Here is a 57,671-nt window from a genome sequence, read left to right on the forward strand (position 1 = left end):
ACACTGGCCGGTGCTTTTTTCTCAAACCGCGCTAGAACTTCTGCCCACATTGCTTTCGTCACCCTGACTGGAGTTTTGTGGGATTTTATCAAAGACCTTGAAAGGGCTGGCTGTAAGAGCGGAACCGTAAACAGCCGTTACCTAAATAACGGATATACACACAAAAATCAGCCCTTCAGCACAGGGCTACACAGCCTTGCGCCATCGCCTACAACTACGCCAGAATCCGCCGGCTTGTGCGCCTTGGCCCTGGGCTCTAACGTTTGCAGGTCGCTGTCAGTTCAGCGATCGGGTTTATCAGCTCGGCACAATATCAAGGCACGCAGGTCCGCTTTATGGCGGCTGTGCATGGGGCACTTCGGTGCGCCGGGTTCCTTGATTCCTGGTCTGCTAACCCGCGCACAGTCGCCACCCTTTTCGTTTAGCAGCGATGTCTGGCGGCTCCATCAATCAAGGAGCGTCAACCATTGGTTTGTTGGCGAATCGGGTACTGGACAACGTCAATACACAGTCCTGACCTCGCCACGGATAGCGCTCAAATACTGAAATAGCGCCCAACAAAAAGCCCCGCTTCCTTCCAGAAGCGGGGCTTTTTGCGTATCAGGCCAGTTGAGGCTGTACGCTCACCGGCTGTAGCGGCAGCAACGGTGCATGAGGATCGGCCTTGACCGACTCACGCCACGCCGCCAGCCACTCGGGATGCCCCTCGCTCCAGACCTGCTCATGCAGGCGGGACAGGGCCACCGGGTCGCTCAGCAGGGCCAGTCGCTCGGCGTTGCTGAGACCGGCAGGGCCGGCCTTCAGGGCGTGACGAACACGTTCGACCCGCAGCCATTCGATCGGCTCGGCCTTGCCGTGACGCGAGGTTGCCAACGCATACGCCAAGGCGTTCTGTTGCGGATCGACCACCGCCCGGATGAAACCGTCTTTGAGCGCATGCCAACGGTTTTCATGGGTGTACTGGTCCGTCGACAGCAGTTCCTGTGGCGGTGCGTATTCCTCAGGGATCAGGAACAGGCTTTCATCACGAGACTTCAAGCCCAGGCCCACGCGGCTGGAAATCACCGATACCGGAATCGACAGCATCAGCGAACCGACAATCGGCACCAGCCACCACAGGAAGCTCGGGTTCAGCCAGATCACCAGCAAGGCCCAGAAGAAGCCCAGCAAGGTTTGCGGACCGTGGCGCTTGACCGCTTCGCTCCACGGCGTGGAGTCGTCGTCACGCTGTGGCGAGTTCCAGGTTGCAGCCCAGCCCAGGAATGCGGCGAGCACGAAACGGGTGTGGAAAATCATCCGCACCGGCGCCAGCAGCATGGAGAACAGCATCTCCAGGAGCATCGACAGCGTCACCTTGAACTTGCCACCGAACTCCTTCGCGCCCTTGGCCCAGATCAGTACGATACTCAGCAGCTTGGGCAGGAACAGCAGCACGATGGTGGTGGAGAACAGGGCGATGGCTTTCTCCGGGTGCCATTGTGGCCACAACGGATAGAGTTGGCGCGGCTCGAGGAAGTACTGCGGCTCCATCAACGTGTTCACCGCCAGCAGCGCCGTGGAGAGCACCAGGAAGAAGAACCACAGCGGCGCCGACAGGTAGGACATCACGCCAGTGAGGAACACCGCACGATGCACCGGGTGCATGCCCTTGACCAGGAACAGCCGGAAGTTCATCAGGTTGCCGTGGCACCAGCGACGGTCACGCTTGAGTTCGTCCAGCAGGTTCGGCGGCAGCTCTTCGTAGCTACCCGGCAGGTCATAGGCAATCCACACGCCCCAGCCGGCACGGCGCATCAGCGCAGCTTCGACGAAGTCGTGGGACAGGATGGCACCGGCGAACGCGCCTTTACCGGGCAGCGGCGCCAGGGCGCAGTGCTCGATGAACGGCTTCATGCGAATGATCGCGTTGTGGCCCCAGTAGTGGGACTCACCCAACTGCCAGAAGTGCAGGCCGGCGGTGAACAGCGGACCGTACACCCGGGTGGCGAACTGCTGCATGCGCGCATACAGCGTGTCCATGCCCGAAGCACGTGGCGCGGTCTGGATGATGCCGGCGTCCGGCGTGGCTTCCATCAGGCGCACCAGGCTGGTCAGGCACGTACCGCTCATGACGCTGTCGGCGTCGAGCACGACCATGTACTTGTAGTCGCTGCCCCAACGACGGCAGAAGTCGTCGAGGTTACCGCTCTTGCGCTTCACGCGCCGGCGACGGCGGCGATAGAAGATCTTGCCGAAACCACCGGCTTCACGGCAGACGTCCAGCCAGGCCTGTTGTTCGGCCACGCAGATATCGGTTTCGTTACTGTCGCTGAGCACGAAGAAGTCGAAACGATCCAGGTCACCGGTGGCGGCCACCGACTCGAACGTGGCGCGCAAACCGGCGAATACCCGTGGCACGTCTTCGTTGCAGATCGGCATCACCAGCGCGGTGCGGGCGTCCTTGGGAATCGGCTCGTTGCCGGCGCTGGCACCGGAGATGCGGTATTTGTCGTGACCGGTGAGCAATTCGAGAAAGCCCATCAGCGCCGTCCAGAAACCCGCCGAAACCCAGCAGAACAGGATCCCGAAGAGAATCAGGATGCTGGTTTGCAGCGCATACGGCAGTACTTGCGTGGCGGTCTGCAACAGCGGTTGATGCAGGACTTCTTCCAGGTCCACGAACGACCAGCCCTGGTACGGCATGATGCCTTTCATGTACCAGCCGGCGACGATGGTCTGGCCGAGCATCAATATCAGCAGGATGTAGCGACGGGTCGAGCCCACGGTACGCCAGCGTGCATGTGGCAGTACGCGCTCATCCTTGGGCGGCTTCGGCGGGTTGGTACGACCGGTCAGGCGCCGCCAGCCACGCACCAGGATATTGGTGCGCCACGGCTCCGGTACGACCTTGGTCCGACGAATCGGCGGCGTGGCTTTCAGGCACACCCGACCGCTGGTGTCGAGCCCCAGCATTTCGGCGTCCTCGAGCTCCTCGGCGGTGCTCAGGGTCAGCCGGCGGCCCACCGAGGCTTGCGCCGCCTCGGCGGGCGCGTCGAAGGTCGATGAGGACAGGCGTTCGTGCAATTCGCTGAAGGACTTGCAGCCCGCCAGTTCGGCGCGCTGCTCGTCGGTCATGGGCAAATGGGCCAGGTACTCGCTGAGCGTCTCTGGCTGTACTGGAGTATTACTCATCGGCTGGCAACTGATAGCTCCAGGTCTCGGTCAGGACTTGTTCAGTCGGTTCCGGTTCCTGCGGGGTTGGAGTCGGTTCAACAGCGGCGTCCGCCGCCTTGACGGCCTTGGCTTCGTCTTTCGCTTTTTCTTTCGCGAGTTCTTTTTCTTCAGTCTGCTGGCGAGCGATCTTGTCAGCCTTGGCCAGGGTCGTAGTCGCGGAATGCGAGGCGGCCGGGGCTTCGACAGGGGTCAATGGACGAACCAGCGCCGCACGCATTTCGGTGGCCTGTTTCGGGTCTTTGATCTTCAGTCGCAGGGTCAAGCGCCAGCCCTTGGTCTCAGGGTTGTAGCGCACGCTGTTCTCGACGATCTCGCCGTTGTCGCCGACGCTCACCTGGCTACGCACCTCGGCGTCTTCCGGCAGGGCTTGCAGGGACGGGCCTTCGAAGTCCACCAGGTAGGCAACGCTACCGTCAGGCTGGCGGATCAGGTTGGACTGCTTCACGTCACCGGTGGAACGCAGGGTCTGCTTGACCCAGGCGCTGTCTGGCGAGTGCAGGTTGGCTTCATCGAGCGTCCAATGCAGACGGTAGGCGAAGTCCAGCGGCTGGCCAGGCTCAGGCAGTTTTTCCGGGCTCCAGAACGCAACGATGTTGTCGTTGGTTTCGTCGGCGGTCGGAATTTCGACCAGATCGACAGTACCCTTGCCCCAATCGCCTTTCGGTTCGATCCAGGCACTTGGGCGTTTTTCGTAACGGTCATCCAGGTCTTCATAGTGGCTGAAGTCACGACCCCGTTGCAGCAAGCCGAAACCACGCGGGTTTTCCACCGAGAAGTTGCTCACGGCCAAGTGTTTCGGGTTGTTCAGCGGACGCCAGATCCACTCGCCGTTGCCGGCATGGATGGACAGGCCGCTGGAATCGTGGAGCTCGCGACGGTAGTTCAGCACCTTGGACGGCTGGTTGGCGCCGAACAGGAACATACTGGTCAACGGGGCGATGCCCAGCTTGTTGACGCGATCACGCAGGAACACCCGTGATTTCACGTCGACAACGGTGTCGGTGCCCGGACGCACGGTCAGGCGATAAGCACCCGTTGCCCGTGGCGAGTCCAGCAGGGCGAAGATCACCAGATGCTTGTCGGTCGGTTTCGGACGCTGGATCCAGAACTCGCGAAAGCGCGGGAACTCCTCGCCGGATGGCAACGCGGTGTCGATGGCCATGCCACGAGCGGACAAGCCGTAGACCTGGCCCTTGCCGATGACGCGGAAATAACTCGCGCCCAGCATGGTCATGATTTCGTCTTGCTTGTCGGCCTTGTTGATCGGGTACAACACGCGAAAACCCGCGTAGCCCAGCTGTTCGGTGGCCTTGGGATCGAACTTAACATCGCCGAAATCGAAACGTGTCGGGTCGTACTTGATCTCGTCGACGGTGGTCGCGGTGATTTCGTTGATCTTCACCGGCGTGTCGAAATGCATGCCCTGGTGATAGAAGGACAACCGGAACGGGGTCTTCTGGTCGGCCCATTCGGCTTTTTCGGTGCGGAAACGGATTTTCTGATAATCGGCGAATTTCATTTCGCGGAATTCGTTCGGCAAATTGCTGCGCGGGGCTTCGAACTTCTGCCCGGCCAGTTCTTGAGCCTTCGCCGATACATCATCCAGGCTGAATGCCCACAGTTGGCCCGCGCCGAACAGGCACAGCAGGGCCGAGCCCGCTACCAGGGCGTTTCTAAACCGTTTGGCAGTCATTTTTGGTGCATTACAGGGACTAACAATCACGAGCAACCCTCGCCGAAAACTGATCAAAAAACCAACGGCCAGATAAAGTATCTGCACGGTAACGGCACTGAAAAACCGTTCCTGCGGACCACTCTTGCCAAGTTGGCGAGCATTGTTCCGACTCCGATGGGACAAAATGATTCCCCAAACGGTCCAGGACAAGTCTCTACCTAAGTCAAATGGACCAGCGAACGCTGATCCCCCGTAGCGCGCGATTATCTAGTAGCCCGCGTGACAACGCATCAGGGGTAGCAAAGTATTTATCGAGAAAACTCCCAGTTTTGCCTCGAAACAGGCCCGAAAAGATGTTTCAAACGCTTTCAGACCTGTAACAGGAAGGTTACCGGGCCATCATTGACCAAATGCACCTGCATGTCGGCGCCGAATCTACCTGATGCCACAGTGCCATGCACCTGTTTTGCCTGGGTGAGCAAATAGTTGAACAACTCTTCTCCCTGGGCCGGAGGTGCGGCTGTCGAAAAACTCGGGCGCAAACCACTTTTGGTGTCGGCCGCCAAGGTGAACTGCGACACCAGCAGCAACCCACCACCGACATCCGCCAGGGACAGGTTCATCTTGCCGTCGGCGTCGCTGAACACTCGATAGTTAAGCAGCTTATGCAGGAGTTTGTCGGCGCTGGCCCGGGTATCCCCGGGCTCGACGGCCACCAACACCAGCAAGCCCTGATCCACGGCGCCGACGATCTCGCCTGATACTTCGACCCGCGCGCAGCGAACTCGTTGCAACAGCCCCTTCATGCTTCTTCAGGCGGCAGGTCGAGCAGGCGCCGGGCCATTTGCGCAGCGGCGCGCACCAGTGCGTCGGTGATCCCCGGCTCCGAGGCGGCGTGGCCAGCGTCGCGAATCACCTGCAGTTCGCTGTTGGGCCAGTTCTGATGCAGTTCCCAGGCATTGTCCAGCGGGCAGATGACGTCGTAGCGGCCATGCACGATGACGCCCGGCAAATGGGCGATCTTGCCCATGTCGCGAATCAACTGGTTGGGTTCGAGGAAGGCGTTGTTGGTGAAGTAGTGGCATTCGATCCGGGCGATCGACAGCGCCCGCTGCGGCTCGGAGAAGCGATCGACCACCAGCGGGTTCGGACGCAGGGTCGCGGTGCGACCTTCCCAGGTGGACCAGGCCTTGGCCGCATGCATCTGGGCGATCTGGTCGTTACCGGTCAGGCGCTTGTGGAAAGCGCTGAGCAGGTCGTCGCGCTCGTCCAAGGGGATCGGTGCGATATAGTCCTGCCAATAGTCGGGGAACAGGCGACTGGCGCCGGCCTGGTAGAACCACTCGATTTCCTGCGGCCGACAGAGAAAGATCCCACGCAGGATCAGGCCGTGTACCCGCTCGGGATGAGTCTGGGCGTAGGCCAGGGCCAGGGTCGAGCCCCAGGAGCCGCCAAACAGTACCCATTTCTCGATACCCAGGTGTTTGCGGATGCGCTCCAGGTCTTCGACCAGATCCCAGGTGGTGTTGTTCTCAAGGCTGGCATGGGGGGTGGACCGACCGCAGCCGCGCTGGTCGAAAGTGACGATGCGGTACAGGTTCGGATCGAAGTAGCGGCGGCTCTGTGCATCGCAGCCAGCACCCGGGCCGCCGTGAATGAACACCACCGGCAGGCCTTCCGGGGAACCGCTTTCATCGACATAGAGCGTGTGGGTGTCATCGACAGCCAGATCGTGCCGGGCATGGGGTTTGATCTGCGGGTACAAAGTCTGCATTGCGCGCTCCGTAAGGGGTCGAGTCATCCCTGTGGGGACGTCTATTTAGTCTGCCGTCCGGCATCATAAACCCGAATTACCTTAATGAGCATGTCCCCTGCACGGTCAAAGCATGTCAGCCAGGTACGCCAGCAGTGTGCGATACATCTGATCGACCTCCGGCACCTGGCCCCGACCGCGCAGGCAACCGTGGACCAACCCTTCGCCCATGTACAACACAGAGGCTACCCCTGCGGCGTTCAGCCGCTCGCTATAAAGGACGCCATCGTCGCGCAGCGGGTCCCATTGCGCCACGGCGATCAGCGCTGGTGGCAAGCCGTCCAGGTGCTCGGCGAGCAACGGCATGGCGCAGGGAGAGGGTGCAACGTCGCCCAGGTACAGCGCGTGATAGCTGTCCAGGTCTTGGCTGCTCAACAGCGGCGCATCGGCACACTCACGGCGCGATGGCAGTGCCGCCGGGCCACCGAGCGCCGGATAGATCAGCACCTGGGCCCGGGGCAACGCTTGCCCGGCATCGCGCAAGACCAGGCATAACGCAGCGGCGAGATTGCCGCCGGCACTGTCACCGACCACCAGCCGCCGACGGGGGTCGATGGCAAAGGGCGCGGCTGCCAGATGGCGCCAAACGGCGAGGCAATCGTCCAACCCGGCTGGAAACGGATGCTCTGGCGCCAGCCGATAATCCACCGCCACCACCAGCGCATCAAGGGCAGCCGCCAGCTCCATGCAGATGAAGTCATGGGAGTCCAGGTCCCCCACCACCCAGCCACCGCCGTGCAGATAGAGGATGCACGGCCAGCCAGCGGGTGGCGCGGCGCCCAGGGGGTGATAGGCGCGCACAGCCACACCGGCCAGCTCGAAATCCTCGATTGCCAGCGTTGGCGGGCATGGCGGGGTGAACGCCCGGCACATTTGGCTATAGGCCTGGCGCGAACTGGCGAGGCTGTCGTTCGGGCTGCTGAAGCTCAGGGTCTGGTCGATGAAGGCTGACATCTGTTCTGAGAGTGGATATGAGGCCATGAAGAACACCACCTATTGAAATGTGGGAGCAAGGCTTGCCCGCGATGGCAGTGGTACATCCAATCGTTATGTCGACTGACACATCGCTATCGCGGGCAAGCCTTGCTCCCACAGATAAATCACCCCGCCACAGCCAGGCAGGTCAATTCTTGAGACTGGCCTGCATCGCCGCCACGCCATCCTTGCCGTCGAAGCTGGTGACTCCGGCCAGCCACTTCTGCAAATCCTCGGGATGATCGCGCAACCATTGCCGGGCGACGTCCTGGGGCGTCTTGCGCTCCATGATCGGCACCATCAACTGACTCTCCTGGGCGGCGGTGAAGGTGAGATTTTCCAACAACCGGCTCACGTTCGGGCAGCGCTGGGCATAGTCCGGCGCGGTGACGGTGGAGACGGTCGCGGCGCCTTCGTTCGGACCATAGACATCCTCGCTGCCGGTCAGGTAGGTGATGTTCATGTTGATGTTCATCGGGTGTGGGGTCCAGCCGACGAAGACCACGAACTCCTTGCGATTCACCGCCCGCTGCACCGCGGCCAGCATGCCCGCCTCACCGGACTCGATCAGCTTGAAGTCCTTGAGGCCGAAGTGGTTGGTTTCGATCATCGTCTTGATGGTGGTGTTGGCACCGCTGCCCGGCTCGATCCCGTAGATCTTGCCACCGAGCTGATCCTTGAACCGGGCGATATCGGCAAAGGTCTTGAGCCCCGCCGCCGCCACATAGTCTGGAACAGCCAGGGTGGCCTGGGCGTCGGCCAGGCTCGGCTTGTCCAATACCTTCACTTGGTTGGCCGCCAGGAACGGCGCGATATTCTTGTCCATCGCCGGCTTCCAGTAGCCCAGGAAGATGTCGAGACGCTTGTCGCGGATACCCGCGAAGATGATCTGCTGGACGGCGCTGGTCTGCTTGCTGTCGTAGCCCAGCCCGGTGAGCAACACATCGGCCATGCCGCTGGTGGCGATCACGTCGGTCCAGTTGACCACGCCCATGCGCACGGTCTGGCACGACGCCGGCTCGGCGGCCATCGCCCCGGCGCTCAAAAGGGTGGTACCGCAGAGGATCGACAGACAGCGTTTGAACAGTCTTTTCATCGGGAAGGTGTCGTGCGGCAGCGGATTATTGTAGGTCGGTGTCTTGCTGCACCGTGCCCAAAACATTACGCAGCGCCGAGGGCGTCAAGATGAACTGTGGCGACTCGGTTTTGCACGGTGGCGACAGTTCCCATTCCAAGGAATCAGAGTACATAAACTTGTGGCGAGGGAGACTGTGGGAGCAAGGCTTGCCCGCGATGAAAACAACGCGATCTCTCTGAAACAGCGGCGCCTGTATCGCGAGCAAGCTTTGCTCCCACAGATAAGTCCCCTCGCCACAGGAGTCATGACTAGATCTTTATTTCTTGTAAGCCTGCCGTCCCCACGCCAGGAAGCCTTCCAGCAGTTCCCTGAGCACCACCTGAGTCGGCGCCGCCAAATCCGCGCGATAGTTGAACGGTTCGAACTCTTCCATGTAGGTGCTCTGGCACAGTTCCAGTTGCACCGCGTGGATGTCTTCGGCCGGGTTGCCGTAGTGCCGGGTGATGTGTCCGCCCTTGAACCGCCCATTGAGCACATGCGTGAACTGACCGTGACGGGCGCAGATGGCTTCGAGCTGGCTGGCCGGGGTCGGGTCGCAACTGGCACCGTTGAACGTGCCGAGGTTGAAGTCCGGCAGCTTGCCGTCGAACAGGTGCGGGATCACCGAACGGATCGAATGGGCATCGAACAGCAAGGCATAGCCGAACTCGGCCTTGAGTCGCGCCAGTTCCTGCTGCAGCGCCTGGTGGTAAGGCATCCAGACCTGTTGCAGATATGTCGCCCGCTCCTCGGCCGACGGCTCCAGCCCTTCGCGAAACAGCGGCACGCCATCGAACAGCGTCGCCGGGTACAAACCGGTGGTGGCGCCGACGTACATCGGCTTGTCATCGGAGGGGCGGTTCAGGTCGACGACGAACCGCGAGTACTCCGCGGCCAGGGTGCTGGCGCCCAGCTCGGCGGCAAACTCGTAGAGCCTTGGGATGTGCCAGTCGGTGTCTGGCAGGCTCTGGGCCTCGGGGATCAACCCGGCCTGTACCGCCGGGGTCAGGCGCAGGCCGGCGTGAGGCATGCTGATCAACAGCGGCACGCGCCCTTGCTTGAAATTCAGGACCTTCTCCACAACCATTCTCCTCAATCGATTTCAACGCCGTGACGCACGACGCGTTTTTCCAGATCGCCACCGAGCCAGTACGCCAGGTCGGCTGGGCGGTCGATGCGCCAGGCGACAAAATCCGCGACCTTGCCAGCTTCCAGCGAACCGTGGGTGTCAGCCATGCCCAAGGCCTGGGCCGCATGAATCGTCGCCCCCGCCAGGGCTTCTTCCGGGGTCATCCGGAAACAGGTGCAGGCCATGTTCAACATCAGGCGCAACGACAACGCCGGCGAGGTGCCGGGGTTGAGGTCGCTGGCCACGGCGATTTTCACACCGTGCTTGCGCAAGGCATCCATGGGCGGCAGTTGGGTTTCGCGCAGGAAATAAAACGCGCCCGGCAACAGCACCGCCACGGTGCCGGATTCGGCCATGGCCTTGGCATCGTCCTCGGTCATGAACTCCAGGTGATCGGCCGACAGCGCCTGGTAACGCGCCGCCAGGCTTGAACCGTGCAGGGATGACAACTGCTCGGCGTGCAGCTTCACTGGCAGCCCAAGTTGTTGCGCGGCGATAAACACCCGCTCGACCTGCGCCGGGGAAAACGCCAGGTATTCGCAAAAGGCATCCACCGCATCCACCAGTCCTTCGGCCGCCAGGGCCGGCAGCATCTCGGTGCAGATGTGCTCGATGTAGTCGTCGGCGCGATCCTTGTATTCCGGCGGCAAGGCGTGGGCCGCCAGACAAGTGCTGCGCACGCTGACCGGCAGTTCGGCACCGAGGCGGCGGATGACCCGCAGGATCTTGCGCTCGCTGGCCAGGTCCAGGCCGTAGCCGGATTTGACTTCCACCGTGGTCACACCATCGCGCATCAGGCTTCCCAGGCGTTTGGCGGCGCTGGCGAACAGTTCCTCTTCACTGGCGGCGCGGGTGGCGCGCACGGTGCTGGCGATGCCGCCACCGGCGGCGGCGATCTCGGCATAGCTGACGCCTTGCAGGCGCTGTTCGAACTCACCGCTGCGGTTGCCACCGAATACCGCATGGGTGTGGCAGTCGATCAGCCCTGGCGTGACCCAGGCGCCCTTGAGGTCGTTGACCGCCGGGTAGTCACCCGTCGGCAATTCGGCACGCGGGCCGATCCATTGGATGTGCTCGCCCTGGGTGACGATGGCGGCGTCTTCGATGATCGAGTAGACGCCCTGGGCCATGGTGGCGGCGTGGCAGTTTTGCCAGAGGGTTTTCATTGACGTCCTCCGTCAGATCGTTCCCACGCTCCGCGTGGGAATGCAGTCAGGGACGCTCCGCGTCCTTCCTAGAGCGGGACGCAGAGCGTCCCATGAGGCGTTCCCACGCAGAGCGTGGGAACGATCGGGTCAGCCTTACAGGCTCGGCAACAACTGCGCCGTGACCAATTCGTTCAGGCACCGACTCGCCAGCAATTCACTGGCCGCATTGATGTCCGGCGCAAAGAAGCGGTCCTTCTCATAAAACGGTACTTGCGCACGCAACAGGCCACGGGCCCGTTCCAGCTTCGCGGAGGTCTTCAAGCCGCCGCGCAGGTCCAGCCCCTGGCAGGCCGCGAGCCATTCCACCGCGAGGATTCCACGGGTGTTCTCGGCCATTTCCCACAGACGCTTGCCGGCAGCCGGGGCCATGGAAACGTGGTCTTCCTGGTTGGCCGACGTCGGCAGGCTGTCCACCGAATGGGGATGGGACAGCGCCTTGTTTTCACTGGCCAGGGCCGCAGCGGTGACCTGGGCAATCATGAAGCCGGAGTTCACCCCGCCATTGGCCACGAGGAACGGCGGCAGTTGCGACATGTGCTTGTCCATCATCAACGAAATGCGTCGCTCGCTCAGAGAGCCAATCTCGGCAATCGCCAAGGCCATGTTGTCGGCCGCCATCGCCACCGGTTCGGCGTGGAAGTTGCCGCCGGAAATCACGTCGCCCTCGGCGGCGAACACCAGCGGGTTATCCGACACCGCGTTGGCCTCGATCACCAGCACCTCGGCGGCCTGGCGGAACTGGGTCAGGCAGGCGCCCATCACTTGCGGTTGGCAGCGCAGGGAGTACGGGTCCTGGACCTTGTCGCAGTTCTGGTGCGAATCGGAAACTTCGCTGCGCTCGCCCAGCAGATCGCGGTAGGCCGCGGCGGCGTCGATCTGGCCTTTCTGGCCACGGGCGGCATGGATGCGTGCATCGAATGGCGAACGCGAGCCGAGCACCGCTTCCACCGTGAGGCCGCCCAGGGCCAGGGCACCGGCAAACAGGTCTTCGCCTTCGAACAGGCCACGCAGGGCAAACGCGGTGGAGACCTGGGTGCCGTTGAGCAGCGCCAGGCCTTCCTTGGCGGCCAGGGTCAGCGGCGCGAGGCCAGCCACTTTCAGCGCCTCGACGGACGGCAGCCATTCGCCCTTGTAGCGGGCCTTGCCTTCGCCCAGCAGCACCAGGGACATGTGGGCCAGGGGCGCCAGGTCACCGGACGCACCGACCGAACCCTTGAGCGGAATGTGCGGGTAGACCTCGGCATTGATCAGCGCAATCAGCGCATCGATCACCTGCCGACGGATGCCGGAAAAACCCCGGCTCAGGCTGTTGACCTTGAGCACCATGACCAGCCGCACCAGCGCATCGCTGATTGGCTCGCCCACCCCGGCGGCATGGGACAGCACCAGGGAGCGCTGCAGGTTTTCCAGGTCTTCGCTGGCGATACGGGTCGAGGCCAGCAGGCCGAAACCGGTGTTGATGCCGTAGGCGGTGCGGTTCTCGGCAAGGATCTGCTCAACGCAGGCAACACTGGCTTCGATCTGCGCCGACGCGCTGGCGTCGAGACTCAAGGTCACGGGTTGCTGATAGATGTCACGCAATTGAGCCAGGCTCAATTGGCCGGGAATCAGGTTTAAGGCAGTCATGTATTGCTCCTTTTGAGAGTTTTGTTTTCACCCGCCAGTCGCTCCGGAATGTTCCGTTATCCGTCACCTTCGCTTTTTGGGCGATGCCTTGTGGGCAAGAGGTGCCTTGGCACGCTGGCGCTTTTTTGATCAATTCAAATTCGGTAATACGTTGTGCAGCACGTTCGGGTCTTTGAGCAGGCCGGCGGCACTGGCGATGTCCGGCGCCAGCCAGCGATCCTGGTCATAGGCCGGGACGCGCTCGCGCAGCAGTTTCCAGGCGATGTCGGTGCCGGCGCCGAAACGCTGGGCCTTGAGAAACTCAAAGGCCTGGGCCGCCAGCAGGTATTCGATGGCGAGGATCTGCGTGCAGTTTTCCAGCGCCCGGTGCAGCTTCAGGGCCGCGTTGGTGCCCATGCTCAGATGGTCTTCCTGCAACCCGGAGGTGACGAAATTGTCGAGCACCGCCGGTTGCGCCAGTTGCTTGTTTTCCGCGCACAGCGACGCGGCGACGTATTGCACGATCATCATCCCCGAGTTCACCCCGGGGTTGGCCACCAGGAAGGCCGGCAGGCCGCTGACGTGGGGGTTGATCAAGCGGTCGAGGCGACGCTCGGCGATGGAGCCGATCTCAGCCATGGCAATCGCCAGCAGATCTGCCGCCAGCGCCACCGACTGGCCGTGGGGATTGGCCTGGGACATGACCCGGAAGTTCTCCGGCGTACCCAGCAGCAGCGGATTATCGGTCACCGCGTTGAGTTCGGTTTCGATCTGTTGCCGGGCGTGGGCCAACTGGTCGCGAGCCGCGCCGTGAACCTGGGGAATCGAGCGGATGCTCAAGGCGTCCTGGGTGCGAATGCCCAGGCTCGCGGCGATGACTTCGCTGCCATCCAGCAGTGCTCGCAAATTGCTCCCGACCTGCTGCATGCCCGGGTGCGGCTTAAGGGCGATGACGTCGGCATCGAACGCGGCAATCTGCCCGCGCTGGGCCTCGAAGCTCATGGCGCCGATCACATCGGCCCATTGCAGCAGCCGCGTCGCATCGGCCAGGGCCAGGCAGCTCAGGCCGGTCATGCACGGCGTGCCGTTGACCAGGCACAAACCGTCCTTGGCCCCCAGTTGCACCGGTTGCAAGCCCTCTGCGGCCAGGGCCTGTTGCGCCGGGATTATTTGCCCGCGATAGCTGACCTGGCCGACGCCCAGCAGCGCGATGCCGATGTGGGCCATGTGGGTCAGGTAACCCACCGAACCCTGGGACGGCACTTGCGGCGTGATGCCGCGATTGAGCAGCGCCAGCAGCGCTTCGACCACCCGGCGGTGGATGCCGGACTTGCCTTGGCTGTAGTTGAGGATAGCGGCGCAGATAATCGCCCGGGTTTGCTCATCAGAAAGCGGCGCACCAACGCCACAGGCATGGCTGAGCAAGGTGTTGCGCGACAGTTGGCTGAGTTGTTCGTCCTTGAGCGAAACATTGCACAAGGCCCCCAGGCCGGTATTGACGCCATAGGCGCGCTCGCCGCTTGCGACGATGCGCTGGACGATGGCCTGGGCATTGTCGATCCGCGCCCAAGTCTCAGTCGATAGCTCGAGCACAGCGCCAAAGCGGGCGACGGCGACGACCTCCTGCCAGCGCAGCGGGGCACCGGTGATTACGATTTTTTCAGCCTGGGACATTTAAAGCCTCATGCACATTAAAGTTGCCAATAACATTTGTGGCGTGGGGATTTATCTGTGGGAGCAAGGCTTGCCCGCGATAAAAGCAACGCGGTCTCTTTGGAACCGAGGCGCCTGCATCGCGAGCAAGCTTTGCTCCCACAGGTAAATCCCCTCTCCACAACGGAGTCCGGTCTTACACCACCGCCGCCCGCCGTTGCACAAACCGATCGACATACTCATCCGCCGGCGAGTGCAGGATCTCCCGAGGCGTGCCGACCTGGATCAGCTTGCCGTCCTTGAGAATCGCAATGCGATTGCCGATGCGCACGGCCTCGTCGAGGTCGTGGGTGATGAAGACGATGGTCTTGTGCAGGGTCTTTTGCAGTTCCAGCAACTGGTCCTGCATTTCCGCGCGGATCAGCGGGTCGAGGGCGCTGAAGGCTTCGTCCATCAGGATGATGTCGGTGTCCGCCGCCAAGGCCCGGGCCAGGCCGACGCGCTGGCGCATGCCGCCGGAAAGCTGGTGCGGGTATTTGTTCTCGTAGCCTTTCAGGCCCACGGTGTTGATCCAGTGCAACGCCCGTTCGGCGCACACCTGCTTGCTCTCGCCGCGCACTTTCAAGCCATAGGCGACATTGTCCAGCACGCTCTTGTGGGGCAGCAGGCCGAAGCTCTGGAACACCATGCTGATCTTGTGCCGGCGAAATTCGCGCAGGGCGTCCATGTCCAGTTGCAGGATGTCTTCACCGTCCACCAGGATCGCGCCGCTGGTAGGATCGATCAGCCGGTTGAAATGGCGCACCAACGTGGACTTGCCGGAACCGGACAGGCCCATGATCACGAAAATCTCACCGGTGCCGATGCTCAGCGACAAGTCGTTAACGCCGACCACGCAGCCGGTTTCGGCCAGCACCTGGTCCTTGGTCTTGTTCTGGCGAATCAGCTCCAGGGCTTCCTTGGAGCGATTGCCGAAAATCTTGAAGACATTCTTGACTTCGATCTTGCTGATGGCTGCGTTGCTCATTTGCTCACCTCATGCCGAGGACGACCATAGGCCTGGGTAATGCGGTCGATGACCACGGCGAGAATCACGATCGCCAGCCCGGCTTCCAGGCCGCGTCCGACGTTGAGGGTCTGGATGCCCACCAGCACGTCTTCACCCAGGCCACGGGCGCCGATCATCGAGGCGATGACCACCATCGACAGGGCCATCATGGTGGTCTGGTTGATCCCGGCCATGATGCTCGGCAGGGCCAGGGGCAGTTGCACGCCGAACAGCTGTTGCCAGCGGTTGGCGCCAAAGGCGTTGATGGCTTCCATCACTTCGCCATCCACCTGGCGGATGCCAAGGTCAGTCAGGCGAATCAGTGGCGGCGCGGCGTAGATCACCGTGGCGAAAATCGCCGGGACCTTGCCCAGGCCGAACAGCATCAACACCGGAATCAGGTACACGAAGCTCGGCATGGTCTGCATGATGTCCAGCAGCGGCATCAGCACCGAACGCAGGCGATTGCTGCGTGCCGAGAGAATGCCCAGCGGAATGCCGATCAACACCGAGATCAGCGTCGCCACCAGCATCAGGGCGAGGGTCTGCATCAGCTTGTCCCACAGGCCCACCGCGCCCACCAGAAACAGCAGGCCGACGATCACCGCCGTGGCGACGACCTTGCGGGTGGCGTGCCAGGCGATGCCGCCGACGATGGCCAGCATCAGCCACCAGGGCGCCATGCGCAGCAGGCCTTCGAGATTGACGATGGCCCACAGCAGCGTGTCGGAGATGTGCCTGAACACATCGCCATAGTTGGTCACCAGGGAGTCGACCCAACCGTTGACCCAATCGGCGATGGAGAAGGTAAAGCTTTCGGGAAACATAAGAGACTCTCGATCAAGTGGATGCGGTGAACGTCCCGGCCAGCCCCACGGTTGGCCGGGAAGTATTCGACCTACAGAGCCGCGTCGATTTTCTTGGCAGCGTCTTCGCTTACCCAGGCGTGCCAGACTTCAGGATGTTCCTTCAGGAAGATCTTCGCCAGTTTCGGCGACTCGATCCGCTCCTTGGCCATGCGCCCGAGGTTCTGGTTCAGGATATCGATCGGCAGGTTGACCTTTTCCAGCACCGCCACCAGTTCCGGAGCCTCGTCGTGGAAGGTCTTGGACAGGCCGACCTTGATGCTCACGCTTTTATCCACGCCTGGTTTTTCTTCCAGTTTCACCAGGTCCACCTGGCCCATCAGCGGCGTTGGCGACCAGTAGTAGAACAGGATCGGCTCGCCGCGCTTGTAGCTCGACAGCACCGCTGCATCCAGCGCCGGGCCGGTGCCTGGACGGAAGTTGGTGTAGGTTTTTTCCAGGCCATAGCTTTTCAACATTTCGCTGTTGTCCAGCTCGCAGGTCCAGCCAGCCGGGCAGTTATAGAAGCGGCCCTTGGACGGTTCTTCCGGGTCCTTGAACACGGCAGCGTACTGGCCCAGGTCAGCAATGTTCTTCAGGCCTGGTGCCTTGGCTTCGAGCTTGCGCTTGGCGTCGCCTTCCACCACGTAGCGCGGCACGTACCAGCCTTCGATGGCACCCACGACCGGGGCACCGACGCCAACCACCTTGCCGGCCTTCTCGGCCTTGTTCCAGACCTCACTGCGGCCGACCCACTCTTCGGCGAACACCTGGATGTCGTTGCTGCTCAGGGCGTTTTCCATGGTGATGGAGTTACCTGGCAGGCTGTCGGTCTTGCAGTCGTAGCCTTTTTCCAGCACCACTTGCAGGACGTCGGTCAGCAACATGCCGCTTTCCCAATTCAGGCCGGCGAACTTCACCGGTTTGCCCGACTCGCACCAACCCGCCGCTTGTGTGGCGCCGGCGCTGGCCAGCAGGCCCATGGAAAGCAATGTGGTCAGCAGGGTCTTGTTCGACTTCATTATGTGACGCTCCTAATCAGTTGGATTGGCTTACGGCAGTCAATAGGCATCCAGCCCTGTCAACGTCCCATCAGACCGCTTGGATGCGGCCCGCCCTGCTCGGTTGTGCGTCAACCGTGTCCTGCTCGATCGGCAGGATCAATTGATCGGGTACAGCGCTGTGCCACTTCTTGGCGACGACGTAATACAGCGCCGCCGGAACCACCAGGCCGATGATCCAGGAAATGTCCACACCACCCATGGCTGCCACCAGCGGACCGGTATAGAACTTGGTGGCGATAAACGGCAGTTGAACCAGGACGCCGAAGGCATAGACGCTGATGCCGAGGGCGTTCCAACGACCGTAGCGACCGTTCGGGTCGGCCAGTGCCGGCACGTCATAGCGCTCGCGAGTGATGCAGTAGTAGTCCACCAGGTTGATCGCGCTCCAAGGCGTAAAGAACGCCAGCAAGAACAGGATGAAGGACTTGAACGCACCGAGGAACGAGTGCTGGCCGAGCAGCGCGACCAGCGTCGCAGCGCCGACGATGACCAGCACGAAGATCAGGCGCTGCAGGCGCGTTACGTTCAGGTGACCACGAAAACCGCTGATGATGGTCGCGATGCACATGAAGCTGCCGTAGGAGTTGAGCGTGGAAATGGTGACCTTGCCGAATGCGATGCTGAAGTACAGCAGCGCAGCGGTGGCACCGGTGCCCCCCAGGCCCACGATGTAGGCCACTTCGTGACCGGCGAACTGCCCATTGGCCGATGCGGCGGCAAACACGCCGAGGATCATCGCCACCTGTGCGCCGATGACTGAACCGGCGCCCGCGGCAAAAAAGGTTTTCACCGAAGAAGTCTTGCTCGGCAGGTAACGCGAATAGTCCGCCACGTAGGGGCCGAAGGCGATCTGCCAGGATGCCGCGAGCGACACCGCAAGCAGGAAACTGCTCCAACTGAAATGGCGGATTTGCAAGAGTGCGCCAACGTCCGTCTGGCTCATCAGGCGAGCGAACAGGTAAACAAAGGCGATCACACCAAGGATGCTGGCGACACGGCCAATGAAGTGAATCACCCGATAACCGAGCACCGTGACCAGCACGATGACACTGGCGAAAATAAGGATGCCGACACTGTCGCTGACGCCAAACAACTGGCCCAGCGCCTGACCGGAAAGCACGGTTCCCGTTGCGGTGAAACCCAGGTACATCAGGCACACCAGCACGATCGGGATGGCCGCGCCATACACACCAAACTGCACCCGGCTGGAGATCATCTGCGGCAGGCCAAGCTTGGGCCCTTGCGCGGCATGCAGCGCCATGACGCCACCGCCGAGCAGTTGGCCGATCAGCAAACCGATCAACGACCAGAACACATCACCGCCAAGCACCACCGCCAATGCGCCGGTGACAATTGCCGTGATTTGCAGGTTGGCCCCCATCCAGAGGGTGAACTGGCTCAACAATCGGCCGTGTCTCTCCGTCTCCGGGATGTAGTCGATCGAACGTTTCTCGATCAACGGCTTGCTGCTTGCACGTGTGCTGGTGACAGCCATGGTTCAACCTCTGTGGATTGTTCTGATTACTGGATAACGCCCCTGTAGGAGCTGCCGAGTGCAACGAGGCTGCGATCTTTCCCCTGACATTTGAATCTCAAGCGAAAGATCGAGACCAAGATCAAAAGATCGCAGGCTTCGCCAGCTCCTACCCGGTAATCATCGGCAAGTTCAGCCCCTGTTCCTTGGCGCAATCGATGGCGATCTGGTAACCGGCATCGGCATGACGCATCACGCCCGTGGCCGGGTCGTTGTGCAGCACGCGGGCAATGCGCTCGGCCGCTTCATCGGTACCGTCGCAGACGATCACCATGCCCGAGTGCTGGGAGAAGCCCATGCCGACGCCGCCACCGTGGTGCAGCGACACCCAGGTCGCGCCGCTGGCGGTGTTGAGCAAGGCGTTGAGCAACGGCCAGTCGGAAACCGCATCGGAACCGTCCTGCATGGATTCGGTTTCACGGTTGGGGCTGGCCACGGAACCGGAGTCCAAGTGGTCGCGGCCGATCACGATCGGCGCCGACAATTCGCCGCTGCGCACCATCTCGTTGAAGGCCAGGCCCAGCTTGGCGCGTTGGCCCAGGCCAACCCAGCAGATACGTGCCGGCAAGCCCTGGAAGCTGATGCGCTCGCGGGCCATGTCCAGCCAGTTGTGCAGGTGGGCGTCGTCGGGGATCAGTTCCTTGACCTTGGCGTCGGTCTTGTAGATGTCCTGCGGATCACCCGACAGCGCGGCCCAGCGGAACGGGCCGATACCGCGGCAGAACAGCGGACGGATATAGGCCGGGACGAAACCAGGGAAGTCGAAGGCATTTTCGACGCCCTCTTCCTGGGCCATCTGGCGGATGTTGTTGCCGTAGTCGAAGGTCGGCACGCCCATTTTCTGGAAGGCCAGCATGGCTTTGACGTGGACGGCCATCGATTGCTTGGCGGCCTTCACCACGGCGGCGGGTTCGGTCTTGGCGCGGGCACGGTATTCGTCCCAGGTCCAGCCGGCCGGCAAGTAGCCGTTGAGTGGGTCGTGGGCGCTGGTCTGGTCGGTGACCATGTCTGGGCGCACCCCACGACGGACCATTTCCGGCAGGATCTCGGCAGCGTTCCCACACAGCGCGATGGAAATCGCCTTGCCTTCGGCGGTGTATTTCTCGATGCGCGCCAGGGCATCGTCGAGGTCCTTGGCTTGCTCGTCGACGTAGCGGGTTTTCAGGCGGAAATCGATGCTCACCTGTTGGCATTCGATGTTCAGCGAGCATGCACCGGCCAGGGTTGCGGCCAAGGGTTGCGCACCGCCCATGCCGCCCAGGCCGGCGGTCAGGACCCAGCGACCCTTGAGGTTGGAGTCATAGTGCTGGCGACCGGCCTCGACGAAGGTTTCATAAGTGCCTTGCACGATGCCCTGGCTGCCGATGTAGATCCAGCTGCCGGCGGTCATCTGGCCGTACATGGCCAGGCCCTTGGCGTCGAGTTCGTTGAAGTGCTCCCAACTGGCCCAATGCGGCACCAGGTTGGAGTTGGCGATCAGTACGCGAGGGGCGTTGCTGTGGGTCTTGAACACGCCCACCGGCTTGCCGGATTGCACCAGCAGGGTTTCGTCGTCGTTCAGGTTGGTCAGGCTTTCGACGATCTTGTCGTAGCACTCCCAGTTGCGTGCCGCGCGGCCAATGCCACCGTAGACCACCAGTTCCTTGGGGTTCTCGGCCACTTCCGGGTCGAGGTTGTTCATCAGCATGCGCAGCGGCGCTTCAGTCAGCCAGCTCTTGGCGGTCAGCGTGTTACCGCGAGGTGCACGGATTTCAACGTCACGGTATTTTTCAGGTTTGCGGGTAGCGTCGGTCACAGCAAAAACTCCTCAGCGATCAATCCAGACCAGCCCGGGCAGTGGGCAGCGATTCAGCGAACGTTGCGTTGAATATCGGTGACTCATACGCATACGTCTTTACTTGTATGTACAAGCATATGCAATCAAGCGGCCAACTTGTTGGGGGCGATATTCAGAAACGATTGGGGAATTGGCTGAAAGCCTTGTGATTTAAGGCCTGCTGAGCGGCATGAAATTTTTTAAGAGGGTTTTCGAGGGGGAAATCGGAGGGTCACAGAAGCGTGGTATTGCGCCACGCTGGGGCGTTCGGTAACAAGTTGGTGCGCAAGGAAGAAACAATGAGGTGAGCTTTTGTGGCGAGGGAGCTTGCTCCCGCTGGGCTTTTGTAGGAGCTGGCGAAGCCTGCGATCTTTTGATCTTTCGCTTGGGATTCAAGTGTCTTTGGAAAGATCGCAGCCTCGTTGCACTCGACAGCTCCTACACAGCTCCTACACAGCTCCTACAGGCCCAGCGGGAGCAAGCTCGCCACAAAAGCGCTGTCGCAGGACTTCTTTAGCGGGCGGTCAGCTCGATCACGCAGCATTGACCGTGAGTGGAGACATCCACCAACCCGGTGTTACCGCTCAGTTGCAAACAGTCGTAGAGGCCCAAGTCCACGGCGGACTCACCGATCTTGATAGCCAGTCCCGGGGCGGCACTGAACACCAGTACCGTTTGCGCGTCACTGAAAAACCGCTGCTGGCCGCCCAACCACTGCAACCGCGCGCGGTAACGCTGCGGCGCGTAGATCAGGTTGAAGTCGCGAATCGGTCCGCCCAGCAATGTGCAAAACACATGGCTCTCGCCGCTGAACGTAAAAGGGTCCAGCGGATGCAAAGCCCGCGTGACTTGGCCATCGACGTTCAGTGTCATGCCGTCCCCCTGCAAGACACTGATGACCCGCTCGTAACCGGCGAAGGTGGAAAAACCGCCCGACTCACCGATATCGGCAATCGACAGGCGCCAGCCGAAACCTTCCAGGCCGGCTCCGGCATCGCGAGTGATTTCTTCGGTGCTGCCGCCACCGTTTTTCCACGGCATGCGTGGGTAGTCCGCCGCGCGTAAAACCTTCAAATGGCTCATTTATGAAAGCGCCCTTCCAGACTGTGACGGGAGCCCGGGTGGATCAGGCGTGCGGCGGTCACCGGCTGGCGTCCGGACCAGGTACGGCGACGGATCAACAGGCACGGCTCGCCCCTTTCGATCTGCAGCAACTTGCATTCGCTCGGCTCGGCCAGGATCGCCTCGACCACATGCTCGCCTTCGGTCAGCGGCGCGACCTGGTTCAGATAGGCGTAGGGCGTTTGCACGGTGAAGTCCTGCTTGAGGTAGTCCGGCGCCACCAGTGCGTTGACGAAACGGTCCTCGATTTGCACAGGGATGTCGTTCTCGAAATGCACGATCAGCGAATGAAACACCTTCTGGCCTTCGCGCATGTCCAGGGCCAGGGCCCGCTCGGAACCGGCCGCCTCTTCTTCCAAGGTGATGACCTTGCAGGTGTGGCGATGGCCACGGGAGGCGATTTCGTCGGCGATGTTATGCACTTCGAACAATGCGGACTGGCTCTTGGGCTCGGCCACGAAGGTGCCGACGCCCTGCATGCGCACCAACAGGCCGTCGGCGGTCATTTCCCGCAGCGCACGGTTGATGGTCATGCGACTGAAGCCCAGTTGGCTGACCAGTTCGCTTTCCGACGGCACGCGGTAATGCGGCGGCCAGTTTCCACTGTCGATCTGCTGGGTGATCATCTGTTTGACGCGGGCGTACAGGGGTGCCGGACTGTCACCCATGTTTGCGGCCAGCGGCGGTTTGGCAGGCGGAGTCGGCACGGCGGTTCCCTGTTCTGCGGATAAGGTTGCTAGCTTGCCGGAGTTTACCGGCCAGGCAAACGTCTGTATATGTATATACAAATTACGCACGATGAGGTTGAACCATGTCCGCCTTCTTTGCCGAACGCGCGCTGCTGCCTAGTGGATGGGCCCATGATGTACGTCTTGAGGTCGATGCCGAAGGCGTCCTGACCCATATCCAGGCCGATTCCCACGCAGACGGCGCCGAGCGGCTGGGCGGTCCGCTGTTGCCGGGCATGCCGAACCTGCACTCCCATGCCTTCCAACGGGCGATGGCCGGGCTGGCGGAAGTGGCGGGCAATCCCAACGACAGTTTCTGGACCTGGCGCGACTTGATGTACCGCCTCGTCGGAAAAATCAGTCCCGACCAACTCGGCATCATCGCCCGCCAGCTGTACATCGAAATGCTCAAGGCCGGCTACACCTCGGTCGCCGAATTCCACTATGTGCACCACGACACCGATGGCGCGCCCTACGCCGACCCGGCGGAGCTGGCCCTGCGCATCAGCCACGCCGCCAGCGCTGCCGGTATCGGCCTGACGCTGCTGCCGGTGCTCTACAGCCACTCCGGTTTTGGCGGCCAGGCGCCCAATGACGGGCAGCGCCGGTTCATCAACAGCACCGAAAACTACTTGAAGCTTCAGTCACGCTTGCAGCCGATCCTGGCCGGGCAGCCGTCCCAGGCGCTGGGTCTGTGCTTCCACTCGCTGCGCGCCGTGACACCCGGGCAGATTCAGGATGTGCTGGCCTCCAGTGACCGTGAGTGCCCGGTGCACATTCACATTGCCGAGCAGCAGAAGGAAGTCGACGATTGCCTGAGCTGGAGTGGCGCCCGCCCGCTGCAATGGCTGTACGAAAACACCGAAGTCGACCAGCGCTGGTGCCTGGTCCACGCCACCCACGCCAACGCCCAGGAAGTCAGCCTCATGGCCAGGAGCCGGGCGATTGCTGGCCTGTGCCTGACCACCGAAGCCAACCTGGGGGACGGGATTTTCCCGGCCGTGGATTTCCTCGCCCAGGGCGGGCGCCTGGGGATCGGCTCTGACAGCCATGTATCGCTGAGCGTGGTAGAAGAACTGCGCTGGCTGGAATATGGCCAGCGCCTGCGGGATCAACGGCGCAACCGCTTGTATCGAGCGGACCAGCCGATGGTCGGCCGCACCCTGTTCGATGCGGCGCTGGAAGGCGGTGCCCAGGCCCTGGGGCAACCGATCGGCGCCCTCGAAATCGGCAAGCGCGCCGACTGGCTGGTGCTCGATGGCAGCGACCCATACCTGGCCACGGCCCAGGGCGACGGGATCCTCAATCGCTGGCTGTTTGCCGGCGGCGATCGCCAGGTGCGCGATGTGATGGTCGGCGGCCGGTGGGTGGTGCGCGATGGTCGGCATGCCGGCGAAGAGCAAAGCGCCCGGGCGTTTACCCAGGTACTGCGCGAACTTTTAGGCTGACGCGGATAAAAAATGTGGGAGCGAGCTTGCTCGCGATGAGGCCTTTACCTTCAACATACATGTTGACTGAAAGTCCGCTATCGCGAGCAAGCTCGCTCCCACATTGGCTTTCGGGTGGCAGTTAGTCCGAGGTCTTGGCCATCTGCCGATCCGACGCGCGCCAGATCAAGCGCGTGGTGTCGTAGCCCTGCTGGCGCGCGATGCTCAGCAGTTCCTCGCGCACGACGCTATTGACGGTCGGTGTACGGGACAGCAGCCACATGTGGCGACGGCTTGGGTCGCCGACGATGGCGGTCTTGTAGTCATCGCTGACGTACAACACCCAGTATTGCCCTTTCGCCACCCCCGGCACGATCCGCGAAAACCAGTTATCAAACTCGACCCAGAGCTTGTCGGTCTTGCCCGGCACCTGCGGCGTGGCGGTGCCCCTGGCTTCTTCCCACTGCCAGTCCGAGGTCAGGCAGCGATTGAGCACACCCACGTTGCCGTCTGGCTTGAGGGTGTAGTGAGCTTCCGATTGCGCGCAATTGCGCTGGAAGTACATGGGCAGGCGGGCCAATTCATACCAGGTCCCTTGGTAACGCTTGAGATTGACGCTGTTGACCGTCTTGGGTGCCAGCGGATCTTCGCCAGAAGTGGCACAGCCAGCCAAAATCAGGCCAGCTAAAAGCACAAACACTAACCGCATCATTATTTTTCTCCCGCAGGCCTCTGGCCTCGGTTTACTTCAGGCCTTGGCCGGAAAACATCAACACTTTGTCACCGGCGTACTGCACGCTGATAAAGCTTTTCTGGTCGCCCCAGGTGCAACTGGACATTCCGAGCGCGCCTGAACAATCGGTCGGTTTCCCCAGTAACGTTTCGACTTCGGACTTGGGCATGCCAGCCGACAGCTTCGAGTAGTTTTCCTGGTTGACCTTGCTGCATGCAGTCAATACGACACACACAAACAACAAGGCGATAGATCGCAGCGACATGGTGTAACTCCTGGAACGGAAGGGGGGTGGCAGGTGCCAACCAGAAGCTTAGAAGAGAAAACCCCTATCTGGTTCCCCGGCACCCCCGGTATTTATTGGGTCTGGCCAGGTGTTTCATCGGTGAAACACTCACTTTGTGACAGCGTCGTGCATTTCGTCGGAATTGAACCGCTACCGGCTGATGGGGCGCTCTGGCACGCCGATAAAAAGAAACAGCGCAAACGAATGCGTTATGGCAAATTGACGGCCCGTCCTGACCCGTCCCTCCGCGGTAGTGTTATTAATGACCAGAAACATGAAATTCAGCCATAAAATCCTGCTGGCTGCCGCCCTCGTGGTGGCCGTTGCATTCGCCTGTTTCATCCTGTTCAACGACTATCGTCAACGCCAGAGCTTGAACGCCAGCACCGAAACCTCCATGCAGGAACTCGGCAGCCTGACCAGCCGTAACATCCAGACGTGGGTCGATGGCCGCATCCAGTTGCTGCAATCGCTGGCCCAGCAGATTGCCGTGGACGGCAGCAGCGCCGACAGCCTCAAGCGCGCCGTGGGCCTGCCGGCCTACACCGGCAATTTCCAGCTCAGTTATTTTGGCGGCACCGACGGCGTGATGTTCTCGGTACCGGCCGGCAATCGCGCCGCCGACTACGACCCGCGCGCCCGTGGCTGGTACAAGGCCGCCAACAGCGCACAGCAAACCATCGTCACCGAACCCTACATCGCCGCCTCGTCGGGCAAGCTGGTGATCACCGTCGCCACTCCGGTGCAGCACCAGAACCAGATGATCGGCGTGGCCGGTGCGGACATCGACCTGTCCAGCGTCAGCGCCATCATCAACTCGCTGAACTTCGGCGGCCACGGCCACGCGTTCATCGTCAGCGCCGACGGCAAGATACTGATCCACCCCGACAGCAAGCGCGTGCTCAAGACCCTGGCCGAGGCCTACCCCAACGGCGCGCCGCAAATCAGCCCGGGCGTGAAAGAAGTCGACCTCGACGGCAAGACCCAATTCATCTCCTTCACCCACGTTAACGGCGTGCCGGGAGCCGACTGGTACGTGGCGCTGGTGCTCGACAAGGACACCGCGCTGGCGATGCTCAGTGAGTTCCGTACGTCGGCGCTGATCGCCATGGCCATCGCCGTGGTCTTCATCATCGCCCTGCTCGGCATGTTGATCCGCGTGCTGATGCAACCGCTGCTGACCATGGGCCGCGCCATGCACGACATCGCCGAAGGCGAAGGCGACCTGACCCGGCGCCTGGTCATCCACGGCCACGACGAATTCGGCGCGCTTGGGACTTCGTTCAACCGCTTTGTCGAGCGCATTCATACCTCGATCCGTGAAGTGGCCTCGGCCACCGGCCAGGTCAACGAAGTCGCGCTGCGCGTGGTCAGCGCGTCCAACTCATCGATGTTCAACTCCGACCAGCAAGCTTCGCGCACCAGCAGCGTGGCCGCGGCCATCAACCAGCTCGGTGCCGCCGCCCAGGAAATCGCCCAGAACGCCGCCCTCGCCTCGCAGCATTCCAGCGATGCGCGCAGCCTGGCTGAAGATGGCCAACAAGTGGTGGATAAAACCATCGCGGCCATGCAGCAGTTGTCGGCCAAGATCAGCGATTCGTGCGGCAACATCGAAACCTTGAACAGCAACACGGTGAACATCGGCCAGATTCTTGAGGTGATCACCAGCATTTCCCAGCAGACCAACCTGCTCGCCCTCAACGCCGCCATTGAAGCGGCCCGTGCCGGTGAAGCCGGACGCGGCTTCGCGGTGGTCGCCGATGAAGTACGCAACCTGGCCCACCGCACCCAGGATTCGGCGCAGCAGGTGCAGAAAATGATCGAAGAACTGCAAGTCGGCGCCCGGGAAGCGGTGCTGACCATGACCGACAGCCAGCGCCAGAGCGAAAGCAGCGTCGGCATCGCCAACCAGGCCGGCGAACGCCTGGGCAGCGTGACCCAGCGTATTGGTGAAATCGACGGCATGAACCAGTCCGTGGCCACCGCCACCGAAGAACAGACCGCCGTGGTGGAGTCGATCAACGTCGACATCACCGAGATCAACACCCTGAACCAGGAAGGCGTGGAAAACCTGCAAGCCACCTTGCGGGCCTGTGCCGACCTTGAACAGCAGGCGGCGCGGTTGAAGCAGTTGGTAGGTAGTTTCCGGATCTAGTGCCTGGAATGACCCCATCGCGAGCAAGCTCGCTCCTACAGTAGATATCTTTGCCACAAAGATCTCTTTGGGAGCGAGCTTGCTCGCGATAGCGGCATCAGCCTCGCAGGAATTATATCAACACAGCCTGACGTAAGACTGAATTAAGACTAAACTCAGTCCATTCACTCTTTCGAGGCCAGCACCCATGAAGCTGTCATCCCAAATCAAACCCATCAGCTATTTGAAGAGCCACACCGCCGAAATCGTCAAGAGCATCACAGAAAGCAGAGAGCCTTTGATCATCACTCAAAACGGTGAAGCCAAGCTCGTGGTTATGGATGTAAAAAGCTTCGAAGAACAAGAAGACACCATGGCGCTGTTAAAGCTATTGGCAATGGGCAACCATGAAATTGAAAACGGTAAATTCAGAGAAATTGAAGATGTCTTCAGTGATCTGGACAAGGCCGATGTCCAATGAGGTTAAAGATTGTCATTCTTCAGTCGGCTGAAACAGATCTTAAAGAGCTTCGCGCCTATCTCATCGAACGGTTTTCTTTCCAGACCTGGCAAAACACTTATGCCAGCCTGAAAACGGCGATCCGTCATTTGGAAACCTTGCCTTATGCGGGATCGATTCCAGAAGAAATCGAAAGACTGAATCTCGGTCAGTACCGTCAGATATTGTCAGGGATGAACCGAATCATTTATGAGGTGCGGGGCCAAACGATTTATATCCATATCATTGCCGATAACCGCAAGAGCTTGCCCACGCTGCTAATGAAGCGATTGCTTCGAAGCAGTCATTGACAACTCACTAGAACCTGGACCCCGGCCTGGTCAAGAATTCCACTTCCTCAGCCGTGGACTCGCGCCCCAACACCGCATTGCGATGGGGAAAGCGCCCAAACCGGGCAATGATCTTCTGATGCCGCTCGGCATAATCGAGGTTGTCTTCAAACACCGCCCGCTGCGCCTCCGGTTGTTCTCGCACCAGGTCGATAAACCGCGATACGGCCTCGTTCTGCACCGCGAGGTTTTCGCAGTGTTCGAGCACGAGGTAGACGAATACGCGTTGGATCGGTTTGAGTTGCCGGTCGAAACCCGCCGCCATGCCCTGGGCCACCAGCGCTTGGGCACGCAGGTCACCGGAGAAGGCCTTGGGGGTGTCGCGAAAGATCATTCGCGGGAGTTGGTCGAGTAGCAGCACCAGGGCCAGCCAACCTTCCGGGCGTTGCGCCCAGTCGGTCAATCCACCGGCCAGTGCCTGCTCGACCCGATCGCCGAAGCGCTCTTGCGCCTGGCGATCATGGCGTTTGCCGAACCATAGCTTGCCTCTGTCAGCCGATATTTCGTCCGGTGTCTTGGCTGAACCAAACCACCAATCGAGCAACGGCTGCCAGGGCTCGGCCATGATTTATTCCTTGTGGTAAGCCGTAACGCGCGCCACTTCTTCCTTCGAGCCGAGGAACACTGCTACGCGCTGGTGCAGGCCGTCGGGCTTGATATCGAGGATGCGCTGGTGGCCGTCGGTGGAAGCGCCGCCGGCCTGTTCCACCAGGAACGACATCGGGTTGGCTTCGTACATCAGGCGCAGCTTGCCCGGCTTGGACGGCTCACGGCTGTCGCGCGGGTACATGAACAGACCGCCACGGGTCAGGATACGGTGCACATCGGCAACCATCGCGGCGACCCAGCGCATGTTGTAGTTCTTTTTCAGCGGGCCTTCTTCGCCCGCCAGCAATTCTTCGACGTAGCGTTTTACCGGGGCTTCCCAGTGACGCTGGTTGGACATGTTGATGGCGAATTCCTGGGTAGTTTCAGGAATGGTGATGTCTTCGTGGGTCAGTACGAAGCTGCCCATCTCGCGGTCCAGGGTGAAGCCCTTGACGCCGTCGCCCAGGGTCAGCACCAGCATGGTCTGAGGGCCGTAGATGGCATAACCGGCGGCGACCTGTTCGGTGCCTGGCTGCAGGAAGGCCTTTTCATTCAAGGCTTCGTTCTGGCTCAGGTGCTCGTTCGGGCAACGCAGTACCGAGAAGATGGTGCCAACTGGTGCGTTGATGTCGATGTTCGACGAACCGTCCAGTGGGTCGAACACCAGCAGGTAGGCACCCTTGGGGTATTTGCCCGGGATCTGGTAGGCATTGTCCATTTCCTCGGACGCCATGCCGGCCAGGTGACCGCCCCATTCGTTGGCTTCGAGCAGGATTTCGTTGGACAGCACGTCGAGCTTCTTCTGCACTTCGCCCTGCACGTTTTCGGTGCCCATGCTGCCCAGGACACCACCCAGCGCGCCTTTGGAGACGGCGTGGCTGATCTCCTTGCATGCACGCGCCACCACTTCGATCAAAAAGCGCAGATCGGCAGGGGTGTTGTTGCTGCGGGTCTGCTCAATCAAATAGCGACTCAAGGTAACGCGGGACATGGACGGCTCCGAAGAATAGGGGGCGGAAAAACCAGCGCAGTTTAGCGCGAGTCGGGACTTAATTCCTCCTATGAGACGGGGAATGGAGGATTGAGTTCATATCCAGGCCTGCCAACCTGCGTAGGAGCTGTCGAGCGAAGCGAGGCTGCGATCTTTTGATCTTGATCTTTCACGCCAAGATTCAATTGCCTGGGACAAGATCGCAGCCTCGCTTCGCTCGACAGCTCCTACGGGGATTTGACGGGCGGCTTGCGCAACAGGCTGAACGCCATCGCCGCAAGGAACAGCACGCTGAGCAGCAGCACCGCCCACAAGCCGATTTTCTTCCAATTGGTATCGACCGTCGCAGGCGTGGTTGCCGTGGCCGCAGCCGGGGTGGACGTGGCCGCGCCGTTCACGGTCGCCGTACCCAGCGTCGCCAGGCGCGACGGTTTGTAATCGGGCACCAGCGTGGTCAAGGGCAAGCTGGCCGCTTTCACTGTCGCGCTGCCCAGGGCCAGGCTGTAGGGCCCTTCGCCGCGCGCCAGAAACACCACCTGGGTCGGACGCACGGCAAAGCGCAGGGCCGGGGCTTCGCTACCCAAGCCGCCGCCACGCTCGTCCACGGTCAATTTCAATTGCTGCACGGTCTGGCCGGACAGTTGCAATTGGTTTTGCAGCACATCCTGGCCGTTCTGGGTCAGGCGATAGAGCAAGCCACTGCCCAGCGGTTGCCACGGATGGCTGCTTTCACGGCGACCGGCCAAGGTCACTGGCGCCAGGCTGTTGGCCTGGCTCAGCTCGACCTGCACCTGCTCGATGTTCAGCCCCATGGGCAACTGCCAGGTGTATTCACCGGCCTTCGTGGTGCTGCCGGCCAATGGCTGCGACCAGGCCAACGGCAACGGCAGGCTTTCGCGGCTGGCGCTTTGCAGTTGGGCCGAGGTCAGGATCGGCGCGGAGGACGGCGAATCCCACAACAATCGCAGGTAACGCGCCGATTGCCCCGGCAAGCTCACTTCATGCTGCTCGACCCGCTCATCGGCAAAGGTCAAGCGCGCCACCTGGCCTTCACCCCACGACTGCCAGTGTTGCAAGTCGTCACTGGCTTCGATGGTGAACCGCTGGAAACCGTCGCGCTCACTGGTCCAGTCGAGGACCAATTGCTGCAACGGCGCCTTGATCGCGCTGGCATCCAGCAACCAGCCACGCAGCTCCTCCTCCCCTGCTTCGAGCCGGCTGGAGGGTTGGACTTCCACCAAGGTGCCGTTGGCATTCGATTGCACCCGCACACTGGGCGCGCGCTCGTTGTCATCTGCGGCGTTGTACAGCGGGAACCACTTCACGTCGGTGAGGGTGCGGTTTTCCCGGCTCTGGGCCGACTCACGCACCAGGGCGTAGGCCTGGGCCTGGCCGGCCGCGTTGAAGACCCGCAGATCGCTCAGGTCGGTCTGCCGTGCCTGCAACTGCACGTCCAGCGGCAATGGGAGCCGATACCACGGCCCTTCACCGCTCAAGACCAATGGCACCTGATGGGCGAAATCCGCCGGTTGCTCCTGGGCCACGGCCGACAATGCCGCCCATAACCCCACCACGCCCAGCCCGATCCGACTCAACTTGCGACTCAAGACGACACTCCCTCACTGACAGGCATAGGCGGCTCATCCTGCGCGACCGTCTCCGGGCGCTTGGGCGGCAGCGGCGCAAAATAGCCCACTACCAGCAGCAACACGCCTACACCGATAAACGAAACAATCCGCGCCAGACCGCCACGGTTACTCAATTCGACAAAGAACAGCTTGGCCACGACCACCGCGATCAACGCCGCGCCGATCAGCCACACTTCACGACGGTGGCGCAAATGCCCACCGATCATCAGGCCCAGGGCAATCAGGGTCCAGACAATGGACAAGCCGGCCTGCACGAACATCGACTCGAGCAGCGCATCCAGTTCGTACGGGACACCCATCCACTGGTGGGCAGTGCGCATCACCAGGGCGGTGAAGAACGCGAACAGCGACACACCGGCGATCAACTGGGCGATGTGCCCGACGCGATTCCAACGGTTCGTCGATTGCGCCACGGCGTTGCGGGCCCACACATAGATACCGAACAAGGCGAACAGCAGGCCCAGCTCCAAGGGATTGAGCAACGGCACATAAGGCAGCGGCTCTGAGTTGCCATCGCTGAAGGTGTTGGTCAGCCAGAACCAACCGAGCATCAACAGCGCCATCGGCGCCGCCGCATAGACACGGTATTCGCGCGGTTGGGCCGATACCGGCCACGGCAAGGTACGCGGCGTGGCCATCAGCACCAGGTAAAGACCTGGCAGGACCGCCCAGGCCAGCCAGCGCCAGGCGTTGTACTGCTCGGACAGCAACAGCAGGCCGTAACGCAACTCCAGCATCAACACCGCCATCAGCAACCAGCAACCGAGCACGTGGGCCGTACTGCGCGCCGAGGCCGGCAGCATCGGCGCCAGGCGCTTGAGAGAGAGGAAATGCACGGCAAATACCGCCAGCCAGGCCAGCCAGCCGAAATTCGCCGCCGGGTGATAGTGGCTGTGCCATGTTGCTACCAGCACACAGCCCGCCGCCGGGATCAACAAGGTGCACAGCAGCCCCAGCGCCGGCCATTTCAACCGCTGCGCCAAGACCGTCCATACCGCCACGCTGATCGCCGCAACCAGCAGCAGCCAGCTGCCTTGCAGGTTCGCCGGGGCAAAGCGCAATACTTCGCTGACCCACGCCAGCGCCCACCAACCGGCGCCCCAGATCAGCAGCAGCTCGGACAGGCGCTGCAAGCCCAAGGCCTCGAGTTCCTGCGCCGCGTGCGCCCGTTGCAGGCGCCATGCGCCCACCAGCGCTGCCAGCCCCAGCACCAGCGGCGTCCAGAAGCCGCTATGGGCCAGCGGTCGCAGATCCTCGGCGTTGAGCGGCCCCAACAGCGCCGGCCCCGCCGTCAGGAACGCCGCGCCGCCCAGCAGTTGCAGCAGCAGGCCGAAGACAAAACTCACGCGCTGTTTCAGGTACAGGCTCAGCCAGATGATCAACAAGCCGCTGGCCGCCCACACACCGCTCGCCGTTTGCCACGGCAGGACGAACAGCACCGCAAGATTGATCAGCACCAGCCCCGCCAGCAACACCACCGACAAGCCGCGCAGCAACCGGACATCGTTGCGCACCATGTCGTCACGTGCCGCCAGCAACATGCCGCCAATCAACGCCAGGCCGATCAGCGAGGCGCTGAGCAAACCGCTCCAGCCAGCGCTGAACACCGCCGTCGAATCCACTTCGGCGCCTTGCAAGCGCAACAGGAACAGCGCGCCGCCAAGCAATTGCACCCCAAATGCGCTGAACAGGAAGCTGCGCGACTGCAGGCGCAGGCCAACAAACAGCGTTGCCAATCCAGCCAGGGCCCAGGTAATGGCGGTGCCGTGGGTGAAGAAGAACAGCGGTGCCAGCAGATAGAGGAAACTCAACCCCAGCACAGCCAGCACCGGCAGGCCTCGGCGCTCCCAATTGGCGCTGTGTCCGGGCTCAGCCTTGTGCAGTTGGTAGAAGGTGAACAGCAAGGCGCCGCCGAGCATCAACGCGCCCAGCGGTGAACCATCGAGCAGGCTGCCGTCGCCGATACGCAATTCGCTGACGAACGCCAGTGCCGAGCCCAACTGCAGCAACAAGGCAAAAGCCCGGGCGAATGGGCGCTGCTGGCGCAGGCCCAGCCAGAAGATCCCCGCGCCTTCCACGGCCCACGCCGCTGCGGTCCAGCGGGCATCGAGCCCCAAGGGGATCGCCAGGCTGGCGAAAATCACCCCCAGGGCAAGGCAGGTTTCCGCCAGCAGCAGGGCGCGGCCGCCCATCAATACCCGCGCCAGCCCCATGTAGATCATGCCCAGGGCCAAGGCGCTGAACGCAGCGGCGAACTCAAAATGCTGCACCAACGCGAACTGCAAGCCGAAGCCCACCAGCGGCGGGCCGAACAGCATGGTGCCGTCCACGTAATCGCCCTTGCGCGCCGACCAGTGCAACAGCGCGGCGCGGCTGGCGTCTTCGGGAGCATCGCGCATTTCCAGCAACTTGCGCCGGGTGAACAGCAAGCCAATCGCCAGGTAGATAAGGAAGAACAGAATCAGGAAAGGCTCGGTACTCCAGAGCAATTCCGGTGTGTAGGAACGCATGCCCCAGGCGAAACCGATGCCGAAGGTGCCGACAAAGCCGATCAGGTTGAGCAGGCGCCAGGCCTTGAACCAGGCAATCGCGAGGATGCCGGCGTTGAGCAGGATGAAATAGCTGAACAGCGCGACGTGGTTGCCGCTGCCGGTGGAGGTCAGGATCGGCGCGGCAAACCCACCCAGCGCCGCAGCCGCCGCCAGGCCCAGGGCGTTCTGGGTAATCGCCAGGATTGCCGAGAACACCGTCACCGCGACCAGCAAGCCCAGGGCCGCCTTGGAGTCGAGCAACGGATGCAAGCGCATGGCCGCGAACACCGTCAGGTACAGCACCGCGATCCCTGTTCCCTGGAGCATCAGCGCATAGCTGCTGTTGCGTTGGCGCAACCACCAGCCCAGGCCCAACAGGCCCAACGCGCTGGCCGCGACGCCGGCGTAACGCAATTCGATCGGCACCACCATGCCTTCGGTGGCGTAGCGCAGCAAAAACGCCAGGCCGAGGAACAACAGCACCACACCGACCCGCAGCACCGTGTTGCCGCCGAACAGCCAGTTGCGCGCGCCAATCAGGGCGCGGTCGAACAGATTCGGGCCACGGGGGGCCGCGGGTTTCGAAACCCTCGGTTCCAAGGGCATCGGCTCCAGGGGCAGTGGCGCGAAGTCGCGGTCGGCACGCCGGCTGGAAGTGGTTGGCGCGGGCTTCCAAACGTCATCGGGCAACGGTTGGCTGGCTTGGGTGGCCATCGTGGAAACGGGATCGAGATCTGGCGGCAACTCCCAGACGAGCTCTGGCTCGGTGCCCGCTTCGGGCTTCGCGGCCTGGGGTACGACAACCTCGGGCGCTGGCGCCGGCTCACTCGATGCGGCAACGGCCCCGCGCTCGAACACTGCCAGGCGTGCCTCCAACGTGAGCAAGCTCTGCTGGGCCTCTTGCAACAAGATCTGTTGCTTGGCCGCCTGGATACCCAGGCGCCCCAATCGAAACGCCTGGGCGATGCCAAGCCCCACCAAGGCGCCTATCAGCGCATCGGCGAACGACTCGTCCACCACCCAGCCGAGTGCCAGGCCCAACAGCGTCAAGATCCATTGCATGGTCGATATCCCTAAGCGGCCCGTTGCGGGCGTAACCGGGGTGATGCGGTGCCTGGATCAGTCTAGTGGAAACCCCCAAACCCTGTGGGAGCGAGCTGTGTGGGAGCAAAGCTTGCTCGCGATCCAGGCGCTGCGGTCCTCAAGAGACCGCGGCGTTTTCATCGCGGGCAAGCCTTGCTCCTTGGCATTTCCAGTGCTGAGCCCGGCCACACCCCAGCCCGGCGAAACTGGCGCCTAGTATATCGACGAAGCCCAATCGCCGTTGGGCTTCGCTCACATTTCTTACAGCAAATGCTACTCCAGGGCTTTCCAGATGTCGGTGGCATATTCGCGGATGGTCCGGTCCGAAGAGAACCAGCCCATGCGCGCGGTGTTGAGCACCGCCGAACGCCACCATTGCTTGGAGTCGTGCCAACGCTCTTCGACCTTGGCCTGGGCGTTCCAGTACGAGTCGAAGTCGGCGCAGACCAGGAAGCGGTCGTAGTCCACCAACGAGTCCACAAGCCCGGCGTAGCGCATCGGATCATCCGGCGAGAACACCCCGCCACGAATCGCCTGCAGCACATCATTGAGCCGATGGGACGCGGCGATGTCCGGCGCGGCGCTGAACTCACCGTTTTGCTTGCGGGCCTCCACCTGCTCGGCGGTCAGGCCGAAGATGAACATGTGCTCACCGCCGACGCGCTCATGCATCTCCACGTTGGCGCCGTCCATGGTGCCGATGGTCAGCGCGCCGTTGAGGCCGAACTTCATGTTGCTGGTGCCCGACGCCTCGAAACCGGCCGTGGATATCTGCTCCGACAGGTCCGCCGCCGGGATGATGCTTTCGGCCAGGCTGACGTTGTAGTTGGGCAGGAACACCACTTTGAGCAAGCCACGCACGGTCGGGTCGTTGTTCACCACCCGGGCGATGTCGTTGGTCAGCTTGATGATGAGCTTGGCCTGGTGATAACTGGCGGCGGCCTTGCCGGCGAAGATCTTCACCCGCGGCACCCAGTCCACTTCCGGCTCGGCGCGGATCGCCTGGTACAGCGCCACGGTGTGCATCAGGTTGAGCAACTGGCGCTTGTACTCGTGGATTCGCTTGACCTGCACGTCGAACATCGCCGCCGGGTTCACGGCAATCCCCAGCCGCTCGTGGATCAGGTAAGCCAGGGCTTTCTTGCTGTGCAGGCGCTGCTCGGCGAACTGCTTGCGAAACGCCGGCTTGTCGGCAAACGGTTCCAGTTCGATCAGGCGCTCCTCAGGGTTGTCGAGCACGCTCGGGCCGAGGGCATCGACCATCATCGAGGTCAATTCGGCGTTGGCCTGGAACAACCAGCGGCGGAAGGTGATGCCGTTGGTCTTGTTGTTGATCCGATCCGGATAGAGCTTGTGCAGCTCGGAAAACACCGTGCTGCGCATCAACTGGGTATGCAACCCGGACACGCCGTTGACGCTGTGGGAACCGAGGAACGCCAGGTTGCCCATACGCACCCGGCGACCGTTGTCCTCTTCGATCAGCGAAACCGAGCGCAGCACATCGAAATCGTGCACGCCCTTGGCCCGCAGTGAATCGATGTGCTGGGCGTTGATCAGGTAGATGATCTGCATGTGCCGGGGCAACATGCGCTCCATCAGCCCCACCGGCCAGGTCTCCAGGGCTTCGGGCAGCAACGTGTGGTTGGTGTAGGACAGTGTGTCCTGGGTGATCTGCCAGGCCGCGTCCCAAGCCACGTCGTAGACGTCCACCAGTTGGCGCATCAGCTCGGCCACGGCAATGGACGGGTGAGTGTCGTTGAGCTGGATCGCGGCGTGGTCGCCCAGGGTCAGCACCGAGGTGTGCATGTTGCGATGACGGCGCAGCAGGTCTTGCAGCGAGGCGGCCACGAAGAAGTATTCCTGGCGCAGACGCAGTTCCTGGCCAGCCTCGGTGCTGTCGGCCGGGTACAGCACGCGGGAAATACTTTCGGCCCGGGCCACTTCGGCTACCGCACCCAAGTGGTCGCCAGCGTTGAAGCGTTCCAGGTGCAGGTCTTCCACGGCTCGGGCGCGCCACAGGCGCAGGGTATTGACGCTGGCACCGCGCCAGCCCACCACTGGCGTGTCATAGGCAATCGCCCGCACGGTTTCGGCCGGGGACCAGACTTGGCGGGTCTTGCCGGCGTCGTCGGTCACGGTTTCGACGCTGCCACCAAAGCCGATCGGATACACCACTTCCGGCCGCTCGAACTCCCAAGGGTTGCCGAAATCCAGCCAGTGTTCGGTCTGCTCCTGCTGCCAGCCGTCAACGATGGCCTGGCGGAACAGGCCGTGTTCATAACGGATGCCGTAGCCGTGGCCGGCGATGCCCAGGGTCGACATGCTTTCCATGAAGCACGCGGCCAAGCGGCCAAGACCGCCGTTGCCCAGCGCCGCATCCGGCTCGAGCAGACGAATGCGTTCCAGGTCCACGCCCAGCTCGGTCAGCGCCTCGCGCGCCGTGTCCAGCAGGCCGAGGTTGCTCAGACTGTCGTAGAGCAAGCGACCGATGAGGAATTCCAGGGAGAGGTAATAGACGCGCTTCTGGCCCTTGCGGTAGATCTGTCGCGTGTGATCCATCCAGTGTTCGACCATGTGGTCGCGGGCGGCGAGGGCGATGGCTTCGAACCAATCGTGATCAAACGCATGATCCGGGTCCTTGCCGACGGCATAAGTGAGTTTGGTCAACACGGCGTCGCGAAATGCGGCAACTTCAGCTTCGCGAACAAGTGGTTCTTGAGTCATTGATAAGACCTCGAACGAGCATGGAATTGTCTGAGCCTAGACGGTCTGACAGACGGTACAGGCTCTTGGTTCGGTGGATTTCCCCGTGTGTCGGAGAATCGCCGCCATGGAATTGCCGGATGGTCGAATGAATGCAGGGGCCGTGCCGATCCGGGCGGGTTTGGCCGGGATGAAAAAAAACTGGCGGATGGTCGTTCAAAATTTCACCAGTCCCGGTATGATCGCGCGCCCTGATGCATGCTGGTAAACCGTGATGATGAAGCCCAACCTGATCGCCGCCGCGGAGATCGATCGACTCGATACCTGGGCCAAGTACTCCGCCCCGATGTGCGGTTCCTGTGTGTCGAGCTGCTGCACGCTGCCGGTGGAGGTCAAGATCAAGGACCTGATCCGCATCGGCATCGTCGATGAGTTCGAACTGGGCGACCCGCCGAAGAACATCGCCAAGCGCCTGCAAAAGGAAGGGATCGTCGAGCGCTACAACCAGAAGTCCGAGATATTCACGCTCCAGCGCATGAGCAACAACGATTGCCTTTATCTGGACCGCAAGAGCCGGTTGTGCACCATTTACGAGAAACGCCCGGACACCTGCCGCAACCATCCGCGGGTCGGGCCACGGCCGGGGTATTGTGCCTACAAGCCCAAGGAAGTGGAGCGCGAGCGTAATCCGCGGACGCTGGACAAATTTTGATCGACTGATGGTTCAGCTGTGTCTGAACCACCGTTATCGCGAGCAAGCTCGCTCCCACACGAAGTCTGTATCCACTGAAGATCCACTGTGGGAGCGAGCCTGCTCGCGATAGGGCCCTGACAGGCGACACACAAACTCCAGGCATAAAAAAACGCCCCCGATCTCACGACCGGGGGCGTTTTTTTAGCTGCTAACTAAGTCGAAACTCAGTTGCCGCTTTTCTTGGCAGCGCGGGTACGCTCGCTTTCGCCCAGGATCTTCTTGCGAAGACGGATGGACTTAGGAGTGACTTCACACAGTTCGTCTTCCTGCACGAACTCCAGCGCTTGCTCCAGGGTGAACTTGACCGGCGGAACCAGGGCGATGGTTTCGTCCTTGCCCGAAGCACGCATGTTGTCGAGCTTCTTGCCTTTGGTTGGGTTCACGCCCAGGTCGTTGTCGCGGCTGTTCAAGCCGACGATTTGACCTTCGTAGATATCCTGGCCGTGCTCGACGAACAGCTTGCCGCGCGCTTGCAGGGTTTCCAGCGAGTAGGTCAGTGCCTTGCCGGTCGCAACCGATACCAGGACACCGTTCTGACGGCCGGACATGTCGCCGGACTTCATCACGTCGTAACGATCGAAGATCGAAGTCAGGATGCCGCCACCGGAGGTCAGGGTCAGGAACTCGTTACGGAAACCGATCAGGCCACGAGCCGGGATGTTGTACTCAAGGCGCACACGGCCCTTGCCATCCGGAACCATGTTGGTCAGGTCGCCCTTACGCAGGCCCATTTGCTCCATGATCGCGCCCTGGGATTCTTCCGGCAGGTCGATGGTCACGTTTTCGTACGGTTCGTGCTTGACGCCATCAACCATGCGGATGATCACTTCAGGACGGCCCACACCCATTTCGAAGCCTTCGCGACGCATGGTTTCGATCAGTACCGAAAGGTGCAGCTCACCACGGCCGGAGACCTTGAACTTGTCGGCCGAGTCGCCTTCTTCAACGCGCAGTGCAACGTTGTAGAGCAGCTCTTTGTCCAGACGTTCCTTGATGTTACGGCTGGTCACGAACTTGCCTTCTTTACCGCAGAATGGCGAGTCGTTGACCTGGAAGGTCATGGAAACGGTTGGCTCGTCGACGGTCAACGGCTTCATCGCTTCGACGTTCAGTGGGTCGCACAGGGTGTCGGAGATGAACAGTTGCTCGAAGCCGCTGATGCAGACGATGTCGCCGGCCGCTGCTTCTTCAACGTCGATGCGGTGCAGGCCGTGGTGACCCATCAGCTTGAGGATACGACCGTTGCGCTTCTTGCCGTCGGCGTCGATGGCAACCACCGGGGTGTTCGGCTTGATGCGACCACGGGCGATACGGCCAACACCGATAACACCCAGGAAGCTGTTGTAGTCCAGTGCCGAGATCTGCATCTGGAACGGACCGTCACGGTCGACTTTCGGCGCTGGTACGTCGTCGACGATCGACTGGTACAGCGGGGTCATGTCTTCAGCCATGTTGGTGTGGTCCAGACCGGCAATACCGTTCAGGGCCGAGGCGTAGACGACTTTGAAGTCCAGCTGTTCTTCGGTGGCACCCAGGTTGTCGAACAGGTCGAAGATCTGGTCCAGGACCCAGTCCGGGCGCGCACCTGGACGGTCAACCTTGTTGATCACCACGATCGGACGCAGGCCGGCTTCGAAAGCCTTCTTGGTCACGAAACGGGTTTGCGGCATAGGGCCGTCCTGGGCGTCAACCAGCAGCAGCACGGAGTCGACCATCGACATCACGCGCTCTACTTCACCACCGAAGTCGGCGTGGCCCGGGGTATCCACGATGTTGATGTGGTAGCCATTCCAGTTGATGGCGGTGTTTTTCGCCAGGATGGTAATACCGCGCTCTTTTTCCTGGTCGTTGGAGTCCATCACGCGCTCGTCGTTGAGCTCGTTGCGCTCCAGGGTGCCGGATTGACGCAAGAGTTTGTCTACCAGGGTGGTCTTACCATGGTCAACGTGAGCAATAATGGCGATGTTGCGTAGATTTTCGATCACTTGTGTATCTCGATCAGAGGATTCGGTGTGCTGACAGGTCGTGGCAGCGATTTACGTTGAGTCCGACAAGGCCGTTACAGCCTGTCGGCGGCGTCGGGGGGCCGGTGACGCAGGCCACAGGCAAACAGCCCCGGGCACTTAGCTCGGTCGATAAACGCGCACATTGGCATGCCCCTCACTGAGCAAATGGTGGGCATGCAGGCGACTCATCACGCCTTTGTCGCAATACAGCAGGTACTGGCGAGTAGGGTCCAGTTCCTTGAAACGCGCGTTCACTGCATAGAACGGCATCGTTTTTACCTCGATGCCGGCGATGCTCAGCGGGTCGTCTTCAGCGTCGTCCGGGTGACGGATGTCGATGATGATCTGACCGGCCAGCGCTTCGCCGACTTCTTCAATCTGAATGTCCTGGCCCAACTCATCGATGACTCGATCGATTGGCACCAGCCTGGCGTTTTCGAGCGCACGCTCGAGCACCGCCATGTCGAATTCTTTCTCTTCGTGTTCCACCCGCCCGCGCTTGGCCGCCGTCTTCGGATTGACCGAGATGACGCCGCAGTACTCCGGCATGTGCCGGGCAAACTCGGCGGTGCCGATTTCATTGGCCTGGTCGATGATGTCCTGCTTGTGGCTGGCAATCAGCGGCCGCAAGACCAGCTTCTCGGTCACGCAGTCGATCACCGACAGGTTCGGCAGCGTCTGGCTCGATACCTGGGAGATCGCCTCGCCGGTCACCAGCGCATCAATTTGCAGGCGGTCGGCAATTCGTGAAGCGGCGCGCAACATCATACGCTTCAAAATGACGCCCATATGACTGTTATCGACTTTGCCGAGAATCTCGCCCAGGACTTCTTCGAACGGCACACTCACAAATAACACGCGTTGGGAGCTGCCGTACTTCTTCCAGATGAAGTGCGCCACTTCCATCACGCCCAGTTCATGGGCACGCCCGCCGAGGTTGAAGAAGCAGAAATGGCTCATCAACCCGCGACGCATGATCTGGTAGGCGGCCACCGTGGAGTCGAAACCGCCGGACATCAGCACCAGGGTCTGCTCCAGCGAACCCAGCGGGTAACCGCCGATGCTGTTGTGCTGGCTGTGGATCACGAACAGCCGCTGGTCGCGAATTTCGATGCGCACTTCGACCTGCGGGTCTTTCAGCGAAATACCGGCCGCGCCGCACTGTCGACGCAACTGGCTGCCGACGTACTTCTCCACATCCATCGAACTGAACGGGTGCTTGCCGGCACGCTTGCAGCGTACCGAAAAAATCTTGCCGGCCAGGGCATCACCATAATGGAGCATGCACTTGGCGAGGATGTCGTCGAAATCCCCCAGCGGGTATTCATCGACTTGCAGGAAATGCGCGATGCCCGGCATGCAGCTCAGGCGCTCGGTCATTTCCTTCAGGAGCTTGGGTTCGCTGACACGGGTTTCCAGCTCGAGGTTGTCCCACACGCCATTCACCACCACGGCCGGGTCCAGGTCTCGGAGCACGGCACGGATGTTCTTGGCCAACTGGCGGATGAAACGCATCCGTACCGGGCGGCTCTTGATGGTGATCTCGGGGAAGACTTTTACGATTAGTTTCATGAAAACAGCGCGCGAACGGCCAGCCGAAAAAGGGGGGCGCGGATTATAGCGGAAATTGCTCAAGGTTTAACCAGTTTATGTGCAGATGGTTTTACATGCACCAAAACAGGTCATTATCGATTGACGGCGCCACATTGCAGTGCGTTATTGTCTGACAATCTTTGATTTACGCCTTTAAAAGCGTGGATTTGGTGCAAAAAACCCATGGTGGGGCACTGGCATGCAATTTGCTCCCTTGTGAGGCAGGTTGCCATGGCAGAGTATTCGCGCCGGCATCACCCATATCTAAGGGCACTCCACTACCCGCCCGAAGCCACCCGGAGGACATATGTCGAAGTCGGTTCAACTCATCAAAGATCATGACGTCAAGTGGATTGATCTGCGCTTCACTGACACCAAAGGTACTCAACATCACGTGACCATGCCGGCCCGTGATGCGCTGGACGACGAATTCTTTGAAATCGGGAAAATGTTCGACGGTTCCTCCATCTCCGGCTGGAAAGGCATCGAAGCCTCCGACATGATCCTGATGCCGGACGACGAAACTGCCGTCCTGGACCCGTTCACCGAAGAGCCGACCCTGATCCTGGTCTGCGACATCATCGAACCTTCGACCATGCAAGGCTATGACCGCGACCCACGCGCCATCGCCCACCGTGCCGAGGAATACCTGAAGTCCACCGGTATCGGCGACACCGCTTTCTTCGGTCCTGAGCCTGAGTTCTTCATCTTCGACTCGGTCAAATTCAAGTCCGATATCTCCGGCTCCATGTTCAAGATCTTCTCCGAACAAGGTTCGTGGATGTCCGACCAGGACGTGGAAGGCGGCAACAAAGGCCACCGTCCAGGCATCAAGGGCGGCTACTTCCCGGTTCCACCGTTCGATTTCGACCACGAAATCCGTACCTCCATGTGCAACGCACTGGAAGAAATGGGCCAGACCGTCGAAGTTCACCACCACGAAGTGGCAACTGCCGGCCAGAACGAAATCGGCGTGAAGTTCAACACGCTGGTCAAAAAGGCTGACGAAGTCCAGACCCTGAAGTACTGCGTACACAACGTTGCCGACGCCTTCGGTCGCACCGCGACCTTCATGCCGAAGCCACTGTACGGTGACAACGGTTCGGGCATGCACGTTCACATGTCGATCTCCAAAGACGGCAAGAACACCTTCGCAGGCGAAGGCTATGCCGGCCTGTCGGACACCGCCCTGTACTTCATCGGCGGTATCATCAAGCACGGTAAGGCCCTGAACGGCTTCACCAACCCGTCGACCAACTCCTACAAGCGTCTGGTACCAGGCTTCGAAGCCCCGGTCATGCTGGCCTACTCGGCTCGCAACCGTTCCGCCTCGATCCGTATTCCTTACGTGAACAGCCCTAAAGCCCGCCGTATCGAAGCGCGCTTCCCGGATCCGGCTGCCAACCCTTACCTGGCCTTCGCTGCACTGATGATGGCCGGCCTGGACGGTATCCAGAACAAGATCCACCCTGGCGATGCCGCTGACAAAAACCTGTATGACCTGCCGCCTGAAGAGGCCAAGGAAATTCCACAGGTGTGTGGCAGCCTGAAAGAAGCCCTGGAAGAGCTGGACAAGGGGCGCGCGTTCCTGACCAAGGGCGGCGTATTCAGCGATGACTTCATCGACGCTTACATCGCACTGAAAAGCGAAGAAGAAATCAAGGTTCGCACCTTCGTACACCCACTGGAATACGAGCTGTACTACAGCTGCTGATCCAGTAAACGCCGCCACGCACGGCGTGAAATAAAGAGAGGCCTCCTTCGGGAGGCCTTTTTTATGGGCGCAGGTTACGTGCATGATGCCTCGTCGCTCCCCCATAGAAGACGAGACTGCCCATGACTTTGCGCTTCAAGCTCTGCCTTGCCCTGTCTACCGCGCTGCTGGCCTCCACCGCCGAAGCCGCCTCGGCTCCCGCCCCCGAGGCCCTTACCCCGTTGCTTAACGCCATTGGCGAACGCCTGGCCCTTGGCGATCAAGTCGCGTTGAGCAAATGGGACAGCCATAAACCGGTAGAAGACCGTCAGCGCGAGCGTGAAGTCATTGCCGCCGCCGTTGCCCAGGCGCCGGCCTACAAACTGAGTGGCGAAACCGTGGAAGCGTTTTTCGCCGCCCAGATAGAAGCCAACAAAATGGTGCAGTACATCAACCTGTCCGACTGGGCCCTGGAAGGCAAGGCCCCGGACCTCCCACGCCCGGATCTGGTGGGACAGATCCGCCCGCAACTCGATCGGCTGCAAAAACGCCTGCTGCAACAACTGGCCGACTTCGCCCCCTACCGCACCGACCCGCAGTGCCCGCAATGGCTGGCCCGGGCCACCCACCACAACAAGCAGCACCCGGTGCACCGCCTCGCCCTGATCCGAGCGACCGGAGAGCTGTGTATCTCCACAAAAGCTTAAGACAGCCCCCCCTTCCCCTTGTGGGAGCGAGCCTGCTCGCGATGAGGCCGGCACATGCAACATCTCAGTGACTGGCACACCGCTATCGCGAGCAAGCTCCCACAGGGGTTAAGTGCAACAACTTGGGTCAATCACCCTCCCTGACCTATGCTGCACCCATCACTTTTCGTTTTCGGTCGATTTTCCATGGGTCGCGGTTTTTCAATCATCCTGTTGTTGCTGTTGGCCCTGCCCGCCAGCGCGCAGATCTACAAGTACACCGACGCCGACGGCAACACCGCCTACAGCAACCAGCCGCCCCAAGGCGTACCGGCCCAGACGGTGGAGTTGCCGCCGCTCAACAGTATCGAACGCCAATCCCCGGCCAGCCCGGACACACCGCCAGCCCCCGCCAACAGCGACGAGCCACGCAAGGCTTACGAGATATTGGAACTGACGGACATCCCCACCGACGAGGCCCTGCGCGCCAACAATGGCACCTTCACCGTTGGCGTCCGGGCGCAACCACGCCTGCAGAGCCCGCATCTGTTCCGGCTGTTGCTGGACGGCCAACCCTACGGCCAGCCATCCAACGTGCCACGCCTGCAATTGGTGAATATCGATCGGGGCGAGCACAGCCTGGCGGTGCAAGTCATCGACGGGGACTCCCTCGTGCAACAAAGCGAAACCGTCATGTTCACCGTGCAGCGGGTGCACCAGCCATGATCCGCTGGCTGCTCGCGCTTAGCCTGGCGCTGGCGGCGCTGCCTGGGGTGGCGCAGATCTACACCTACATCGATGCCCAGGGTAATCGCGTCTTCACCGATCAGCCGCGCCCCGGCAATGCGAAGAAAGTCCAACTGCCATCCGGCAACCGGATGCCGACGCCGCCTCCGGGCACAACCTCGGCACCCACGGCCGAAGCCCGGCCCGAGCCGCTGTTTCGTTACGAAATGCTCCGACTGTTGATACCCGAGCCGGACGCGACGATACGCAGCACCGCAGGCGAACTGATCGTCAGCGTCACCAGCGAGCCCGGCCTGAAAAAAGGCCATCGCTACCGCCTGCTGCTCGACGGTCAGCCGACGGGCGCGCCGGGGCCGAGCCCGGTGTTTGCCTTGAGCAACATCGATCGAGGCACCCATCAACTGGCGGTAGAAATCCTCGATGAGCAGGACCGCATCGTCGAACGCACCGCCAACCAGCCCTTCCATATGCAACGCATGTCTCTGGCGCAAAAGCGCCGCATCAAACCCTGCGCGACGGCCGATTACGGTCAACGCCCCGAATGCCCCCTCGCCGAAAAACCTGAAGAAGAAAAAAGCAGCATCCTGCCGTTCTTCTGATGTCGTTCAGGTTGGCGCACTATATTGGTGCAAACCCTTGCACGCTACTCAGTTTCCAAACCCATTTTGGTTCGAAAGTACCCGAAAAAGCTGGCAGAACGCCACGCAACTGGGCGAAAAACACCCTTTTGAGGCTCTAAACGCTTCTTTTCGGAGCCTTGGTTTGGTTTTTGCATTTTCCTTGTAACAGCGCATTAATCGCGCGCGCAATTTGGGACCGGTCCCGAGTTGCTACGCTCCAAAAGAGGTCCTGATGACCATTAGCGACGCACTACACCGCTTGCTGCTCGACAACCTCACCACCGCGACCATCCTGCTCGATGCCGAACTGCGCCTCGAGTACATGAACCCGGCGGCAGAGATGCTCCTGGCCGTCAGTGGCCAGCGCAGCCACGGGCAGTTCATCAGCGAGTTGTTCACCGAGTCCGCCGAAGCGCTCAACTCCTTGCGCCAGGCGGTGGAACAGGCCCATCCGTTCACCAAGCGCGAAGCGATGCTGACCGCGCTGACCGGCCAGACCCTGACCGTGGACTACGCGGTTACGCCGATCCTGAACAACGGCGCCACCCTGCTGTTGCTGGAAGTCCACCCGCGTGATCGCTTGCTGCGTATCACCAAGGAAGAAGCGCAATTGTCCAAGCAGGAAACCAGCAAGATGCTGGTGCGCGGCCTGGCCCACGAGATCAAGAACCCCCTCGGCGGGATTCGTGGCGCGGCGCAGTTGCTCGCCCGCGAACTGCCGGAAGAAAGCCTCAAGGACTACACCAACGTCATCATTGAAGAAGCCGACCGCCTGCGCAACCTGGTGGACCGCATGCTCGGCTCGAACAAGCTGCCATCGCTGGCGATGTGCAACGTCCATGAGGTACTGGAGCGCGTCAGCAGCCTGGTGGAAGCGGAAAGCCAAGGCTGCATCACGTTGGTGCGCGACTATGACCCGAGCATTCCCGATGTCTTGATCGATCGCGAGCAGATGATCCAGGCCGTGCTGAACATCGTGCGCAACGCGATGCAAGCCATCAGCAGCCAGAACGAGCTGCGCCTGGGCCGCATCAGCCTGCGTACCCGCGCCATGCGCCAGTTCACCATCGGCCATGTGCGCCATCGCCTGGTGACCAAGATCGAAATCATCGACAACGGCCCGGGCATCCCTGCCGAGCTGCAGGAAACCATCTTTTTCCCCATGGTCAGCGGCCGTCCGGACGGTACCGGGCTGGGCCTGGCCATTACCCAGAACATCATCAGTCAGCATCAGGGCTTGATCGAGTGTGAAAGCCACCCCGGCCACACCACCTTCTCGATCTTCCTGCCACTGGAACAAGGAGCCACATCGACATGAGCCGTAGTGAAACCGTGTGGATCGTCGATGACGACCGTTCTATCCGTTGGGTCCTGGAAAAAGCCTTGCAACAGGAAGGCATGACCACCCAGAGCTTCGACAGCGCCGACGGGGTGATGAGTCGCCTGGCGCGTCAGCAACCGGACGTCATCATCTCCGACATCCGCATGCCTGGCGCCAGCGGCCTGGACCTGCTGGCGCGGATTCGCGAACAGCATCCGCGGCTGCCGGTGATCATCATGACCGCCCATTCCGACCTGGACAGCGCCGTGGCGTCCTACCAGGGCGGAGCCTTCGAGTACCTGCCCAAACCGTTCGACGTCGATGAAGCGGTATCGCTGGTCAAGCGCGCCAATCAACATGCCCAGGAACAACAGGGCATGGAAGAGGTGCCGGCCCTGGCCCGCACCCCGGAAATCATCGGTGAAGCGCCGGCGATGCAGGAAGTGTTTCGCGCCATCGGGCGCCTGAGCCACTCCAACATCACCGTGCTGATCAACGGCGAGTCGGGTACCGGTAAGGAACTGGTGGCCCACGCCCTGCACCGTCACAGTCCACGGGCGGCATCGCCGTTCATCGCGCTGAACATGGCCGCGATTCCCAAGGACCTGATGGAGTCCGAGCTGTTCGGCCACGAAAAAGGAGCGTTCACCGGCGCGGCCAACCTGCGACGCGGGCGCTTCGAGCAAGCCGACGGCGGCACGTTGTTCCTCGATGAAATCGGCGACATGCCGGCGGACACCCAGACGCGCTTGCTGCGCGTGCTGGCCGATGGCGAGTTCTATCGGGTGGGCGGGCATACGCCGGTCAAGGTGGACGTGCGCATCATCGCCGCGACCCACCAGAACCTGGAAACCCTGGTTCACGCCGGCAAATTCCGTGAGGACTTGTTCCACCGCCTGAACGTGATCCGCATTCATATCCCGCGCCTGGCGGACCGTCGCGAAGACATCCCGACCCTGGCCAGGCACTTCCTCAGCCGCGCGGCCCAGGAACTGGCGGTCGAGCCCAAGCTGCTCAAGAGCGAAACCGAGGAATACCTCAAGAACCTGCCATGGCCGGGCAACGTGCGTCAGCTGGAGAACACCTGCCGCTGGATCACGGTGATGGCTTCGGGTCGCGAAGTGCACATCAGCGACCTGCCGCCAGAGCTGTTGAGCCTGCCGCAGGATTCGGCTCCGGTGACCAACTGGGAGCAAGCCTTGCGCCAATGGGCCGACCAGGCCCTGTCCCGTGGCCAGTCGAGCCTGCTGGACAGCGCGGTGCCGAGTTTCGAGCGGATCATGATCGAAACCGCCCTCAAGCACACCGCCGGCCGCCGCCGCGACGCCGCGGTGCTGCTGGGTTGGGGCCGCAATACCTTGACCCGCAAGATCAAGGAATTGGGGATGAAGGTCGACGGTGGGGATGATGATGACGGGGATGAGGGCTGATCGGCCTTTAACCCTTCGCTGATCTTGAAGGCCAATCGCGAGCAAGCTCGCTCCCACAATGGATTTTCGGTGTCCGCGAGCGCGTGAACACCACTGAACCTTGTGGGAGCGAGCTTGCTCCGGGCGGCGATCCGACGATGCTTTTTAAAGGACTGTGTGCACCGCATCAATGCACTGCGAACCGCAATTGCGCATGCACAACGAGCCAAAACCCATCGACCCAGCTCGAAAAAATCCGCACAAATAAAAACGAAAGCCCCGGAATACGGGGCTTTTCGTATCACCAGCAGTTTTTTTGTGACAAGCCATTTAAAACTGGCACGCCCCCTGCAATAACTCAATCACTACCCAGTTTCGGGGACCTTGGTACAGGCAGGCCGGGGATTCCCCTCTTTTATACCGGGCTCATCGAGCCCACTGTTTTGGGGGCCTTGATACAGGCAGGTCAAGGTTTCCCTTCTTTACACCAGGGCTGGACCTTCGCGGTAAGCCCTCCCGTTTTGGGGACCTTGGTACAGGCAGGCCGGGGATTCCCTCTTTTATTGCTCCTGGAGACGGACCTCCAGCCGCCAGCGGTCATCGACCTCGCTGGCGGTCCACGTCCCGCGCAACGGACGCGCCGCCACCAACGTCAGCAACAATCCCTTGTCACTCAACCGCACCCGCCAGTTCACGTCCTTGCCGTTGAGCTTTAACTGGCCATTCTGCGATCGACCTTCTGCTTCGAACAACAGCGCCACCGAGCCGTCGATGACTTCCCCATGCAGCTTGGGTTCGGTGTTGAACCAGGCCACCACCCCACCGTCAATCACCTCGACCTGCTGCAGCGCGCTCGGTTCGGGCGTGGTCAGGCGTCCGATCATCAATCCGACCATCATGCCGAAGATCGCCAACGAACCCATCACCCGAGGCATTAGCTTCGAACGTCGGTCGGTTTGCGGCGTAGAATGCCGCTCATCTTCATCTACGGAGCCGTGCATGTTTCACGTCATCCTTTTTCAACCGGAAATTCCGCCGAATACCGGCAACGTCATCAGGTTGTGCGCCAACAGCGGCTGCCACCTGCATTTGATCGAACCGCTGGGCTTCGACATGGACGACAAGCGCCTGCGCCGTGCCGGTCTCGACTATCACGAGTATGCCACCTTGCAGCGTCACGCCGACCTTGCCAGTTGTCTGGAGAGCCTGGGGCATCCGCGCCTGTTCGCCTTTACCACCAAGGGTTCGCGACCGTTCCATGACGCCAGCTTCGTCGCCGGAGATGCGTTCCTGTTCGGCCCGGAAAGCCGTGGCCTGCCGGCCGAGGTGCTGGACGCCCTGCCCGCCGACCAGCGCCTGCGCCTGCCGATGCGCGAAGGCTGCCGCAGCCTGAACCTGTCCAATACCGTGGCAGTGGCGGTTTATGAGGCGTGGCGGCAGAACGGCTTCGCCTGAGCCCTGCCTGTCAGCCAGAAACACCTGTGGGAGCGAGCCTGTGGGAGCCGAGCTTGCTCGCGATGAGGTCGAAACGGTTCAACTGCAAAACCGCGTCATCGTTCATCGCGAGCAAGCTCGGCTCCCACAGGGCTCGCTCCCACAGGGTTTGTGCCGGGCTGGCAGCGCCGTTTACTGAACGGTCGCGCCGCCTTCTTGCTGCATGCGCTGCAGTTCTTGCGCATACAGGGCATCGAAGTTCACCGGGGCCAGCATCAGGGCCGGGAACGAACCGCGGGTTACCAGGCTGTCCAGGGTTTCGCGGGCGTAAGGGAACAGGATGTTCGGGCAGAACGCACCGAGGGTGTGGCTCATCGAAGCGGCATCCAGGTTCCTGATCAGGAAGATCCCGGCCTGTTGCACTTCGGCGATGAACGCCACTTCGTCACCATTTTTCACGGTAACCGACAGGGTCAGCACCACTTCGTGGAAGTCGTCTTCCAGGGCTTTCTGGCGAGTGTTCAGGTCCAGGCCTACGCTCGGCTCCCACTGCTGGCGAAAGATCGCCGGGCTTTTCGGGGCTTCGAAGGACAGGTCACGTACATAAATGCGCTGCAAGGAGAATTGCGGTGCGGTTTCTTCTTCGCTGGCAGCTGTGTTCTGTTGGTCAGTCATCGCAGATCCTTCTTACTTTCAGGTTCTTGTCAGTGGGAAATTCAGGCCTTGAGCAGTGCGTCGAGCTTGCCGGCGCGCTCCAGGGCGAACAGATCATCGCAACCGCCCACGTGGGTGCTGCCGATCCAGATCTGCGGCACGGACGTGCGCCCGGCCTTCTGGGCCATTTGGGCGCGCAGTTGCGGCTTGCCGTCGACCTTGATCTCTTCGAAGGCCACACCTTTGTTCTGGAGCAGGAACTTGGCTCGGGAACAATAGGGGCAGTAATCGCTGGAGTAGACAACGACGTGGGACATTTCACTTCACCAGGGGCAGATTGTCGGCTTTCCAGCTCGCAACACCGCCGGACAGCTTGGCAGCGGTGAAACCGGATTTCATCAGCTCGCGGGCGTGAGTGCCGGCGTGCTGGCCTTGGGCATCTACCAGGATCAGTGTCTTGGCCTTGTGTTTTTCCAGCTCGCCGATACGAGCGATCAGTTTGTCCTGGGGAATATTCACCGCCCCGACAATGTGGCCGGCGGCGTAATCCTTGCCCGGGCGGATGTCTACCACCACGCCGGCATCCTTGTTGACCAGCGCCGTCAGCTCGGCGGTACTGAGGCTGCGACCGCCACCCTGCATCGTATGGGCTACCAGCAACGCCAGCAGTACGACGAAGATACCGACGAGAATGTAGTGGTTAGTGGCAAATTCAATCAGGTGAGCAACCATCGAAGGAGGTTCCAGGGCGTTAAAATGTCGGCCAGTATACACAGCACACAAGGCCGGCCAAACCCCGCCCGGCGGTGACGCCGTCGGAACTTACCTTTAAACTGCCCGTCCCTTTTCCATCGTCTTCTTTTAACCCGCCACGAGTGGATTCCATGACTACCACGCCTAAACCTTTGGTCCTGATGATTCTCGACGGCTTCGGTCACAGTGAAAGCCACGAATCCAATGCCGTGTATTCGGCCAACAAGCCTGTGCTGGACCGTTTGTGGGCCACCGTGCCCAACGGCCTGATCTCCGGCAGCGGCATGGACGTCGGCCTGCCGGACGGGCAGATGGGCAACTCCGAAGTCGGCCACATGAACCTCGGCGCAGGCCGCGTGGTGTATCAGGACTTCACCCGCGTCACCAAATCGATCCGCGACGGTGAGTTCTTCGAAAACCCGACCATCTGCGCCGCCGTGGATAAAGCCGTGGCCGCCGGCAAGGCCGTGCACTTCATGGGCCTGCTGTCCGACGGTGGCGTGCACAGCCACCAGGACCACTTGATTGCCATGGCCGAATTGGCCTTCAAGCGCGGCGCCGAGCAGATCTACCTGCACGCGTTCCTCGATGGCCGCGACACCCCGCCGAAAAGCGCCACGTCGTCGATCGAACTCCTGGACGCAGCGTTCCAGGCACTCGGCAAGGGCCGCATCGCCAGCCTCATTGGCCGCTACTACGCCATGGACCGTGACAACCGTTGGGACCGCGTGTCCCAGGCCTACAACCTGATCGTCGACGGCAGCGCCGAATTCAACGCCGCCACCGCCCAGGAAGGCCTGCAAGCCGCCTACGAGCGTGGTGAAAGCGACGAATTCGTCAAGGCCACCACCATCGGCGAACCGGTCAAGGTCGAGGACGGCGATGCCGTGGTGTTCATGAACTTCCGCGCCGACCGCGCTCGCGAACTGACCCGCGTGTTTGTCGAAGACGACTTCAAGGAATTCGAACGCGCTCGCCAGCCGAAACTGGCCGGTTTCGTGATGCTGACCCAATACGCCGCCAGCATCCCCGCGCCATCGGCCTTCGCCGCCGGCAGCCTGGAAAACGTGCTGGGCGACTACCTGGCGAAGAACGGCAAGACCCAACTGCGCATCGCCGAGACCGAAAAGTACGCCCACGTGACATTCTTTTTCTCCGGCGGCCGTGAAGAACCCTTCCCGGGCGAAGAACGCATCCTGATCCCCTCGCCAAAAGTCGCCACCTACGACCTGCAACCGGAGATGAGCGCGCCGGAAGTGACCGACCGCATCGTCGAGGCCATTGAAAACCAGCGTTACGACGTGATCGTGGTCAACTACGCCAACGGCGACATGGTGGGCCACAGCGGCGTGTTCGCCGCGGCGGTCAAGGCCGTGGAATGCCTGGACACCTGCGTTGGCCGCATCGTCGAAGCCCTGGAGAAGGTCGGCGGCGAAGCACTGATCACGGCCGACCACGGCAACGTCGAGCAGATGTCCGACGAATCCACCGGCCAGGCCCACACCGCCCACACCACCGAGCCGGTGCCGTTCATCTATGTCGGCAAGCGCAACTTCAAGGTTCGCGACGGCGGCGTGCTGGCTGACGTGGCACCAACCATGCTGATGTTGCTGGGCATGGAGAAACCGGCGGAGATGACCGGGACGTCGATCCTGGTCTGATTGATCCATCAATCACCGCAAACCCTGTGGGAGCAAAGCTTGCTCGCGATAGCAATCTGACAATCTACATTTTCGTTGGATGTGCTGACGTCATCGCGAGCAAGCTTTGCTCCCACAGGGGTTTGGCGGGAAATAAGTGCCCTGCACCGCTCCAGTTATCACACAGCCCCAAATGGGCGTTTTTTTTGCAGCGTGGGGCGGGCATACTAGGCCGTCCCTTTCCCTGGTGTCGCCCGCCTCTATGCTTCGCGTCCTGATAGCCCTCGCTCTGACCTGCCTGCTCCAACCGGCCTTTGCCGACGAGCGCGCGCAAACCCAACAACAGTTGGAAGCCACGCGCCAGGACATTGCCGAGCTGAAAAAGCTGCTGGGCAAGTTGCAGGAAGAGAAATCCAGCGTGCAGAAAGACCTGCGCGGCACCGAGACCGAGATGGGCAATCTGGAGAAACAGGTCGAGGCCCTGCAAAAAGAGCTGAAGAAAAGCGAATCCGAGCTGCAGCGACTCGATGGAGAGAAAAAAAAACTCCAGAGCGCGCGCACTGAACAGCAAAAGCTGATCGCCATCCAGGCCCGGGCCGCCTACCAGAACGGTCGCCAGGAATACCTCAAGCTGCTGCTCAACCAGCAGAACCCCGAGAAATTCGCCCGCACCCTGACTTATTACGATTATCTGAGCCAGGCCCGCCTGGAACAGCTGAAGAACTTCAACGAAACCCTGCGCCAACTGGCCAATGTCGAAAAAGACATCGAACTGCAGCAAGCCCAGTTGCTGGTGCAGAAAAGCAGCCTCGACACCCAGCGCGAAGAACTCGATAAGGTTCGCAAGGAACGCCAGGTGGCCCTGGCCAAGCTCAATGACGACGTGAAGGCTCGCGACAGCAAGCTCAAGGCCCGCGAGCAGGACCAGGCCGAACTGGCCAATGTGTTGAGAACCATCGAAGAAACCCTGGCCCGCCAGGCCCGAGAGGCAGAAGAAGCGCGCCAGAAAGCGCTGATCGCCCAGCAGGAAGCCGAAAAAAAGCGTTTGCGTGAAGCCCAGGCCGACGCGGACGCCGGCGACGCGCCGCGCAAGCCGGTGAAATCAAGCCCCAGCGTGCTGGTTTCCAGTGATGGCGAAACCTTTGGCGGTGCTTTTGCTTCGGCACGGGGCAAACTTCCATGGCCGGTCAATGGTCGACTGCTTGCGCGCTTCGGTGAAACCCGCGGCGATGACACCCGCACCAAGTGGGACGGCGTGATGATCAGCGCCTCCGCTGGCAGCCAGGTGCATGCCGTGCATGGCGGGCGCGTGGTCTTCGCCGACTGGTTGCGCGGCGCCGGCCTGCTGGTGATCCTGGATCACGGCAACGGTTATTTGAGCCTGTACGGCCACAACCAGACGCTGCTCAAGTCCGCGGGGGATGTGGTCAAGGCCGGTGAGTCCATTTCTACGGTCGGTAACAGTGGCGGGCAGGATACGCCAGCACTGTATTTCGCTATTCGTCAGCAGGGTCGCCCCAGTGACCCGGCCCAATGGTGTCGTGCGCAAGGATAAGCGCGCCCATCCTATTAAGGAGTTCGTTCGACATGCTGCATTTGTCCCGCCTTACCTCGCTGGCCCTGACGATCGCCCTCGTGATCGGCGCGCCGCTGGCTTTCGCCGCCGAACCGGCCCCGTCGGCACCCGCCGCCACAGCCGCGACCACCAAGGCCCCGCTGCCGCTGGACGAACTGCGCACCTTTGCCGAAGTCATGGACCGGATCAAGGCCGCCTATGTCGAACCGGTGGACGACAAAGTACTGCTGGAGAACGCCATCAAAGGCATGCTCAGCAACCTTGACCCGCACTCGGCCTACCTGGGGCCGGAGGATTTTGCCGAGCTGCAGGAAAGCACCAGCGGCGAATTCGGCGGCCTGGGCATCGAGGTCGGCAGCGAAGACGGTTTCGTCAAAGTGGTTTCGCCGATCGACGACACGCCTGCTTCCAAGGCCGGCATCCAGGCCGGTGACTTCATCGTCAAGATCAATGGCCAGCCGACGCGCGGCCAGAGCATGACCGAAGCCGTGGACAAGATGCGCGGCAAGATCGGCCAGAAGATCACCCTCACCCTGGTGCGCGACGGTGGCACGCCGTTCGACGTGACCCTCACGCGAGCGGTCATCCAGGTCAAGAGTGTGAAGAGCCAGCTGCTGGAGTCGGGCTACGGTTACATCCGCATCACCCAATTCCAGGTCAAGACCGGCGAAGAAGTCGCCAAGGCCCTGGCCAAGATGCGCAAGGACAACGGCAAGAAGCTCAACGGCCTGGTCCTGGACCTGCGCAACAACCCCGGCGGCGTGCTGCAATCGGCGGTGGAAGTGGTGGATCACTTCATCACCAAGGGCCTGATCGTCTACACCAAGGGCCGCATCGCCAATTCCGAGCTGCGCTTCTCGGCCACCGGCAACGACCTGAGCGAAGCCGTGCCATTGGTGGTGCTGATCAACGGTGGCAGCGCCTCGGCATCGGAAATCGTAGCTGGCGCCCTGCAGGACCAGAAGCGTGGCGTGGTCATGGGCACCACCAGTTTCGGCAAAGGCTCGGTGCAAACCGTATTGCCACTGAACAACGACCGCGCCCTGAAGATCACCACCGCGCTGTATTTCACGCCCAACGGTCGCTCGATCCAGGCCCAGGGCATCGTCCCGGACATCGAGGTGCGCAAGGCCAAGATCACCAACGAACAGGACAGCGAATACTTCAAGGAAGCCGACCTGCAAGGTCACCTGGGCAATGGCAACGGCGGTGCCGACAAACCGACCGGCTCCGGTGGCAAGGCCAAGCCAATGCCACAGGATGACGACTATCAGTTGGCCCAGGCCCTGAGCCTGCTCAAAGGGTTGAACATCACGTCCGGCCGCTGAGATGGGCCTGCGTTTCACCTTCGTCCTGCTGTGCCTGCTGGCGGGAGCCGTTAACGCGGCGCCCGCCACACCCTCTTCGCCGCACAAGGCGTACCTGAGCCTGATCATCGACGACCTGGGGCAAAACCTGCCTCGGGATCGCCGGGTACTGGCCCTCCCCGGCCCGGTCACCACCGCGATCATGCCTGACACGCCCCACGCCGCCGAATTCGCCCGTGAAGCCCATCGTGCCGGCAAACTGGTCATGCTGCACATGCCCATGGACCCGGCCACCGGGCCGTTCGCCTGGCATCCGGAGCTGCCCATCGAAGAACTGGGCAAGCGCCTCGACGCCGCGTTCGCGGCCGTGCCTTATACCAGCGGGATCAATAACCACATGGGCAGCCGCATGACTGCCCAGCCACAGGCCATGGCCTGGCTGATGGCGAACTTGCAGCAGCGACACAAGTTTTTCGTCGACAGCCGCACCAGCGCCCAGACCGTCGCCGCCGCCGAGGCGCAGAAGATCGGCCTCGCCAGTGTCTCGCGGGACGTGTTCCTGGACGACGAGCGCACCGAAGCCGCCATCGCCCACCAGCTCCAGACCGCTATCGACCTGGCCCGCCGGCAAGGCTCGGCCGTGATGATCGGCCATCCCTACCCGGAAACCCTGGCCGTGCTCGAACGCGAACTACCCAAGCTCAAGGCCCAGGGCGTCGAATGGATCGACATCAAGTCGATGATCAGCCTGCGCAGCAATCGGGCGATGCTCGGGCATGGGAAAGATGGGGTTTATCGGTAGCGATGGCGGCGGCACAGTCCTGCACAGCGGTCAGAGATACCGCGCCATGATCGCGTCCACTTCACCTTCCTTGCGCAGTTCATCCAGGGCCTTTTGAAGCCGGGCAACCACGTCGTCAGGCACGTCCTTGTTCAAGGCCAGGTACAGCTCGGCACTGTTGAAGCGCAGCACGGTCTTGAGATCGGTCACCCCGTCCTGGCGCGCCAGGTAACGCCCGGCAGGGTCGCCGGTGGCCCACAGATCGATCTGGCCGTTGACCAGTTTTTTGGCGTTGTCCTGATCGCGCAACACAACAATCGGGTTCAGCCCTTGCTTGGCCAATGTCTCGGCAATCGCGTCGCCCTTGTAGGCACCGACCTTGTATTGGCGCGCCTGCTCCAGCGAGCCTAGGGCGATCTTGCTGTCGGCCTTGGCGAGCATGATCCAATCATCCGGGCCGATGGGGCCGACCCATTTGAACAGCTTTTCACGCTCCGGCAACCGCGCCATGACAAACACACCGTAGCCAGGATTTTCCAAGGCGAGTTTGTAGATCCGCTCCCAGGGGAAACGCAGCGTCAGGCTGTAGGAGATATCGGCACGCTTGAAGATTTCGCGGACGATGTCCACGGCAATGCCATGGATGTTCTCGTCCTGGGCGAAGTTCTTGCCGTTCTTGGCCATGTTGTACGGAGGGAAGTTTTCCGTCAGCAACACCAGCGATGTATCAGCGGCGCGGACGGTGCCTGCGAGCAGCAGCATGGCACCGGCAAAGGCGAGAACGAGGCGTTTGAGCATGTCGGGCTACCGCAATCCATGGTGTGCCCAAGAGTGCCTTGGGCCCGCCATGGTGTCCAGCGGTCAGCGAACGCAGATACCGCGATGCGCCATGTAGGCCTTGGCTTCCGGCACGGTGTATTCGCCAAAGTGGAAAATGCTCGCCGCCAGCACCGCGCTGGCATGACCTTCCAGAATGCCGTCGGCCAAGTGCTGCAGGTTGCCGACGCCGCCGGAAGCGATCACCGGAATGCCCAGGGCATCGCTGATGGCGCGGGTGACACCGAGGTCGAAGCCGTTTTTCATGCCGTCCTGGTCCATGCTGGTCAGCAGGATTTCACCGGCGCCCAGGCCTTCCATCTTCTTCGCCCACTCCACGGCGTCGAGGCCCGTGGGTTTGC

The 57,671-nt window shown here is 61.5% G+C and carries 48 protein-coding genes (1 of these 48 running past the window's edge); 16 read left to right on the plus strand and 32 right to left on the minus strand.

Annotation, left to right across the window (positions count from 1 at the left end; all coding sequences use genetic code 11):
* Positions 1-600: 600 nt before the first annotated feature.
* The 17 genes from mdoH to hutC all read right to left on the minus strand — a co-directional run bounded on the left by mdoH (position 601) and on the right by hutC (position 22,485).
* Entirely contained in the window at positions 601-3,171 is a 2,571-nt protein-coding gene (gene mdoH / locus ASC85_RS09390; RefSeq protein ID WP_057449121.1) for a glucans biosynthesis glucosyltransferase MdoH, read from the minus strand.
* Entirely contained in the window at positions 3,164-4,906 is a 1,743-nt protein-coding gene (locus ASC85_RS09395; protein WP_236712340.1) for a glucan biosynthesis protein G, read from the minus strand. Before ASC85_RS09395 ends, mdoH begins: the two co-directional genes overlap by 8 nt.
* Before the next feature lie 350 nt (positions 4,907-5,256).
* Positions 5,257-5,694, minus strand: a complete 438-nt coding sequence (gene dtd / locus ASC85_RS09400) for a D-aminoacyl-tRNA deacylase (protein ID WP_057449122.1) — start codon at positions 5,692-5,694, stop codon at positions 5,257-5,259.
* On the minus strand, positions 5,691-6,662 hold the full coding sequence (gene pip, locus ASC85_RS09405; RefSeq protein ID WP_003196909.1) for a prolyl aminopeptidase: 972 nt from the start codon (positions 6,660-6,662) through the stop codon (positions 5,691-5,693). Before pip ends, dtd begins: the two co-directional genes overlap by 4 nt.
* 105 nt (positions 6,663-6,767) lie before the next feature.
* Positions 6,768-7,682, minus strand: coding sequence for an alpha/beta hydrolase (locus ASC85_RS09410; RefSeq protein WP_057449123.1), 915 nt, complete (start codon positions 7,680-7,682; stop codon positions 6,768-6,770).
* 142 nt (positions 7,683-7,824) lie between these two features.
* A complete protein-coding gene (locus ASC85_RS09415; RefSeq protein WP_057449205.1) occupies positions 7,825-8,772 on the minus strand; it encodes a choline ABC transporter substrate-binding protein in 948 nt (315 codons plus the stop codon).
* Between the two features lie 298 nt (positions 8,773-9,070).
* Positions 9,071-9,874 (minus strand): N-formylglutamate deformylase, encoded by an 804-nt coding sequence (gene hutG / locus ASC85_RS09420; RefSeq protein WP_057449206.1) that lies wholly within the window; start codon positions 9,872-9,874, stop codon positions 9,071-9,073.
* A gap of 11 nt (positions 9,875-9,885) precedes the next feature.
* Complete coding sequence (gene hutI, locus ASC85_RS09425) at positions 9,886-11,088, minus strand: imidazolonepropionase (protein WP_057449124.1); 1,203 nt, start codon at positions 11,086-11,088, stop codon at positions 9,886-9,888.
* Between the two features lie 135 nt (positions 11,089-11,223).
* Positions 11,224-12,756: a histidine ammonia-lyase gene (gene hutH, locus ASC85_RS09430; protein ID WP_057449125.1), complete on the minus strand. Its 1,533-nt coding sequence runs from the start codon at positions 12,754-12,756 to the stop codon at positions 11,224-11,226.
* A 129-nt stretch (positions 12,757-12,885) separates the two neighbouring features.
* Complete coding sequence (gene hutH / locus ASC85_RS09435) at positions 12,886-14,409, minus strand: histidine ammonia-lyase (protein WP_057449126.1); 1,524 nt, start codon at positions 14,407-14,409, stop codon at positions 12,886-12,888.
* 175 nt (positions 14,410-14,584) lie between these two features.
* The gene (locus tag ASC85_RS09440) at positions 14,585-15,415 is read right to left on the minus strand and encodes a quaternary amine ABC transporter ATP-binding protein (RefSeq protein ID WP_050586211.1); all 831 of its coding nucleotides are present in this window, start codon (positions 15,413-15,415) and stop codon (positions 14,585-14,587) included.
* Entirely contained in the window at positions 15,412-16,263 is an 852-nt protein-coding gene (locus ASC85_RS09445; RefSeq protein WP_003196893.1) for an ABC transporter permease, read from the minus strand. The genes ASC85_RS09440 and ASC85_RS09445 overlap by 4 nt, the downstream gene beginning before the upstream one ends.
* 71 nt (positions 16,264-16,334) lie before the next feature.
* Entirely contained in the window at positions 16,335-17,303 is a 969-nt protein-coding gene (locus ASC85_RS09450) for an ABC transporter substrate-binding protein (protein ID WP_014336129.1), read from the minus strand.
* A 70-nt stretch (positions 17,304-17,373) separates the two neighbouring features.
* Positions 17,374-18,840, minus strand: a complete 1,467-nt coding sequence (locus tag ASC85_RS09455; protein ID WP_057449127.1) for a purine-cytosine permease family protein — start codon at positions 18,838-18,840, stop codon at positions 17,374-17,376.
* A 148-nt stretch (positions 18,841-18,988) separates the two neighbouring features.
* Positions 18,989-20,674, minus strand: coding sequence for a urocanate hydratase (gene hutU, locus ASC85_RS09460; RefSeq protein ID WP_057449128.1), 1,686 nt, complete (start codon positions 20,672-20,674; stop codon positions 18,989-18,991).
* Positions 20,675-21,208: 534 nt separating this feature from the next.
* Entirely contained in the window at positions 21,209-21,778 is a 570-nt protein-coding gene (locus tag ASC85_RS09465; RefSeq protein ID WP_057449129.1) for a HutD/Ves family protein, read from the minus strand.
* A complete protein-coding gene (gene hutC / locus ASC85_RS09470) occupies positions 21,775-22,485 on the minus strand; it encodes a histidine utilization repressor (RefSeq protein ID WP_170845945.1) in 711 nt (236 codons plus the stop codon). Before hutC ends, ASC85_RS09465 begins: the two co-directional genes overlap by 4 nt.
* 143 nt (positions 22,486-22,628) lie before the next feature.
* Here hutC and ASC85_RS09475 point away from each other — a divergent pair, with 143 nt between their 5' ends.
* On the plus strand, positions 22,629-23,993 hold the full coding sequence (locus ASC85_RS09475; protein WP_057449131.1) for a formimidoylglutamate deiminase: 1,365 nt from the start codon (positions 22,629-22,631) through the stop codon (positions 23,991-23,993).
* A gap of 121 nt (positions 23,994-24,114) precedes the next feature.
* Here the strand turns inward: ASC85_RS09475 and ASC85_RS09480 are convergent, their stop codons facing one another.
* Both ASC85_RS09480 and ASC85_RS09485 read right to left on the minus strand, forming a co-directional pair.
* Complete coding sequence (locus tag ASC85_RS09480) at positions 24,115-24,684, minus strand: lipocalin family protein (protein WP_057449132.1); 570 nt, start codon at positions 24,682-24,684, stop codon at positions 24,115-24,117.
* A gap of 31 nt (positions 24,685-24,715) precedes the next feature.
* Positions 24,716-24,970: a hypothetical protein gene (locus ASC85_RS09485; RefSeq protein WP_003196877.1), complete on the minus strand. Its 255-nt coding sequence runs from the start codon at positions 24,968-24,970 to the stop codon at positions 24,716-24,718.
* Positions 24,971-25,253: 283 nt separating this feature from the next.
* Here ASC85_RS09485 and ASC85_RS09490 point away from each other — a divergent pair, with 283 nt between their 5' ends.
* The 3 genes from ASC85_RS09490 (at position 25,254) to ASC85_RS09500 (ending at position 27,935) form a co-directional block, all read left to right on the plus strand.
* On the plus strand, positions 25,254-27,146 hold the full coding sequence (locus ASC85_RS09490) for a methyl-accepting chemotaxis protein (RefSeq protein WP_201785293.1): 1,893 nt from the start codon (positions 25,254-25,256) through the stop codon (positions 27,144-27,146).
* A gap of 187 nt (positions 27,147-27,333) precedes the next feature.
* Entirely contained in the window at positions 27,334-27,606 is a 273-nt protein-coding gene (locus ASC85_RS09495) for a type II toxin-antitoxin system Phd/YefM family antitoxin (RefSeq protein ID WP_057449134.1), read from the plus strand.
* Positions 27,603-27,935 carry a type II toxin-antitoxin system RelE/ParE family toxin gene (locus ASC85_RS09500; RefSeq protein ID WP_057449135.1) on the plus strand — a complete coding sequence of 111 codons (333 nt, stop codon included), beginning with the start codon at positions 27,603-27,605 and terminating at the stop codon, positions 27,933-27,935. Before ASC85_RS09495 ends, ASC85_RS09500 begins: the two co-directional genes overlap by 4 nt.
* A gap of 7 nt (positions 27,936-27,942) precedes the next feature.
* Here the strand turns inward: ASC85_RS09500 and ASC85_RS09505 are convergent, their stop codons facing one another.
* The 5 genes from ASC85_RS09505 to ASC85_RS09530 all read right to left on the minus strand — a co-directional run bounded on the left by ASC85_RS09505 (position 27,943) and on the right by ASC85_RS09530 (position 37,540).
* Positions 27,943-28,539, minus strand: a complete 597-nt coding sequence (locus ASC85_RS09505; RefSeq protein WP_057449136.1) for a DUF924 family protein — start codon at positions 28,537-28,539, stop codon at positions 27,943-27,945.
* A 3-nt stretch (positions 28,540-28,542) separates the two neighbouring features.
* Positions 28,543-29,553: a class 1 fructose-bisphosphatase gene (locus ASC85_RS09510; protein ID WP_057449137.1), complete on the minus strand. Its 1,011-nt coding sequence runs from the start codon at positions 29,551-29,553 to the stop codon at positions 28,543-28,545.
* Between the two features lie 227 nt (positions 29,554-29,780).
* Positions 29,781-31,160, minus strand: coding sequence for a DUF3999 domain-containing protein (locus ASC85_RS09515; protein WP_057449138.1), 1,380 nt, complete (start codon positions 31,158-31,160; stop codon positions 29,781-29,783).
* Entirely contained in the window at positions 31,157-34,795 is a 3,639-nt protein-coding gene (locus ASC85_RS09520) for a DUF2339 domain-containing protein (RefSeq protein ID WP_057449139.1), read from the minus strand. The genes ASC85_RS09515 and ASC85_RS09520 overlap by 4 nt, the downstream gene beginning before the upstream one ends.
* A 294-nt stretch (positions 34,796-35,089) precedes the next feature.
* Positions 35,090-37,540, minus strand: coding sequence for a glycogen/starch/alpha-glucan phosphorylase (locus ASC85_RS09530; RefSeq protein ID WP_057449141.1), 2,451 nt, complete (start codon positions 37,538-37,540; stop codon positions 35,090-35,092).
* A 253-nt stretch (positions 37,541-37,793) separates the two neighbouring features.
* Here ASC85_RS09530 and ASC85_RS09535 point away from each other — a divergent pair, with 253 nt between their 5' ends.
* Complete coding sequence (locus tag ASC85_RS09535) at positions 37,794-38,231, plus strand: YkgJ family cysteine cluster protein (protein ID WP_003196865.1); 438 nt, start codon at positions 37,794-37,796, stop codon at positions 38,229-38,231.
* A 206-nt stretch (positions 38,232-38,437) separates the two neighbouring features.
* Here the strand turns inward: ASC85_RS09535 and typA are convergent, their stop codons facing one another.
* Together typA and thiI are read right to left on the minus strand one after the other, a co-directional pair.
* Positions 38,438-40,258, minus strand: a complete 1,821-nt coding sequence (typA, locus tag ASC85_RS09540) for a translational GTPase TypA (RefSeq protein ID WP_047226918.1) — start codon at positions 40,256-40,258, stop codon at positions 38,438-38,440.
* A 138-nt stretch (positions 40,259-40,396) separates the two neighbouring features.
* On the minus strand, positions 40,397-41,851 hold the full coding sequence (gene thiI / locus ASC85_RS09545) for a tRNA uracil 4-sulfurtransferase ThiI (RefSeq protein WP_057449142.1): 1,455 nt from the start codon (positions 41,849-41,851) through the stop codon (positions 40,397-40,399).
* A gap of 328 nt (positions 41,852-42,179) precedes the next feature.
* Between thiI and glnA the strand changes: the two genes are divergently transcribed.
* The 6 genes from glnA to ntrC all read left to right on the plus strand — a co-directional run bounded on the left by glnA (position 42,180) and on the right by ntrC (position 48,369).
* Entirely contained in the window at positions 42,180-43,586 is a 1,407-nt protein-coding gene (gene glnA, locus ASC85_RS09550) for a type I glutamate--ammonia ligase (protein ID WP_057449143.1), read from the plus strand.
* 122 nt (positions 43,587-43,708) lie between these two features.
* The gene (locus ASC85_RS09555; RefSeq protein ID WP_057449144.1) at positions 43,709-44,272 is read left to right on the plus strand and encodes a chorismate mutase; all 564 of its coding nucleotides are present in this window, start codon (positions 43,709-43,711) and stop codon (positions 44,270-44,272) included.
* Positions 44,273-44,458: 186 nt separating this feature from the next.
* Complete coding sequence (locus tag ASC85_RS09560; RefSeq protein ID WP_057449145.1) at positions 44,459-44,977, plus strand: DUF4124 domain-containing protein; 519 nt, start codon at positions 44,459-44,461, stop codon at positions 44,975-44,977.
* A complete protein-coding gene (locus tag ASC85_RS09565; RefSeq protein WP_057449146.1) occupies positions 44,974-45,597 on the plus strand; it encodes a DUF4124 domain-containing protein in 624 nt (207 codons plus the stop codon). Before ASC85_RS09560 ends, ASC85_RS09565 begins: the two co-directional genes overlap by 4 nt.
* Positions 45,598-45,850: 253 nt before the next feature.
* The gene (glnL, locus tag ASC85_RS09570) at positions 45,851-46,936 is read left to right on the plus strand and encodes a nitrogen regulation protein NR(II) (protein WP_053117539.1); all 1,086 of its coding nucleotides are present in this window, start codon (positions 45,851-45,853) and stop codon (positions 46,934-46,936) included.
* Positions 46,933-48,369 carry a nitrogen regulation protein NR(I) gene (gene ntrC, locus ASC85_RS09575; protein WP_013692071.1) on the plus strand — a complete coding sequence of 479 codons (1,437 nt, stop codon included), beginning with the start codon at positions 46,933-46,935 and terminating at the stop codon, positions 48,367-48,369. The genes glnL and ntrC overlap by 4 nt, the downstream gene beginning before the upstream one ends.
* A gap of 539 nt (positions 48,370-48,908) precedes the next feature.
* Here ntrC and ASC85_RS09580 read toward each other — a convergent pair.
* Complete coding sequence (locus tag ASC85_RS09580) at positions 48,909-49,349, minus strand: hypothetical protein (protein WP_057449147.1); 441 nt, start codon at positions 49,347-49,349, stop codon at positions 48,909-48,911.
* On the opposite strand from ASC85_RS09580, the gene trmL reads away from it, so the two are divergent.
* A complete protein-coding gene (gene trmL / locus ASC85_RS09585) occupies positions 49,348-49,803 on the plus strand; it encodes a tRNA (uridine(34)/cytosine(34)/5-carboxymethylaminomethyluridine(34)-2'-O)-methyltransferase TrmL (RefSeq protein ID WP_003196848.1) in 456 nt (151 codons plus the stop codon). The two genes, ASC85_RS09580 and trmL, sit on opposite strands and share 2 nt — an antisense overlap.
* 171 nt (positions 49,804-49,974) lie before the next feature.
* On the opposite strand, the gene secB is transcribed toward trmL, so the two are convergent.
* From secB to ASC85_RS09600, 3 genes are read right to left on the minus strand one after another with little or no spacing between them, the layout of a single operon-like run.
* Entirely contained in the window at positions 49,975-50,457 is a 483-nt protein-coding gene (gene secB, locus ASC85_RS09590) for a protein-export chaperone SecB (protein ID WP_057449148.1), read from the minus strand.
* Between the two features lie 41 nt (positions 50,458-50,498).
* A complete protein-coding gene (gene grxC, locus ASC85_RS09595) occupies positions 50,499-50,753 on the minus strand; it encodes a glutaredoxin 3 (RefSeq protein WP_003196844.1) in 255 nt (84 codons plus the stop codon).
* A 1-nt stretch (position 50,754) separates the two neighbouring features.
* A complete protein-coding gene (locus ASC85_RS09600) occupies positions 50,755-51,168 on the minus strand; it encodes a rhodanese-like domain-containing protein (RefSeq protein WP_057449149.1) in 414 nt (137 codons plus the stop codon).
* A gap of 152 nt (positions 51,169-51,320) precedes the next feature.
* Between ASC85_RS09600 and gpmI the strand changes: the two genes are divergently transcribed.
* The 4 genes from gpmI (at position 51,321) to ASC85_RS09620 (ending at position 56,514) form a co-directional block, all read left to right on the plus strand.
* Positions 51,321-52,850, plus strand: a complete 1,530-nt coding sequence (gene gpmI, locus ASC85_RS09605) for a 2,3-bisphosphoglycerate-independent phosphoglycerate mutase (RefSeq protein ID WP_057449150.1) — start codon at positions 51,321-51,323, stop codon at positions 52,848-52,850.
* A gap of 241 nt (positions 52,851-53,091) precedes the next feature.
* Entirely contained in the window at positions 53,092-54,384 is a 1,293-nt protein-coding gene (locus ASC85_RS09610; protein WP_057449151.1) for a murein hydrolase activator EnvC family protein, read from the plus strand.
* 32 nt (positions 54,385-54,416) lie between these two features.
* Positions 54,417-55,733, plus strand: a complete 1,317-nt coding sequence (locus tag ASC85_RS09615) for a S41 family peptidase (protein WP_057449152.1) — start codon at positions 54,417-54,419, stop codon at positions 55,731-55,733.
* A 1-nt stretch (position 55,734) separates the two neighbouring features.
* Positions 55,735-56,514 (plus strand): divergent polysaccharide deacetylase family protein, encoded by a 780-nt coding sequence (locus ASC85_RS09620; RefSeq protein ID WP_057449153.1) that lies wholly within the window; start codon positions 55,735-55,737, stop codon positions 56,512-56,514.
* Positions 56,515-56,544: 30 nt separating this feature from the next.
* Here ASC85_RS09620 and ASC85_RS09625 read toward each other — a convergent pair whose 3' ends face one another.
* Both ASC85_RS09625 and hisF read right to left on the minus strand, forming a co-directional pair.
* The gene (locus ASC85_RS09625) at positions 56,545-57,291 is read right to left on the minus strand and encodes a substrate-binding periplasmic protein (protein WP_057449154.1); all 747 of its coding nucleotides are present in this window, start codon (positions 57,289-57,291) and stop codon (positions 56,545-56,547) included.
* A gap of 63 nt (positions 57,292-57,354) precedes the next feature.
* A protein-coding gene (gene hisF / locus ASC85_RS09630; RefSeq protein WP_014336099.1) for an imidazole glycerol phosphate synthase subunit HisF crosses the window boundary here: on the minus strand, positions 57,355-57,671 show its 3' end. The gene runs 454 nt beyond the window's last position; 317 of the gene's 771 nt are visible here — the last part of the coding sequence; the start codon falls outside the window, past its right edge; it ends in the stop codon at positions 57,355-57,357.

It is taken from the genome of Pseudomonas sp. Root401, assembly GCF_001425105.1.
In the GTDB taxonomy this organism is placed as follows: domain Bacteria; phylum Pseudomonadota; class Gammaproteobacteria; order Pseudomonadales; family Pseudomonadaceae; genus Aquipseudomonas; species Aquipseudomonas brassicacearum.

Bases quoted from the DNA above. Each gene is read 5' to 3' on its own strand.
- mdoH (WP_057449121.1), bottom strand. From the start codon at position 3,171: ATGAGTAATACTCCAGTACAGCCAGAGACGCTCAGCGAGTACCTGGCC.
- ASC85_RS09395 (WP_236712340.1), bottom strand. From the start codon at position 4,906: ATGACTGCCAAACGGTTTAGAAACGCCCTGGTAGCGGGCTCGGCCCTG.
- dtd (WP_057449122.1), bottom strand. From the start codon at position 5,694: ATGAAGGGGCTGTTGCAACGAGTTCGCTGCGCGCGGGTCGAAGTATCA.
- pip (WP_003196909.1), bottom strand. From the start codon at position 6,662: ATGCAGACTTTGTACCCGCAGATCAAACCCCATGCCCGGCACGATCTG.
- ASC85_RS09410 (WP_057449123.1), bottom strand. From the start codon at position 7,682: ATGGCCTCATATCCACTCTCAGAACAGATGTCAGCCTTCATCGACCAG.
- ASC85_RS09415 (WP_057449205.1), bottom strand. From the start codon at position 8,772: ATGAAAAGACTGTTCAAACGCTGTCTGTCGATCCTCTGCGGTACCACC.
- hutI (WP_057449124.1), bottom strand. From the start codon at position 11,088: ATGAAAACCCTCTGGCAAAACTGCCACGCCGCCACCATGGCCCAGGGC.
- hutH (WP_057449125.1), bottom strand. From the start codon at position 12,756: ATGACTGCCTTAAACCTGATTCCCGGCCAATTGAGCCTGGCTCAATTG.
- hutH (WP_057449126.1), bottom strand. From the start codon at position 14,409: ATGTCCCAGGCTGAAAAAATCGTAATCACCGGTGCCCCGCTGCGCTGG.
- ASC85_RS09440 (WP_050586211.1), bottom strand. From the start codon at position 15,415: ATGAGCAACGCAGCCATCAGCAAGATCGAAGTCAAGAATGTCTTCAAG.
- ASC85_RS09445 (WP_003196893.1), bottom strand. From the start codon at position 16,263: ATGTTTCCCGAAAGCTTTACCTTCTCCATCGCCGATTGGGTCAACGGT.
- ASC85_RS09450 (WP_014336129.1), bottom strand. From the start codon at position 17,303: ATGAAGTCGAACAAGACCCTGCTGACCACATTGCTTTCCATGGGCCTG.
- ASC85_RS09455 (WP_057449127.1), bottom strand. From the start codon at position 18,840: ATGGCTGTCACCAGCACACGTGCAAGCAGCAAGCCGTTGATCGAGAAA.
- ASC85_RS09465 (WP_057449129.1), bottom strand. From the start codon at position 21,778: ATGAGCCATTTGAAGGTTTTACGCGCGGCGGACTACCCACGCATGCCG.
- hutC (WP_170845945.1), bottom strand. From the start codon at position 22,485: ATGGGTGACAGTCCGGCACCCCTGTACGCCCGCGTCAAACAGATGATC.
- ASC85_RS09475 (WP_057449131.1), top strand. From the start codon at position 22,629: ATGTCCGCCTTCTTTGCCGAACGCGCGCTGCTGCCTAGTGGATGGGCC.
- ASC85_RS09480 (WP_057449132.1), bottom strand. From the start codon at position 24,684: ATGATGCGGTTAGTGTTTGTGCTTTTAGCTGGCCTGATTTTGGCTGGC.
- ASC85_RS09485 (WP_003196877.1), bottom strand. From the start codon at position 24,970: ATGTCGCTGCGATCTATCGCCTTGTTGTTTGTGTGTGTCGTATTGACT.
- ASC85_RS09490 (WP_201785293.1), top strand. From the start codon at position 25,254: ATGACCAGAAACATGAAATTCAGCCATAAAATCCTGCTGGCTGCCGCC.
- ASC85_RS09495 (WP_057449134.1), top strand. From the start codon at position 27,334: ATGAAGCTGTCATCCCAAATCAAACCCATCAGCTATTTGAAGAGCCAC.
- ASC85_RS09500 (WP_057449135.1), top strand. From the start codon at position 27,603: ATGAGGTTAAAGATTGTCATTCTTCAGTCGGCTGAAACAGATCTTAAA.
- ASC85_RS09505 (WP_057449136.1), bottom strand. From the start codon at position 28,539: ATGGCCGAGCCCTGGCAGCCGTTGCTCGATTGGTGGTTTGGTTCAGCC.
- ASC85_RS09510 (WP_057449137.1), bottom strand. From the start codon at position 29,553: ATGTCCCGCGTTACCTTGAGTCGCTATTTGATTGAGCAGACCCGCAGC.
- ASC85_RS09520 (WP_057449139.1), bottom strand. From the start codon at position 34,795: ATGCAATGGATCTTGACGCTGTTGGGCCTGGCACTCGGCTGGGTGGTG.
- ASC85_RS09530 (WP_057449141.1), bottom strand. From the start codon at position 37,540: ATGACTCAAGAACCACTTGTTCGCGAAGCTGAAGTTGCCGCATTTCGC.
- ASC85_RS09535 (WP_003196865.1), top strand. From the start codon at position 37,794: ATGATGAAGCCCAACCTGATCGCCGCCGCGGAGATCGATCGACTCGAT.
- thiI (WP_057449142.1), bottom strand. From the start codon at position 41,851: ATGAAACTAATCGTAAAAGTCTTCCCCGAGATCACCATCAAGAGCCGC.
- glnA (WP_057449143.1), top strand. From the start codon at position 42,180: ATGTCGAAGTCGGTTCAACTCATCAAAGATCATGACGTCAAGTGGATT.
- ASC85_RS09555 (WP_057449144.1), top strand. From the start codon at position 43,709: ATGACTTTGCGCTTCAAGCTCTGCCTTGCCCTGTCTACCGCGCTGCTG.
- ASC85_RS09560 (WP_057449145.1), top strand. From the start codon at position 44,459: ATGGGTCGCGGTTTTTCAATCATCCTGTTGTTGCTGTTGGCCCTGCCC.
- ASC85_RS09565 (WP_057449146.1), top strand. From the start codon at position 44,974: ATGATCCGCTGGCTGCTCGCGCTTAGCCTGGCGCTGGCGGCGCTGCCT.
- glnL (WP_053117539.1), top strand. From the start codon at position 45,851: ATGACCATTAGCGACGCACTACACCGCTTGCTGCTCGACAACCTCACC.
- ntrC (WP_013692071.1), top strand. From the start codon at position 46,933: ATGAGCCGTAGTGAAACCGTGTGGATCGTCGATGACGACCGTTCTATC.
- trmL (WP_003196848.1), top strand. From the start codon at position 49,348: ATGTTTCACGTCATCCTTTTTCAACCGGAAATTCCGCCGAATACCGGC.
- ASC85_RS09580 (WP_057449147.1), bottom strand. From the start codon at position 49,349: ATGCACGGCTCCGTAGATGAAGATGAGCGGCATTCTACGCCGCAAACC.
- secB (WP_057449148.1), bottom strand. From the start codon at position 50,457: ATGACTGACCAACAGAACACAGCTGCCAGCGAAGAAGAAACCGCACCG.
- grxC (WP_003196844.1), bottom strand. From the start codon at position 50,753: ATGTCCCACGTCGTTGTCTACTCCAGCGATTACTGCCCCTATTGTTCC.
- ASC85_RS09600 (WP_057449149.1), bottom strand. From the start codon at position 51,168: ATGGTTGCTCACCTGATTGAATTTGCCACTAACCACTACATTCTCGTC.
- gpmI (WP_057449150.1), top strand. From the start codon at position 51,321: ATGACTACCACGCCTAAACCTTTGGTCCTGATGATTCTCGACGGCTTC.
- ASC85_RS09610 (WP_057449151.1), top strand. From the start codon at position 53,092: ATGCTTCGCGTCCTGATAGCCCTCGCTCTGACCTGCCTGCTCCAACCG.
- ASC85_RS09615 (WP_057449152.1), top strand. From the start codon at position 54,417: ATGCTGCATTTGTCCCGCCTTACCTCGCTGGCCCTGACGATCGCCCTC.
- ASC85_RS09620 (WP_057449153.1), top strand. From the start codon at position 55,735: ATGGGCCTGCGTTTCACCTTCGTCCTGCTGTGCCTGCTGGCGGGAGCC.
- ASC85_RS09625 (WP_057449154.1), bottom strand. From the start codon at position 57,291: ATGCTCAAACGCCTCGTTCTCGCCTTTGCCGGTGCCATGCTGCTGCTC.